Source organism: Bacillus sp. PK5-006 (assembly GCF_054161415.1).
Genome location: NZ_CP096414.1, coordinates 3,622,465 through 3,680,135, shown reverse-complemented (window position 1 = coordinate 3,680,135; position 57,671 = coordinate 3,622,465). Strand labels below are relative to the sequence as shown.

The window sequence follows — 57,671 nt, the reverse complement described above, 5'->3', positions numbered from 1 at the left end:
GGCAGATTGGTGGACTTAACAAATTATTTGTTAGCCCACCCGCACGTACTAGTACCTTTAACTTTTTTTGCAGAACGTTATCAATCTGCAAAGTCCTCCATTAGTGAAGACTTAACGATTATCAAACAGACCTTCGAACAGCAGGGAATAGGCACATTGCTCACTGTACCTGGCGCTGCTGGCGGAGTGAAATATATTCCAAAAATACACCTAAAAGAAGCAGATGACGTAGTAAACGATATCGGAGAGGCATTATCAACTCCTGAACGTGTACTTCCTGGCGGTTATTTATATTTAACCGATGTTTTAGGCAATCCATCGATTCTTGCGAAAATCGGTAAGCTGTTTGCGACCATCTTTGCGGACCGTGCGATTGATGTCGTCATGACCGTTGCGACAAAAGGTATTCCGATTGCCTATTCTGTTGCGGGTTATTTAAATGTGCCTGTTGTGATCGTTAGAAAAGATAATAAGGTAACCGAAGGATCAACTGTCAGTATTAATTATGCGTCAGGTTCTTCTAACCGAATTCAAACCATGTCCCTTGCAAAGCGAAGCTTAGATAAAGGCTCCAATGTGTTGATCATTGATGACTTTATGAAAGCGGGCGGAACCATTAACGGCATGATGAATTTGCTTGAGGAATTTAATGCAAATGTTGCAGGGATCGGTGTTCTTTTAGAAGATGAAGGCGTAGATGAACGTCTTGTCGATGAATATGTCTCGTTGTTAAAGCTTTCTACCATTGATATGAAGCAAAAAATCATTGAGATCAATGAAGGCAATTTCCACGAGTTTTTTCATTCGAAAGCGTAAGCTTTGATTAAACATGTATTTGAATGGGAGAGATTGATATGACAAAAGTTGTTCAAACCAAACATGCACCAGCAGCCATTGGACCTTACTCTCAAGGAATTATTGTCAATAACATGTTTTACAGCTCAGGGCAAATTCCATTAACCCCAGCTGGAGATTTTGTAAATGGAGATATTAAAGAACAAACACATCAAGTATTCCGTAATCTTGAGGCTGTACTTGAAGCAGCAGGTGCTTCCTTTGAAACAGTCGTGAAAGCAACTGTTTTCATTAAAGATATGGAACAATTCGCTGAAGTGAATGAAGTGTACGGTGAGTATTTCCATACACATAAACCAGCTCGTTCATGCGTGGAAGTGGCAAGACTTCCAAAGGATGCGCTTGTAGAAATAGAAGTAGTTGCATTAGTAAAATAAACAGGCACTCTCAATGAAAGCCGTTTGGTTTCATCATATGCAGGGAAAGACATCATCATGATGTCTTTTTTTATGCTGAGAATGTAAGCGCCGTCACGAATATGACAAATAATGTATAAATATCCCGATATTTCAAAAAAAGTTTAAAAAAAGAGCAGGAGAATCACCACGATCGTTGAATACCTAAGTAATGCTTTTATATTGGGAAAAGGTGGTGAACTACTGTGGAAGTTACTGACGTAAGATTACGCCGCGTGAATACCGATGGTCGCATGAGGGCGATTGCATCCATCACGCTGGACCACGAATTTGTTGTTCATGATATTCGTGTGATTGATGGAAACAATGGGTTGTTTGTAGCAATGCCTAGCAAACGCACGCCTGATGGAGAGTTTCGCGATATTGCACATCCAATTAATTCAAGCACTCGGGGTAAAATCCAAGATGCTGTATTAAATGAATATCATCGCTTAGGCGAAGAGGAAGAAACAATTGAATATGAAGAAGCTGGAGCTTCTTAATCATATGTGAACCTAAAAAGGCGGCTTTAAGAGAAAATGAATGTTTTCTTTTAAATGCTGTCTTTTTTGCGTTCTTTCTCTTGTTTCTTAAGTCTTTCATTTGTTAGAAAATTATTGTACTTCCTTATGTATCCTTGAAATCAGTCTTTATTTAGGATATATTTTTCTATGGATAATAGGGATATTGGAGGCCAATCAATGGATAAGCGGTTCGCAGTGATTTTAGCAGCGGGAAAAGGAACGAGAATGAAGTCAAAGCTATATAAAGTACTTCATCCAGTTTGCGGAAAGCCAATGGTCGAGCATGTGGCAGATGAAGCGTTAAAGCTTTCTTTAGCCAAGCTAGTGACGATTGTCGGTCATGGTGCAGAGGACGTGAAAGAGCAGCTTGGAGACAGAAGTGAGTATGCACTTCAAGAAGAACAGCTGGGAACAGCCCATGCCGTCAAACAAGCAAAGTCGTTCCTCGCGCAGGAAAAGGGAACAACCATTGTCATTTGTGGTGATACGCCATTATTGACAGCGGAAACAATGGAAGCCATGTTAAGCGAGCATCAAAAACATCAAGCGAAAGTCACTATTTTAACAGCACATGCGGATGATCCGACAGGCTATGGCCGTATTATTCGTGACGAAACAGGTGCTGTCGTGAAAATTGTGGAGCATAAAGATGCGAACGATGCAGAGCGTCAAGTGAATGAAATTAATACAGGGACTTATTGCTTTTCAAATGAAGATCTCTTCCGTGTGATTGAGCAAGTGTCGAATGAAAATGCACAGGGTGAATACTACTTGCCAGACGTTATTGAAATTCTAAAAAATGAAGGGCAAACAGTTGCAGCTTATCAAACACCGCATTTTGAAGAAACACTTGGAGTTAATGACCGTATCGCTCTATCACAAGCAGAGCAATTCATGAAGCGACGTATTAATCATCAGCATATGAAGAATGGTGTGACCTTGATTGATCCTGAGAACACGTATATTTCGCCAGATGCTGTCATCGGTGAAGATACAGTTATTTATCCTGGGACGGTCATCAAAGGGAATGTAAAAATCGGTGCAGACGCCACTATTGGGCCAAACACTGAAGTTGTTGACAGCATCATCGGAGATCGAACAGTCATTAAGCAATCTGTCGTCTGCGATAGTGAGGTTGGAGTTGATGTGACAATTGGACCGTTTGCTCATATTCGCCCGTTGTCGAAAATTGGCGATGAAGTAAAAATCGGGAATTTTGTCGAAATCAAGAAAACAGTTTTCGGAGACCGCAGCAAAGCATCTCATCTAAGCTACATTGGAGACGCAGAGGTCGGAACTGATGTAAACCTTGGCTGTGGTTCCATTACAGTCAACTATGATGGGAAAAACAAATTCTTAACGAAGATTGAAGACGGCGCATTTATTGGCTGTAATTCAAATCTAGTTGCACCAGTCACTGTCGGAAAAGGGGCATATGTTGCAGCCGGTTCAACGGTTACAGAAGATGTACCGCAGGATGCATTGTCTATTGCTAGAGCAAGACAAGTCAATAAAGAAGATTATGTGAAAAATATTCATAAAAAATAATCCAAATACCCGGAGGTTTACCATACCATGTCTAATCGTTATGCTGATGCGAATTTAAAGATATTCTCTTTGAATTCAAACCCTGAACTTGCCAAAGAAATTGCCGATCGTATCGGAGTTGATGTAGGAAAGAGCTCTGTTAAACGTTTTAGTGACGGTGAAGTCCAAATCAATATTGAAGAAAGTATCCGCGGCTGTGATTGTTATGTCATTCAATCAACAAGTGCGCCAGTCAATGAGCATATTATGGAACTGCTCATTATGGTGGATGCGCTAAAACGCGCTTCAGCGAAAACTGTCAATATTGTGATCCCTTATTACGGATATGCACGTCAAGATCGTAAGGCAAAACCTCGTGAGCCAATCACTGCGAAGCTTTTTGCGAACTTGCTTGAAACAGCAGGTGCTACACGTGTGATTGCGCTTGATCTTCATGCGCCGCAAATCCAAGGTTTCTTCGATATTCCAATCGATAACTTAATGGCTGTGCCAATCTTAACAAACTATTTCGAACAGAAGAACTTGAATGATATCGTTGTTGTGTCTCCTGACCACGGTGGTGTGACACGTGCGCGTAAAATGGCAGACCGCCTGAAAGCGCCAATCGCAATTATCGACAAACGCCGTCCAAAGCCAAACGTTGCTGAAGTCATGAACATTATTGGTAACATTGAAGGCAAAACGGCGATTCTGATCGATGATATCATTGATACAGCTGGTACTATTACACTTGCAGCAAATGCGCTAGTCGAAAATGGAGCAGCTGAAGTATATGCTTGTTGTACGCACCCAGTATTGTCTGGACCAGCAGTAGAACGTATCACAAACTCTAAAATTAAAGAATTGGTTGTGACAAACAGTATTCAATTAACTGATGACAAGAAAGTTGGAAAATTCATTCCGCTTTCGGTTGGGCCTTTGCTTGCAGAAGCCATCATCCGTGTACATGAAGAAGAATCTGTGAGCTACCTTTTCAGCTAATTTTCTGATTAAAAAAGGCCCTAGGCATCAAGCTTGGGGTCTTTTTGCTATCATCATTCACGGCAAATAGGTTTAAAATGATTCGGTTATGGGTAATTATGAGAGTAGTGACAAAAAAGAAATAGGATGGTGCTGAATATGGCAACTTTAAAAGCAAATAAAAGAACTGATTTCAAACGTTCCACACTGCAAAAAATCCGTCATTCAGGACACGTTCCTGGTGTCATATACGGAAAAAATACAGACAGCCTGGCTGTTTCATTAGACAGCATCGATTTATTAAAGACCTTACGTGATGAAGGGAAGAATACAATTATCACCTTAGATGTGGGTGGTGAAACGAAATCTGTGATGGTGACAGAATTACAAACAGATCCGTTGAAAAACGAGCTTGTCCATGCTGATTTCCAAGTCGTTGACTTACAGCGTGAAATTGAGGCAGATGTGCCAATACAGCTGATTGGCGAGTCTAAAGGGGTAAAAGATGGCGGTGTGCTTCAGCAGCCACTATTTGAACTATCTGTTACAGCGAAACCAAAAGATATCCCGCAGAATATTGAAGCTGATATTACAAACTTAGAAGTCAATGATGTCTTAACAGTTGCTGATCTGCCTGTTCAGTCATCTTATCAAATCAATAACGATCCAGAAGAAGTCGTTGCCTCCATTCTGCCGCCTCAGCAATCAGAGGTTCCTGAGCCGGATAGCGAAGAAGAGCCGCAAGAGCCTGAGGCCATTAAAGAAAAGGATGACGATGGAGAATAACTGGTCATTTAAAGACGTAACCCTCCCGCGGTTGCGTCTTTTGTGCTAGAATGAAAAGAATTCATACGTTTTTACATGAGGCAATCTGATTGGCTCATTTTTTAGGCGTGTGCTGTGTGACAAAGGAGGTTATTGGTTTCATGATTGCATTCGTTGGATTAGGCAATCCAGGAAAAGAATATGAAAAAACAAGACATAATGTCGGGTTTATGACAATAGATGAATTATCGAAAAAATGGGACATTCCTTTAAATCAATCAAAATTCCATGGACAATTTGGAACTGGGTTTGTTTCGGGGCAAAAGGTTCTACTTGTAAAGCCGCTTACATATATGAACTTATCAGGAGAATGTGTGCGTCCGCTGATGGACTATTACGATATTCCCCTCGAACATTTGAAAGTGATTTATGATGATCTTGATTTGCCAACTGGCCGGATTCGCTTACGTACAAAAGGAAGTGCAGGCGGGCATAATGGAATCAAATCATTGATTCAGCATTTAGGTTCACCTGAATTTGACCGATTCCGTATCGGCATTGGACGTCCTCAAAACGGCATGAAGGTCGTTGATTACGTACTAGGGCGTTTCTCAGAAGAAGAACAGCCTGACATCGCATCAGCCATTCAATCGTCTGTCGAGGCTTGTGAAGCGGCTTTAAAAAAGCCGTTTTTAGAAGTGATGAATGATTTTAACAAGAAGGTATAAGAATGATAAGCGAAGCACATACTGATCATAAAATCTCAGCATGGGAGGATCACGTATGGCTTTGCATTATTACTGCCGCCACTGTGGTGTAAAGGTTGGCAGTCTAGATGAATCCGCTGTCCAAAGTGAAGCACTTGGATTTCATCACTTAACAAATGAGGAAAGAAACGATATGATTTCTTATAGGGAAAATGGTGATTTACATGTACAAACCATTTGTGAGGATTGCCAAGAGGCGCTCGAAAGAAATCCTGATTACCATCAGTATCATACTTTTATTCAATAAAAAAGCTTTGGTGTAGATATTAGACCAAAGCGTTTTTCTGTTTTAAACAAACAGGGAGGAGGAGCCAAATGAAAAACATACAATCATTTATCAAACAAAGTGATGATTTTCAGTCCATTTTTAATGGGCTAAAGGAAGGGTTAAAAGAACAGCTGCTTGCCGGACTATCAGGCTCCGTCAGATCTTTATTTACAGCCGCGATATCAGACGAACTGAAGCGGCCAATGTTTATTGTGACTCACAATTTATATCAGGCGCAGAAGGTAACAGATGATCTAGCAAGTGTGATGCCGGATCGCTCGGTCCTTCTTTATCCTGTCAATGAACTCATCGCTTCAGAAATTGCAGTGGCCAGTCCTGAACTGAGAGCACAGCGTTTGGATGTCTTGAATCGACTTGCGAATGGAGAAAACCCCATTATCGTCACTCCCGCTGCTGCGGTGCGCAGGATGCTTCCGCCAGTTGAGCTCTGGAAGGAGAGTCAGATCCATTTAAAGATCGGTGAAGAAATTGATTTGGAGGCGTTTTCAAAACAGCTCGTACAAATTGGTTATGACCGGACGTCGATGGTTGCAGCGCCCGGAGATTTTAGTGTGCGCGGAGGAATTATCGACATCTATGCGTTAACGGAAGACCATCCAATCCGTATTGAACTGTTTGATACAGAAGTAGACTCGATTCGAACGTTTCATTCAGATACACAGCGTTCATTAGAAACCCTTCAAGAAATCAAAATAGGTCCTGCAAAAGAGTTAATTGTGAGAGGTCCTGAACGAGTGAGAGCCATTGAACAGCTTGATCAAGGGCTGGCGAAGAGCTTAAAGAAATTCAACTCAGATCAGCAAAAAGAACTGCTTCATCAAAATATATCTGCTGATCGCGAGAAGCTGCTAGAAGGCATCGTGACACAGGAAATGACGAAGTACTTGTCCTATTTCTATGAAAAGCCTGCTAGTTTGCTAGATTACACATCGCAGGATACGATTATTATTTTAGATGAAATCAGCAGAATTCAGGAGATGGAAGAACAGCTTGAACAGGAAGAAGCCGATTGGACAATTAGTCTGCTTGAAGAAGGCAATATTCTTCATGATTTATCTCTATCTTTCCCGTTCCAAGAACTGATCAATCAGCAATCGAGATCCATTCTGTACTACTCTTTGTTCCTGAGACATGTCCAGCAGACAAATCCGCAAAATATCGTCAATGTATCTAGTAAGCAAATGCAGAATTTCCACGGACAGATGAATGTGCTGGCGAGTGAAATTGAACGCTATAAAAAACAGCAATACACGGTTGTCTTCTTAGGTGCGGATGAAGAGCGGACAGAAAAGCTGTCGTCTGTTCTGCATGATTATGACATTGAAGCCGCTCTTGCTAAACCGGACGCTGAGCTTGTGAGCGGACAGGTGTATATTTTGCAAGGTGAGCTGCAAACAGGCTTTGAACTGCCGTTATCAAAAATTGCTGTGATCACAGAAGGTGAACTCTTCAAGAAACGTGTGAAAAAACAGGCGCGTAAGCAAAAGCTGACCAATGCAGAGCGGATCAAGAGCTATTCAGAGCTTCAAGTCGGCGATTATGTGGTGCACATTAACCACGGGATCGGTAAATATTTAGGAATTGAAACGCTTGAAATCGGCGGCATTCATAAAGATTATTTAAATATTCATTATCAAGGAAGCGACAAGCTTTATGTACCGGTTGAACAAATTGATCAGGTGCAGAAATATGTAGGATCAGAAGGTAAAGAACCAAAGCTGTACAAACTAGGCGGCAGCGATTGGAAACGCGTGAAGAAAAAAGTTGAAACATCTGTACAGGACATCGCAGATGATCTGATTAAACTGTACGCAGAACGCGAGGCAAGCAAAGGATATGCTTTCTCGCCTGATCATGAGATGCAGCGCCAGTTTGAATCTGCGTTCCCTTATCAGGAAACAGATGATCAAATCCGTTCGATTCACGAAATTAAACAGGATATGGAGCGGGAACGTCCAATGGACCGTCTGCTTTGTGGAGATGTGGGTTACGGAAAAACGGAGGTGGCTATTCGTGCGGCCTTTAAAGCGATTGCTGACGGGAAGCAGGTAGCCCTGCTTGTTCCGACAACCATCTTAGCACAGCAGCATTTTGACACAATCATGGACCGATTCCAAGACTACCCTGTCAAAATTGCGCAGCTGAGCCGTTTCCGTACAAGAAAAGAAACAACTGAAACGTTAAAAGGGCTGAAAAACGGAACGATTGATATGGTCATCGGCACACACCGTCTTCTTTCAAAAGACATCGTCTACAAGGATTTAGGACTGTTAATCATAGATGAGGAACAGCGTTTTGGTGTGACGCATAAAGAGAAAATTAAACAGATGAAAGCCAATATCGACGTACTGACATTAACGGCTACGCCAATTCCGCGTACGCTTCATATGTCCATGCTTGGCGTGCGGGATTTATCGGTTATTGAAACACCGCCTGAAAACCGATTCCCTGTTCAAACCTATGTGGTCGAGTACAATGGTGCTTTAGTCAGAGAAGCGATTGAGCGAGAATTAGCACGCGGCGGTCAAGTGTACTTCCTTTACAACCGTGTTGAGGATATTGAACGAAAAGCAGATGAAATCTCCATGCTAGTCCCAGACGCAAAAGTCAGTTATGCGCACGGGAAAATGAGTGAGAACGAGCTGGAATCAGTGATGATCAATTTCCTTGAAGGTGAATCAGATGTATTGGTCAGTACCACCATCATTGAAACGGGAGTCGATATTCCAAATGTGAACACACTCATCGTCCACGATGCCGATAAAATGGGGCTTTCTCAGCTGTACCAGCTAAGAGGACGAGTCGGGCGTTCGAACCGTGTTGCTTATGCTTATTTCACGTATCGAAAAGATAAAGTTCTTTCTGAAGTTGCGGAGAAAAGACTTCAAGCTATTAAAGAATTCACAGAGCTCGGATCTGGGTTTAAAATTGCGATGCGTGATTTAACAATTCGAGGAGCAGGAAACTTACTTGGTGCTCAGCAGCATGGCTTCATTGATTCAGTTGGATTCGACCTCTATTCTCAAATGCTGAAAGAAGCCATTGAGGAAAGAAGAGGCGATACAACGGCTCAAGATAAATTCGAGCCAGAAATTGATCTGCAAATTGATGCTTACATCCCAGACACTTATATTTCGGATGGCAAGCAAAAGATTGAAATGTATAAACAGTTCAGAGCAATTGGATCGATTGAAGAGAGAAAAGAGCTTCAGGATGAAATGATCGACCGATTTGGTGAATATCCGCAAGAAGTGGCAGACTTGTTTACGATTGCGACAATGAAGGTGTACGCTGTCCAGGAACGTGTCGAGCTGATCAAGATGGAGAAAGGCATTGTCAGAATGACTCTTGATGAGAAAGCAAGCAGTGAAATCGACGGTCAAAAATTATTTGAGCTCGGCAGTAAATATGGACGTGAAATCGGGTTAGGAATGGAAGGCAGCAAGCTGATTATTTCTGTCCAAACGAAAGGCAAGAAGACCGAGGAATGGCTTGAGGTTGTTCTTAACATGCTTCGAGGCCTTCAAGATGTGAAAAAAGAAACCATTCCATCTTCATAAAATTTTGTTTGTCTCTCGTGTATATTACGTTTGATGTGACGGATACTAAACTCAGGGTCAAGTGGTGAATGTTGCATAAAGTGGACGCTTTTGTTCCATTCACCCAACACATCATCAAACGAAAGAGAGGCAGCAGTGAATGAAAGCAACTGGAATTGTACGCCGCATCGATGATTTAGGTAGAGTGGTTATTCCGAAGGAGATTCGCAGAACATTGCGCATCCGGGAAGGAGATCCGCTTGAGATTTTCGTCGACCGCGATGGAGAAGTGATTTTGAAGAAGTATTCGCCGATTAGTGAGCTAGGAGACTTTGCGAAGGAATATGCTGATGCATTATTCGACAGTTTGGGTCATTCCATCCTGATCTGTGATCGAGATACGTATATTGCTGTATCCGGCAGTTCGAAAAAAGAGTACTTGAACAAATCCATCAGTGATTTACTTGAACGAACAATGGATCAGCGTAATTCTGTGTTAGAAGAAAATAAAAAAGAAATTCAACTTGTCGATGGTATTGATGATGACGTATCTGCTTATACCATTGCACCTATTGTTGCGAACGGAGATCCAATTGGCGCCGTCGTCTTATTTTCTAAAGAGCGTTCAATGGGAGAAGTGGAGCATAAAGCGGCAGAAACGGCAGCTGGCTTCTTAGCCCGTCAAATGGAACATTAGGTCTAATAACTCTATATCATCTTGATAAAATGAAAGAATGCCGATGAAATCATTTGATTTTGTCGGTTTTTTATATGGGATGAAACAAAACGAGACATGTGCCGTCTACTCCTTAGAAAGAAACGTCTTTTCATTCACGTATGTTATAATGAGTGCGTTTAACTGTAGATTTATTTTAAAGGAGTCATCCATGAAAAATGCTGTGAATCAGCCGCATTGGCTTTTCCAGGGTGCGGTGATTTTGACCATCGCAGGCTTGTTATCAAAGATATTAAGTGCCGTTTACCGTGTCCCGTTTCAAAACATCGTAGGGGACACAGGGTTTTATATTTATCAGCAGGTATATCCTTTCCTTGGCATTGCCATCATGCTTGGTACAACAGGTTTTCCTGTCATGGTGTCCAAGCTTTTGAGTGAGCATGGGGAAGAGAATCGACGGATCATTACAAGGGTATCCTTGGTCTATATCACTTTACTGAGCCTAGTCTTATTTCTTTGTCTTTACATAGGAGCAGGCACAATTGCGAGTCTTATGGCAGACAGTCAATTAATTCTGCTCATCCAGATGAGTGCTTTTGTGTTTCTATTTCTGCCGCTCACCGTGATGCTGAGGGGAGTTTTTCAGAGTGACGGTCTGATGCTTCCAACAGCTGTTTCTCAATTGGTTGAGCAGCTCATCAGGGTAGGTGTCCTGCTTGTTTTATCCTTCTATTTCGTGAGGCACGGCTATTCGCTTTATGAAACAGGGGCGGGTGCGGTGTTCTCTTCTATCGCAGGAAGTGCGGCCTCGCTCATTTTGCTTCTTTTCCTTTGGCTGACCTATCGAAAGCAGTCTGCTGCAAGTATGTCAGGCAAACAGGCGACACTTCGAAAAAAAGATGTTATGAAGAGTTTGGTGCTGTATACATTGACGATTTGTGTCAGCGGTTTGCTCATTTTATGGATGCAAATGATTGATGCTTTTCATCTGTATGCGCTGCTGCGCAGCGAGGGTCTCAGTGAAGCGGCAGCAAAGGCGGCGAAAGGTGTATATGACCGAGGCCAGCCTTTCTTACAGCTCGGAACGGTGTTTGCCATCAGCATCGGAACCTCTCTTGTGCCATTTTTATCGGCAGCCATGAGGAATGGAGAGCATGAAACGATACGGCAAAAAGTTCGCTCATCGGTTAAGACCACGTCGGTATTAGGGATAGGGTCAGCAGTTGGACTGATTTGTATTTTAGCACCAGTCAATACAATGCTTTTTCGTAATGATTTAGGCACCGATGCCTTGCAAATATTCTGTATATCGATCGTCTTTACGTCGATTGCCATTACGCAGGCGGCTTTACTGCAAGGGCTCGGGCATACTGTGTATCCTGCTGTTGTGGTGGTTCTCAGCGTGCTGGTGAAATGGATTCTAACGATTGCGCTTGTACCGTTATTTGGCATCCACGGTGCCGCATGGTCAACTGTATGTGGTTTTCTCACAGCAGCCGTGCTCAATGCCGTTTATTTGAAGCATAAAGGATGGATTTCATTGAGAGAGTTGTTCCCGGTGAAAATTCTTTTATCAGCCGCTTTCATGGCTGTGGTCTTAATAGGATATCAGGCTCTGTTTTCATGGGTGATTCCCTTTGAAAAACGTCCGTTTTCCGTTTTAGAGAGCCTGACATCAGTTTTTATTGGTGGTTTCGCCTTTTTATATAGTATTCTTAAGCTAGAAGTATTTACGGACGAGGAATGGAGACTCATTCCATTAGGAGAAAAGATTTTATATTTTAAACAGATGAGAGGGAATCAAAATGGCAGGTAAGATTACCGTCGTCGGTCTCGGGGCAGGCGACATGGATCAGCTGACGCTCGGTGTATATAAGCAGCTGAAGCAGGCGAAAGAAGTATTTATGAGAACGCAGGATCATCCGCTTACCGCAGAGTTAATGCAGGAGGTCCCATCTCTCACCTTTTTTGATGAAATTTATGAAAAGCATGATCAGTTTAATCAGGTGTATCAGGAAATTACCGAAATATTATTTGCAGAGGCAGCGGAAAAAAACATTGTGTACGCTGTACCTGGTCATCCATTTGTGGCAGAAAAGACCGTACAGCTGCTCGTCGCCGGGCAGAAAGAGCGCGGGATTGAGGTGTCTGTCGCTGGTGGACAAAGCTTTCTAGATGCGACATTCAACTCCTTGCAAATTGACCCCATCGAGGGATTACAATTCGTTGATGCAGGGGATATGAGAGCGGATGATCTGAAATTAACCCAGCACGTCCTGATTTGTCAGGTATATGATCAGATGACAGCTTCGAATGTGAAACTCACGCTGATGGAAAAGCTCCCTGACGATTATGAAGTTTATATTGTGACAGCAGCTGGAAGCAGTCAGGAACAGATTACTGCCGTTCCTTTATTTGAACTTGATCGAGATGTGTCGATAAATAACTTAACGAGTGTTTATGTTCCTCCAATTCAAGATGAACAGCTGCTTTATCAACAATTTGACACCATCCGTGACGTCATACGTACATTAAGAGGTCCGGGCGGCTGTCCATGGGATCAAAAACAAACCAATGAATCACTCAAACCATATTTAATTGAAGAATGCTATGAACTGCTTGAAGCGATAGATGAAGATGACCCAGATCATATGGTGGAAGAGCTTGGCGATGTGCTGCTGCAGGTGTTACTTCACGCTCAAATTGGCGAAGATGACGGTTATTTCTCAATTGATGACGTCATTCAGCATGTCACAGAAAAAATGATTCGGCGCCACCCCCATGTGTTTGGTGACACGAATGTTTCTGAAGCAGCAGATGTGGTGGCCAACTGGGAAAAAATCAAACAGCAGGAGAAGCCAGAGCGGACCGGTTCTATTTTGCAATCGATTCCGGCGACACTTCCGGCACTAACAAAGGCATATAAGCTCCAAAAGAAAGCTGCCAAAGTAGGCTTTGATTGGACAGATGTTCAAGATATTTGGAACAAATACGAAGAAGAAAAGCAGGAATTTCTCGTTGAAGTGGCAGAGAAGACGGACGAAGGTGCAACGAAGCAGATGAAAGATGAATTTGGAGATCTTTTGTTTGTTCTCGTCAATATTGGCAGGTTCTATCACCTAGAGCCTGAAACGGCACTCGCTTCTGCCAACACAAAATTCATACGGCGCTTTCAGCATATCGAACAAAAAGCAAAGGACATGGGCCGTTCATTAGATGACTTAACGCTAGAGGAAATGGACGATCTATGGAACGATGCGAAACGCATAGAAAGAGGTGAACACACATGAGACTAGATAAATTTTTAAAAGTGTCCCGTTTAATTAAAAGAAGAACATTGGCAAAAGAAGTAGCTGATCAAGGCAGGATATCTATTAACGGAACACAGGCCAAAGCAAGCTCTGACGTGAAAGAAGGAGATGAGCTGCAAATCCGCTTTGGTCAAAAACTAGTGACTGTTCAAGTCAACGAGTTAAAGGACACGACGAAAAAAGAAGAAGCAGCTGGCATGTATACTGTGCTTAAAGAAGAAAAAACAGCAGAATAGGGCTTGTTCTAAAAGACCCTCTTATCACATACAATGCAGTAACATGCAAGTATGAGATATGGGGGATGTATAGATGAATCAATATTATAATCAACCTCAAGGCACGAAGCTGTCATCAGACGCGGAGCACAATGTCACAATGCGAAACAGAAAGCATTTAGATATTACTGGTGTCAAACAAGTGGAAAGCTTTGATAGTGAGGAATTTCTTCTGGAGACGGTCATGGGGATTCTCGCCATCCGCGGAGAAAATCTGCAAATGAAAAACCTAGACGTCGAAAAGGGCGTTGTGTCGATCAAAGGGCGTGTCTTTGATTTAATCTATGTTGATGAGCAGCACGGGGAGAAAGCTAAAGGATTTTTTAGCAAGCTGTTTAAATGACGCTGACAGTCCAGTTTTATACGATGCTTTCCATGGCGGCGATGGGCATCTGGCTGGGCGCATCGCTTGATACGTACAAGCTGTTTGTGAACCGGGAAAAAACAGCAAAATGGCTTTTGGCTATCCACGATCTCCTTTTTTGGATGGTACAGGGTCTCTTATTCTTTTACGTCCTGCTGCTGACAAATGAGGGAGAATTCAGGCTTTATATTTTTCTAGCCGTTGCTCTAGGTTTCTCGATGTATCAGGCATTGATGAAACATTTGTATCTCAAGATTCTCAAGTTTATCATGATGTGTGTATATCAGACCGTTCTCTTCCTAAAAAGGCTGGTCATGTCGGTTGTCTTCCAGCCGATCCGCTGGATGATCACATTGGTCATAAGTGCTTTTCTGTTCTTGCTCCACTCGCTCTTACGTCTAGTTCGTTTTACGTTTCGGCTCGTGTGGAAGGTGCTGTCGATTGTTTGTTATCCGCTCATCTGGTTACTCAATGTGACCATTATTCATCGGATTCCCGAAAAATGGCGAACATCAATGAGATTGTTTTTCTCAAAAGGAGCAGGAATTTTACAAGGGGCCAAGAAATTATCTGGTACCATCAAAACGAAATGGAAACAATTCTGGACAAAGTAAGAGAGGAGGCCTTCAATCTTGAACAAGAGAAAACGAAATATCGCACAAATTCAAAATGATTATCAAAAACAAATGGAACAGCAAGCGCAGCGCTTAAAACGCAAACGTCGCGGACTCCTTAGAAGGCTTACCGTGTTTGGTGTAATCGTGCTCATGTTTGCTGTCTTGGTGACAAGTGCCCTCTGGTCGCAATCGTCTTCACTAAAGGAAAAAGAAGAGAAGAAGGTTGCGCTCGAAAAAGAGTTGAAGCAATTAAAAACAAAGCAGGAAGATATTTCTGATGAAATTAAGAAGCTGAAAAGCAAGGAATACGTACTCGAACTGGCACGACGGGACTATTATATGTCCAAAAAAGGCGAAAAAATCTTTGATGTGGGCAATAAGAGCGATTAGCCTTGTTGACACTTAAAATTCAGTTTATGTATAATTGAACAAATGAGATTTTTTTATAAGTCTAAGGAGGAGCACTTTTTTTATGTCGATTGAAGTTGGCAGCAAGTTACAAGGGAAAGTTACGGGCATTACAAATTTTGGAGCTTTTGTGGAGTTGCCAGGCGGTTCAACTGGTCTCGTTCATATCAGTGAGGTAGCCGATAACTATGTAAAAGATATTAATGAGCATTTAAAAGTCGGTGAACAAGTTGAAGTGAAAGTGATTAACGTTGAAAAAGACGGTAAAATCGGCTTGTCCATTAAAAAAGCAAAAGATCGTCCTCAACAACAATCAAGACCAAGCAGAAATGATTTCCGTCCGAAGGAATCGTTTGAACAAAAAATGAACAAATTCTTAAAAGATAGCGAAGATCGCTTAACATCTTTAAAACGTAACACGGAATCAAAACGTGGGGGGCGCGGAGCAAGAAGAGGTTAACTTGTTGCTGCTTTCTATATATTTTCACAACAAAGCATCTGCTGTTCAGCAGGTGCTTTTTTTCATGATCCATCCGACATTTTTTGAGATTTCGTCATTTAATTTAAAACTTTCTATTGACGGACAAGCGAATCCTTTGTATTATAGTTCTTGTGCTTCTTAGCGCATTTTCATTATGGCGGTGTAGCTCAGCTGGCTAGAGCGTACGGTTCATACCCGTGAGGTCGGGGGTTCGATCCCCTCCGCCGCTATCCTTTTAACTAGAACATAAAGCAAGGCCCGTTGGTCAAGCGGTTAAGACACCGCCCTTTCACGGCGGTAACACGGGTTCGAATCCCGTACGGGTCATATTTGAAACAGCTTTCTATAGGAAAGCTGTTTTTTTGTGCCTTCGTAAAATTCTGATGAAAGACATCGACTTTCATGAAAGTATGCCTCTTTGACGAATAAAGCGTCGAACGTTTTATGGAAACGACAACTTCTTTTGACAAAATTTCTTTTTCACCTTCGCTATAATGACAAGCAACGAATATCAGGTGGGGGATGAGAAGATGGAAAAACTAGAAAGAAGAACTGATTTAACAGGAGCGGGGTTTGAAAGAATCAGTGCGGGGCTAAAAAAGATGAAAAACCTGTTTCTTCATCACACGCATTCTCTTTTTTTCTATAAAGGGTTTATTTATGTTGTTCTAGGCTTTTTATTAGGACGAGCCTTTATATTATCTGAAATTATGCCGTTTGCTCTGCCTTTCTTTGGCTCCATGCTGCTTATTAAAAGAGATAAGGCGATGCTTGCTTGTCTAGCATTACTCGCTGGGGCGATGACGATATCACCTCAAAATGCATTGTTTGTGTTTGCGTCGCTGCTCATGTTTCTCCTTATGTCAAAGGTGGTTTCTTTCATCATCAAAGACCCAGTGAAAACATTGCCGGTTGTCATTGTTCTCTCAATGCTGATCACCCGGGGAGCGTTTGTTTACCTAGAGCAAGGTGCTGTGCAAAGTTATGATTACGTCATGGCGGGTGTCGAAGCAGGACTTGCCTTCATTTTGACTCTGATTTTTCTTCAAAGCCTGCCGATTTTTACAGTCAGGAAAATTAAACACTCTTTAAAGGTCGAAGAAATTATTTGTTTTATGATTTTAATTGCCTCAGTTTTAACTGGTCTTGCTGGGATCACATTTCAAGGAATGCAGGCAGAGCATATTTTGTCACGTTATGTAGTGCTGACATTTGCCTTTATTGGCGGAGCCAGTATTGGTTGTACGGTCGGTGTTGTGACAGGATTAATTCTCGGTCTCGCTAACATCGGAAACCTTTATCAGATGAGTCTTCTTGCCTTTTCAGGCTTATTAGGCGGATTGCTGAAAGAAGGGAAGAAAGCAGGGGCAGCCATCGGCTTAATTGTGGGTTCCTTACTCATTTCACTGTACGGGGAAGGGTCAGCAGGTCTCATGACCACACTGTATGAATCACTTATAGCGGTTGCGCTCTTTTTACTCACGCCGCAATCAGTTACTTCCAAGGTAGCGAAATACATTCCTGGTACGGTAGAGCATGTACAAGAGCAGCAGCAATATGCTCGGAAGGTAAGAGACGTGACAGCAAAAAAGGTAGATCAATTCTCTCATGTATTTCATGCGCTGTCTGAGAGTTTTGCGACATTTTACGAATCCATTCCTGAAGAGAAGAAGCAGGAAGAGGATGTAGATCTTTTTTTAAGTACGATCACAGAACGATCCTGTCAAACGTGCTATAAGAAAAATAAATGCTGGGTGCAGAACTTTGATACAACCTATGAACTAATGAAACAAGTTATGCATGAATCTGATGAAAAAACGTATGAGCATAACCGAAAATTGAAAAAGAAATTTAGTCAGCACTGCTCAAAATCAAAACATGTTGAGGAATTGATCGAAGAGGAGATTGCTTACTATAAAGCCAACCAGACACTGAAGAAAAAAGTCCAAGACAGCAGGCGTCTTGTGGCTGAACAGCTGATGGGGGTCTCACAAGTGATGGAGGATTTTTCCCGGGAAATAAAACGAGAAAGAGAGCAGCATTTTATTCAGGAAGAGCAGATGATAGAAGCACTTCAGCACTTTGGCATTGAAATTCAGCAAGTTGAAATCTATAGCTTGGAGCAGGGAAATGTCGATATTGAAATGAGAATCCCATATTGCCAAGGGCATGGGGAATGTGAAAAAATCATTGCGCCAATGCTTTCAGATATATTAGAAGAACAGATTTTAGTCAAAGCAGAACAGTGTGCAGAGCATCCAACAGGCTATTGCCACGTTGTATTTGGCTCTGCTAAATCATACCGAGTGGCTACAGGCGTGGCACATGCAGCAAAAGGCGGAGGACTGGTATCTGGAGACAGTTACAGCATGATGGAGCTTGGAGCAGGCAAGTATGCCGCAGCTATTAGTGATGGAATGGGCAACGGAGCACGTGCTCATTTTGAAAGCAATGAAACGATTAAGCTGTTAGAAAAAATATTGGCGTCAGGTATCAATGAAAAAGTGGCGATTAAAACCATTAATAGTATTTTATCTTTACGAACGACGGACGAGATCTATTCAACATTGGATTTATCGATCATTGATTTACAGGATGCAAGCTGTAAGTTCCTCAAGATTGGTTCAACACCCAGCTTTATTAAACGGGGTGATCAGGTGATGAAGGTACAAGCAAGCAACTTGCCAATCGGTATTATTGATGAATTCGAGGTCGAGGTTGTGAGCGAACAGATGAAGGCAGGAGACCTATTGATTATGATGAGTGACGGTATTTTTGAGGGGCCAAAGCATATTGAAAATCATGATCTGTGGGTGAAACGGAAAATGAAAAGCTTTAAAACAGAAGATCCCCAAGAAATTGCTGATTTATTAATGGAAGAGGTTATTCGAACAAGAGCAGGCCAAATTGACGACGATATGACAGTTGTTGTCATCAGGCTCGACCACAACACACCAAAATGGGCTTCCATTCCGACCGGTACATTCTATCTTGAGAAACAAGAGATTTCTTAAAATATCGTATAATATGAATTTCTTCTGGCGATGATGGGGATATAAGCATTCAGTTACAATCCCAGGAGGAATGAAGATGCGAAAAGGTCACGTCAACCAAATCTTATTGATTACAGATGGCTGCTCAAATCACGGGGAGGATCCGCTTGCGATTGCCTCATTGGCAAAGGAACAAGGGATTACAGTCAATGTCATTGGCATTATGGAAGAAAACAGACACGATCATGAAGCAATGAAGGAAGTAGAGGGGATTGCTCTCGCAGGCGGGGGCATCCATCAAGTTGTCTACGTCCAGCAGTTATCTCAAACAGTACAAATGGTCACGAAAAAAGCAATGACACAAACCCTGCAAGGTGTTGTGAATAAAGAATTGCAGCAAATACTCGGCAAAGACACTGAAATTGAAGAGCTTCCACCTGATAAGCGCGGGGAAGTAATGGAGGTTGTCGATGAGTTAGGAGAAACGGTTCACCTTCAAGTACTCGTGCTTGTTGATACAAGTGCAAGTATGAAACCGAAGCTGCCAACCGTCAAAGAGGCACTTATCGACCTTTCCATCAGTTTAAATTCAAGAATTGGAGAAAATCAGTTTGGGATGTGTGTATTTCCCGGGAAAAACTCAGATGCTGAAATTGTGTTGAATTGGACGCCTCGATTCGATTCATTATCATCTATTTTCCCAAAACTGACCACTGGAGGCATCACCCCAACGGGACCAGCGCTTCGGGAAGCACTTCAGCATTTCAAATCAGTTCGTTCACGCAAAGGGCTGCTTGAAGCAAAGGAAGAGCATAATGATGAATTCGGCTTCTAACATCCCGTTAGGCACGGTGATTCAAGGGAAATGGCACCACCATCATTACCGTATTGTAAAAGAGCTTGGAAAAGGGGCGAACGGTGTTGTCTATCTGGCCGAATCGCCACATGGGCAAGCGGCCCTTAAAGTGAGTGATGACAGTATGCTCATTGCATCTGAAGTCAATGTATTAAAATCCTTTTCAAAGGCTCCTGTGAAAACCATGGGGCCTTCTTTTTATGATATGGATGATGCAATTTATCCCGGTATGCCTCAAAAACGCTCCTTTTATGTGATGGAATATGTCAGAGGTCCATTATTGCTTGAATTTGTGAAACAAAAGGGTGATGAGTGGATCGTTGTTTTGATGATTCAGCTTTTATCTAGCCTGGCTCATTTACATCAGGAAGGATGGATTTTTGGTGACTTGAAGCCGGATAATCTCATTGTTTCTGGTCCCCCTGCCACAATCCGGTGCATTGATGTGGGAGGAACGACGAAAGCGGGCAGGGCAATTAAAGAGTATACCGAGTTTTTTGATCGAGGCTATTGGGGATTCGGTACACGAAAAGCTGAACCAACCTATGATTTATTTGCCCTGACCATGGTGATGGTCAACTGTGCGTATAAGAAAGAATTCAAAAAAGGAGCAGAACCAGATAAACAGCTTTATCGAGCCATTGAAGGACATCCTTTATTAAAGCGATATGAAAGGGTGTTAAAGGCTGCTCTACAAGGTAAATATCAATCAGCAGCAGACATGAAAAGTGCGATGCTGAAAGAAGGACAGCTGATTGCATCAAGAAAAACGCGTCAAAAGAAGCAGCAACCAAAACCCGCGCCAAAACCCGCTGTTAATCAAAATCAACAAGTGACTACACGATCGCGTGCTGCAGCAGCAAAAAGAACGTCAGCACGTAAAAAATCAGGCGGGCTTTTTGAAACCATTCTTATCGTATGCAGTGTACTCGCCCTTTACTGTGCATATGTGGTTTTGTTCCTGTTGTAGAGCTGTAAAAAAGCAGGCTTCTTCTTTGCTTGGAGCTACTGAAAGTGATAGGATATGTATATCTTTAAATTACCTGCTCTTTGTGAGGAGGAAGTTGTGAATAGAATTGAATCTTTTTTGAAAAAACATGATGTTTACCTTGAAAATACGACAGTCATTGTCGGGGTTTCCGGCGGACCGGATTCTATGCTCTTACTGCATGAACTTAACAAGCGCCGCAAAGGTTCCTATCAGCTGATTGCAGCCCATGTAGATCACATGTTCAGAGGAGAAGAGTCCTTTGCTGATTTGGCATTTGTTGAGGCTTACTGTAAGGAGCACGAGATCCCTTTTGAATCGTCCCGCATACAGGTCACCCAATATGCAAAAGAAAACCGCTTAAACAAACAGGCAGCTGCAAGGGAGTGCAGATATGCTTTCTTTCGTCAATTGATGGCGCAATACAACGCTCAATTTATAGCGCTTGCACATCATGGAGACGACCAAGTAGAAACAATGTTGATGAGACTTGCGAGAGGGACTGTTGGTAAAGGACTCGCAGGTATCCAAGCAAAACGCCCTTTTCAAAATGGGTGGCTGATTCGTCCGCTCATTGGATACTCTAAGGACGACATACTAAAAGCTTGTGAAAAAGAACATGTCCCCTATGTCATTGATCAAAGCAATCATACAGATGACTACTTGAGAAACCGGGTAAGAAGACACATTCTTCCCGTGTTAAAAGAAGAGGCACCTCATGTACATGAAAGCTTTCAGTTTGTAAGTGACATGCTGACTGAGGATGAGCAATACTTGCAGGCTTTAACAAAGGAACAAATGAACCAAGTGATAACGAGTCAATCGCCTAAGCAAATTGAGATTAAAACGAAGCCTTTGCTTGACCTGCCTTTGCCTTTACAAAGAAGAGGCATTCAACTAATATTAAACTATCTTTATGAAAACACTCAATCAGCGTTTTCAAACCAGCATATTCTAGGGACTTTAGACTGGTTATCTCATACCGATCAACCGTCTGGATCATTAGATTTGCCAAAAGGTTTACAAGCTGTCAAGTCTTATGATCACTGTATGTTTACCTTTGAGCGATCGCATGTATTAGACCAGTCTTATGCTCTTCACTTAAAGGTTGAGCTCGGAGAAGAGCTTTTTCTCCCAAATGGACAGTCTATCGCTGTATCAAATCATGTTCCGAAGGATGCACGGAACGGAAACCATTTTTTCTTGCTTCAAAAAGATCATGTTCGTCTCCCTTTGATCATTCGCTCACGAAAAAATGGTGATCGAATCAAACTTAAAGGGATGAATGGATCAAAAAAGGTGAAGGATATATTTATTGATAAAAAAGTGCCTCTTGCAGAAAGAGACAGCTGGCCGATCGTCACTGACTCGGATCATCAAATCATCTGGATCCCAGGTCTGAAAAAATCCGTTTTTGAAGAAATTGATATGACAAACAGCGATCTCATTGTATTACAATATAGACAGCACGAAAATTTGTAGGGGGCAAGCAAAAGCATGAAACAAGATATTGAAAAGATTTTGATCTCAGAAGAAGAGATCCAGCAAAAAGTGAAGGAACTGGGTGCAACATTAACCAGTGATTATGATGGTAAATTTCCCCTGGCTATTGGTGTTTTGAAAGGGGCTCTTCCATTCATGGCAGACCTGATCAAACACATTGATACATATTTAGAACTTGATTTTATGGATGTATCTAGCTACGGAAAGTCTACCGTATCTTCTGGAGAAGTAAAGATCATTAAGGATCTAGATACTTCTGTTGAAGGAAGAGATATTTTGATTATGGAAGATATCATCGACAGTGGGTTAACTTTGAGCTATCTGGTAGAGCTTTTCCGATACCGTAAAGCAAATTCCATTAAAATTGTGACATTGCTTGATAAACCAAGCGGCCGCAAAGCAGACATCAAAGCAGATTATGTTGGATTTGAAGTACCAGATGCATTTGTTGTCGGCTATGGATTGGATTTCGCTGAACGTTACCGAAACCTCCCGTATATTGGAGTGTTAAAACCATCTGTTTACGAAGGCTGATCAGCATACGTATACATGAGGTTATTGGTTGTGTTGGAATGATTTTCTATGATACTATTGAACATAGTTGTGCTTACTGTGGGAGGAGGTAAGGAATGAATCGGGTTTTTCGTAATACGATTTTTTATATACTTATTTTATTACTTGTGATAGGGGTCGTCAGTTGGTTAGGATCCCCAAATCAAAAGCCTGAGAACATGTCTTACAGCAAATTTTCGCAAAATCTAAGTGCGGGAAAAGTGGAGAGTATCTCCATTCAGCCTGTAAGAGGGGTTTATGAAATTCGTGGTCAATTAGATGGCGCGAAGAAAGATCAATACTTCATTACCCATGTTCCAGATGGTCAAGGTGTTGACCAAATTTACAGTGCACTGAAGAATACAGATGTAAAAGTAGAACCAGCACCTGAAACAAATGGATGGCTGCAAGTTCTGACAACCATCATTCCGTTTATCATCATCTTTATCCTGTTCTTCTTCTTATTGAACCAAGCTCAGGGCGGCGGAAGCCGAGTCATGAACTTCGGTAAGAGTAAGGCGAAGCTTTACACAGAAGAGAAGAAACGTGTGAAATTTAAAGATGTTGCCGGTGCAGATGAAGAAAAGCAAGAGCTTGTAGAAGTGGTTGAATTCCTGAAGGACCCACGTAAATTTGCGGAGCTTGGCGCAAGAATCCCTAAAGGGGTTTTACTAGTAGGACCTCCAGGTACAGGTAAAACATTGCTTGCGAGAGCATCTGCAGGAGAAGCAGGCGTTCCTTTCTTCAGTATCAGTGGTTCTGACTTCGTCGAGATGTTCGTCGGTGTCGGTGCATCACGTGTACGTGATTTATTCGAAAATGCGAAAAAGAATGCACCTTGCTTAATCTTTATTGATGAGATTGATGCAGTGGGTCGTCAGCGTGGAGCCGGTCTTGGCGGTGGTCATGACGAGCGTGAACAAACGCTTAACCAGCTTCTTGTTGAAATGGATGGTTTTAGTGCCAACGAAGGTATTATTATCATTGCTGCGACAAACCGTGCAGATATTCTAGACCCTGCATTGCTGCGTCCGGGACGTTTTGACCGTCAAATTACGGTTGACCGCCCAGATGTTATTGGCCGTGAAGAAGTACTGAAAGTTCATGCGAAAAACAAACCACTTGACGAGTCAGTTAACTTAAAAGCCATTGCAAGCAGAACACCAGGGTTCTCTGGAGCAGATCTTGAGAATTTACTAAACGAAGCAGCACTTGTTGCTGCCCGTCATAACAAAAAGAAAATCGATATGCGTGATATTGACGAAGCGACTGACCGTGTCATCGCTGGGCCGGCGAAGAAAAGCCGTGTCATTTCGAAGAAAGAACGTAATATCGTGGCTTACCATGAAGCAGGTCATACCGTCATTGGTCTTATCCTAGACGAAGCGGACATGGTGCATAAAGTAACGATCGTTCCTCGTGGTCAGGCAGGCGGATATGCGGTCATGCTTCCAAGAGAAGACCGTTATTTCCAAACGAAGCCAGAGCTTCTTGATAAGATTGTCGGCTTGCTCGGCGGTCGTGTTGCAGAGGAAATTACGTTTGGTGAAGTAAGTACAGGCGCTCACAACGACTTCCAGCGTGCAACAGGCATTGCAAGAAGAATGGTCACAGAGTTTGGTATGTCTGATAAACTTGGTCCGCTTCAATTCGGTCAATCACAAGGAGGTCAAGTCTTCCTTGGACGTGATTTCAATAATGAACCGAATTATAGTGAAGCGATCGCTTACGAAATTGACCAAGAAGTTCAGCGTTTCATTAAGGAGAGCTACGAACGTGCGAAACAAATTCTCACTGAGAATAAAGATAAGCTAGAAATCATCGCACAAGCCCTTCTAGAAGTTGAAACATTAGATGCTGAACAAATTAAATCTCTTTACGAAACTGGAAAGCTTCCAGAGCGTGTATACGCAGATGACGAAGAGAAAAACGATGATGTGAAAGTAAACATCAAGAAAAAAGAAGATGAGGAGATCTAATCTCCTTCTGTGAAAGCTGTCGGGATCACCGGCAGCTTTTTTTATTTCGATTCATGAATGGATCGGTTTCGAATTGTTTACAAATGGAACTCAATTCGTGTATGGTATGATAGAAAGTCGAAAAATGCTCTTTTTGAGAAACTATTCAAAGTGGTGATGAAGTTGTTACTCGTGATAGATGTAGGAAACACAAATACCGTTTTAGGTGTTTATCATAATGGCGATCTAAACTACCATTGGCGAATTGAAACAAGCCGTCATAAAACAGAAGATGAATTTGGTATGTCCATCAGGGCTTTATTCGATTATGTGGGGCTGATGTTTGATCAAATAGAAGGGATTATCATCTCGTCTGTGGTCCCGCCAATGATGTTCGCCCTTGAAAGAATGTGCGAAAAGTATTTTCACATAACACCCCAAATTGTAGGGCCTGGAATGAAGACTGGATTAAACATTATGTGTGACAATCCAAAGGAAGTCGGGGCCGATCGAATTGTCAATGCAGTAGCAGCCATTCACCTATATGGGGCACCTCTTATTGTGGTAGACTTTGGAACAGCAACAACCTACTGTTATATCAATGAACAAAAACAATACATGGGTGGAGCGATTGCGCCGGGTATTACCATCTCAACTGAGGCTTTATATACAAGAGCGGCGAAGCTGCCGAGAATTGAGATTGTCCGTCCAGATCACATTGTTGGAAAAAACACCATCAGTGCGATGCAATCCGGCATCCTTTATGGATATGTTGGCCAAGTCGAGGGAATAGTGAAACGGATGAAGCAGCAAGCCAAACAAACACCGAAAGTCATTGCAACAGGCGGTTTGTCTACATTGATTGGAAATGAATCAGACTGTATTGATATTGTCGATCCGTTCCTTACATTAAAAGGACTGCAGCTCATTTATGAACGTAATCGTGTCGGTGTAATATAGGAGGTTTAAATCAAATGGATTACTTAGTTAAAGCGTTAGCATATGACGGAAAAGTCCGCGCATATGCTGCAAACACAACAGATACAATCAACGAAGCACAAAGAAGACATCATACGTGGCCGACTGCATCAGCAGCCATCGGCAGAACGATGACAGCAACAGTCATGATGGGTGCTATGCTGAAAGGTGAGAATAAGCTAACTGTCAAAATAGAAGGCGGTGGACCAATCGGCGCCATTATTGCTGATGGAAATGCAAAAGGCCAGGTACGAGGATATGTCTCAAACCCACAAGTTCACTTTGACTTAAATGAACATGGCAAGCTGGATGTTAGACGTGCAGTCGGAACATCTGGAACGTTAAGTGTTGTCAAAGATATCGGGCTGAAGGATCACTTTACAGGACAAACAGAAATTGTCTCAGGTGAAATTGGAGATGACTTTACTTACTATCTTGTTTCTTCTGAGCAAGTGCCTTCTTCTGTAGGCGTAGGCGTCCTTGTCAATCCAGATAATTCGATTCTCGCAGCAGGCGGTTTCATCATTCAATTGCTGCCTGGTACAGAAGATGCTGTCATTGAAAGACTAGAAAAGCGCCTGTCAACCATTGAACCAATCTCTAAACTCATTGAAAAAGGGATGACACCAGAACAAATATTAGAAGAAGTACTTGGTGAAAAGCCTCAAATTTTAGAAACTGTACCTGTCGAATTTGCTTGTAACTGCTCAAAAGAACGGTTTGCAAATGGCATTATCAGCCTAGGAAAAACCGAAATTGACGATATGATTGAACAAGACGGACAAGCAGAAGCTCAATGCCATTTTTGTAACGAAACGTATGTATTTACAAAAGAAGAGCTAGAGGAGCTGCGTGAAGAATTAACCCGCTAAGCTCTAAGCAGCGGGTTTTCTTTTTAGAATGGAAAGGAGACGAAAGATGAGATTAAAAGCAAGAGTGGTATGGACATTTATTCTCGTGTTGCTCATGATTAATGCCGTTGTCATTGCATATGTATTAACAAAGTCACAAATGTCACAGGCTTCTTCTAACGGGAAGAGTGGTGAAGAAATTGCGTCGATTGGAAAAGAGAAGGTGACGCGTCAAGAATGGCTAAAGAAAATGGAAGACCGCTACGGAAAGGCGACTCTTGAGCAAATGATCAATCAGAAGGTGGTCAATCAGCTTGCCAAGCAAAACAAGCTGGAAGTGTCTTCAAAAGAGATCAATCGTGAATTGCTCATGCTCAAAGCGGTGTCTAATAATTTCTATGAAGATGGACATACAAGTGAGAAGGAATGGAAAGAACAGATTCGTTATCAAATTTTATTAGAGCAGCTTTTAACAAGAGATGCCGTCGTTTCTGAAAAAGAAGCGAAATCGTTTTATGAAAAAAACAAGGACTTATATCAATATGATGATTCATACCGCATTCGCCATATCGTCGTGAAGACAAAGAGCGAGGCTGAAAATGTATTAAAAGATTTAAAAGGTGGATCTAGCTTCGAAGCTGTGGCAGCTGAACGTTCAATCGACCGTTACACCTCACCATACGGCGGAGATCTTGGATTTGTGACAGAAGAGCAGGAAAGTATCCCAGCCCTATACATACAAGAAGCTCAAAAGCTTCAGCCAGATGAATGGACGAAAGAGCCGATTCAGACCAAAAACGGGTATGCCATTATTCAGTTAAAAGAAAAATTAAATGGCCGCTCTTTCTCCTATGACGAAGTCAAAGACCAGATTAAAAGGCAGATCGCCATGGAAGATCTAGGTGAAAAGGCGAATGTTAAAACCCTGTGGAAAGAAGCAAAAGTCACATGGTTTTACGATGGAGAGCAGGACTAAAAGCATTGACAAAATTTTTTGAAATTGATAATTTAATATTAATACAATAAAATTACTCGGAGATAGAGGTGTTAGTGATGGCTCGTATTGCAAATTCAGTTTTTGAACTAATAGGAAATACACCAGTCGTTAAATTAAACCGTTTAGTAGATGAAGACAGTGCGGATGTCTACTTGAAACTTGAATATATGAACCCGGGCAGCAGTGTCAAAGATCGTATTGCTTTAGCGATGATCGAAGATGCTGAAGCAAAAGGTACATTAAAAGCCGGCGATACGCTTATTGAACCAACAAGCGGAAATACAGGAATCGGCCTTGCAATGGTAGCGGCTGCTAAAGGAATCAATGCGATTTTGGTTATGCCGGACACAATGAGTCAGGAGCGCCGCAACCTTTTACGCGCTTATGGTGCGGAACTTGTCTTAACACCAGGTGCAGAAGGAATGAAAGGTGCCATCAAAAAAGCGGAAGAATTAGCAGAAGAGCATGGTTACTTCATGCCTCAGCAATTTAGCAACGAAGCCAATGCAGAGATTCACCGTCGTACAACTGGGAAAGAAATCCTTGAACAGTTTGACGGCGAGCTTGATGCATTTATTGCAGGTGTTGGTACGGGCGGTACGATTACAGGTGCTGGTGAAGTCCTAAAAGAAGCCATCCCATCCATTCAGCTTTATGCAGTAGAGCCGACAGATTCCCCTGTATTGTCAGGCGGGAAGCCGGGTCCGCATAAAATTCAAGGGATTGGAGCGGGTTTTGTTCCTTCAATCTTGAATACAGAAATATATGACGGCATCATCCAAGTGAAAAACGAAGATGCATTTGAGCTTGCAAGAAAAGCAGCGAAAGAAGAAGGAATCCTTGGTGGTATTTCTTCTGGAGCAGCTATTTACGCAGCGCTTCAAACAGCGAAGAAGCTTGGTAAAGGGAAAAAGGTTCTGGCCATCATCCCAAGTAATGGTGAGCGTTACCTCAGTACACCTCTTTATCAATTCGATTAAACCAATCACCCCAGCATTTGCTGGGGTTTTTTTATGAATTCTGAAGATGGAAAGCAAATACTATTTTCTAAATAAAATGGATTGCATTACAATAAGGTTAATGAAAATGAAAAAGGATGATAACATGACACAACGCAGGCCGATGGGCATCAAAATTCCTTTTACGAAAGATGCATTTTTGAAAAGATACGAACAATTAACTGCTCGTGAAACACATCATGTGCTTCTTGAAAGTGCGCGCGGCGGTTCTTATAGCATCGCTGGTATTCACCCGATCGCAAAAGCGAAGGGGAAAGATGGAATGACGACTATCCATTATCAAGATCAGGTGCTGTTCAAAGAAGGTGATCCATTCAGAGCCTTTACGGATTGGTTTCAAACCCTTCGAACTGAAACGAACGACGAATATCCCGACTTTCAAGGCGGAGCCATTGGGTTTTTAAGCTACGATTATGCTAGATACATCGAACATTTTAAGATGCTGTCAATTGATGATCTTCAAATACCAGACCTTTATTTCCTCGTATTTAACGATGTTGCAGTTTTTGATCATAAAGAGCACGCGCTGTGGCTGATTACGCACATAGAGGAAGCGGAATCAGGGAGTGAAGCGAACCAAAGGCTTGAAGAATGGAAGCAAAAATGGACAAGCTCTTCAGAAGAATCAGCACAATCACCTGTCAGTGAACCTTCCACAGAATTTGTACCAGCAGCACCATTCACTGAAGAAACCTTTGGGGAAGCAGTAGAGAAAATTAAGCAGTATATCGCAAACGGTGATGTGTTCCAAGTGAACTTATCCATCAGACAAGATGAACAGCTTCACACTCATCCGTATGATTTATACAAAACGTTACGTCAGGTAAATCCATCTCCTTACATGTCTTACTTGCATACGCCTGACTTCCAGATTGTTTGTGGATCTCCAGAGTTGCTTATTAAGAAAAAAGGAACTCAGCTAGAAACAAGACCAATTGCCGGAACAAGATCACGAGGCAAAGACGACGCTGAGGATCAAGCTCTGGCAAAAGAGCTCATTGAAAATGAAAAAGAACGCGCAGAGCATGTGATGCTTGTTGACCTTGAGCGGAATGACCTTGGACGCGTATCCACTTATGGATCCGTAAAAGTGAACGAATTTATGGCGATTGAGAAATATTCACACGTGATGCATATTGTATCCAATGTACAAGGGGAGCTGCGTGATGAATGTGATGCGGTAGATGTCATGAGAGCTGTATTCCCAGGTGGAACGATTACAGGTGCTCCAAAAGTGAGGACGATGGAAATCATAGAAGAACTTGAGCCAACAAGACGTGGGCTTTATACTGGATCTATAGGCTGGTTTGGATTCAATCACGATATGCACTTTAATATCGTCATTCGTACTGCGTATTGTACAGAAGGAAAGGCCTTTATGCAGTCAGGGGCGGGGATCGTCATAGATTCTGTCCCAAAACACGAATACAAAGAATCAATTAAAAAAGCCTATGCAGTGAAAAGAGCATTACAGCTGAGCAAAGAAGAGACTATTTTGAGTTAGAGGTGAGCAGAGTATGATTTTAATGATTGATAATTATGATTCATTTACGTACAACCTGGTCCAGTATTTAGGTGAGCTTGGAGAAGAATTGATCGTAAAACGGAATGATCAAGTAACCATTCAAGAAATTGAAGAGCTCAAGCCGGATTTCCTCATGATTTCTCCAGGGCCATGCAGTCCTGATGAAGCGGGGATTAGTATGGAAGCCATCAAGCACTTTGCAGGAAGTATTCCGATCTTCGGTGTGTGTCTAGGTCACCAATCCATCGCACAAGTCTTTGGCGGGGATGTCGTTCGAGCAGAGCGCTTAATGCACGGTAAAACGTCAGAGATTAAACATGACGGAAAAGGTGTCTTCACAGGACTTCAAAATCCGCTCGTTGCAACGAGATATCATTCGTTAATTGTCAAAAACGAGACATTGCCAGAGTGCTTTGACGCAACAGCCAGCACAAAAGAAGGCGAGCTCATGGCGATTCGCCATAAAGAACTGCCGATTGAAAGTGTGCAATTCCATCCTGAATCGATTATGACATCCTTCGGAAAAGAAATGCTGAAAAATTTCATTGAAACCTATCGAAAAAAGGGGCATGAAGTAAACGCATGATCATTTATCTGAACGGTCAGTATATAGAGGAGAAAGACGCGACTCTTTCTCCTTTTGATCATGGTTTTCTATATGGCATCGGTGTATTCGAAACATTTACCAGCCTGGCAGGACAAGTCTTCCTGTTAGATTGGCATCTTGAAAGGCTCAATCAATCATTACGTGACCTTTGCATCGAATCCACAATAGAGAAACCATTTGTACTCGACATCATTCATACTTTACTGAATAAAAACCAAATAGCCGGCGGCCATGCGAGAATTCGCTTGAATGTTTCTGCGGGCAGAGGCAATGGGTTTTCTGCAGATCCTTATGAAGAGCCTGTCGTTTTTGTCATGATCTCTCCATTCCGTCCAGAATCTATTTTGGATGAGAAAAAGGGAGTCATTCTTCAAACAAGAAGAAATACACCAGAAGGGCCAAGGCGCCTCAAGTCTCATCACTATATGAACAACCTGCTCGCGAAAAGAGAAGTGGGGAACGACCCGGCGTTAGAAGGCATCTTTTTAACGAAAGAAGATGATGTGGCAGAAGGTATTACCTCGAATGTTTTTTGGCGGAAAGATGATGTGGTCTATACACCGTCACTTGATACAGGCATTTTAAATGGGGTCACTCGTCGATACTGTATGGAAACGCTCCACGCGATGGGGGTCTCGCTAAAGGAAGGACGATACCCAGTCTCACATTTGCTCTCAGCTGATGAGGTATGGATGACTAATTCTGTTCAGGGAGTTGTACCTTTCGGGAGTATAGGAGACATCCACTTGCCCAAAAACAGCCGGACCATCTCAACAAAGTTAAGAATGCAATACACAAAAGAACGTCAAGACCATAAAGAGTAGGTGGACACAATGACACAACAATTGATAAAACAGCCTAAAATCATACAGGCCAAGCATCACACCCTTAGTTATGAAGAAAAGACATTGGTCATGGGCATTTTAAATGTCACTCCTGACTCTTTTTCAGATGGAGGAAAGTTTAATCAAGTAGATAAAGCGCTGGCTCATGCAGCGCAGCTGATAGAAGACGGGGCGCATATTATTGATATTGGCGGAGAATCGACTCGCCCGGGAGCGGCACTTGTCTCGGAAGAAGAGGAGCTTTCGAGGGTCATTCCTGTCATTGAGAAGATCACAAAAGAATTAGATGTACCTATCTCTATTGATACGTATAAAGCCCGTGTCGCAGATGAAGCGGTGAAAGCTGGAGCCTCCATCATTAATGATGTATGGGGAGCGAAGGCAGATCCCCAAATGGCACATGTGGCAGCGAAGCACGATGTCCCAATCATTTTAATGCACAATCGGCCAGAACGAAACTACACACATCTGATTTCAGATATGATCGCCGATTTGAAAGAAAGTGTCCAAATTGCCCAGCAAGCGGGTGTCCGTGATGACATGATCATATTAGACCCAGGGGTAGGATTTGCGAAAAATAAAGAGGACAACCTGAAGGTCATGAATGAACTTGAACATTTTTGTCACCTTGGGTATCCACTGCTGCTAGCTACATCACGAAAACGATTCATTGGTGCTGTCTTAGACCTGCCCCCTGAAGAACGTACTGAAGGAACAGGTGCGACAGTTTGCCTTGGGATTCAAAAGGGCAGTGCGATGGTCCGTGTACATGATGTAAAAGAAATAACAAGAATGGCAAAAATGATGGATGCCATGCTGAATAAGGGAGGCGCTTATCATCGATAAAGTATATGTAAATGGAATGGAATTTTACGGGTACCATGGTGTATTTGCAGAAGAAAATAAATTAGGACAGCGATTCCGCGTGGACTTAACAGCTTCACTTGATTTAAGTAAAGCCGGACAAACTGATGACCTCAATGAGACCATTAACTATGCAGAGCTTTACCAAATCTGCAAAAGCATTGTAGAAGGTAAGCCGGTCAATCTCGTTGAAACACTGACAGAAAGAATTGCAAACCAAGTGTTAAAGGACTTTCCGACAGTTCAGGAATGTACAGTGAAGGTGATCAAACCAGATCCGCCAATTCCAGGACACTATCAGTCCGTTGCAATTGAAATGACGAGATCGCGCACATGAACAATACAGCATACATCGCATTAGGCTCAAACATAGGTAAAAAAGAAACCTATTTAAAAGAAGCCGTCAAAAAACTGCATGAACATCCAGAGGTTCAAGTGGAATTAATCTCATCGATATATGAAACAGCACCTGTAGGATATGAAAACCAAGATGACTTTTTAAACATGGCCGTGAAAATTACCACTTCACTTCGTCCGGAGGAACTACTATCTCTTACTCAGAAAATCGAGCAGGAGTTAGGCAGAACAAGAGAAGTGAGATGGGGACCACGAACGGCTGACCTTGACATTTTACTTTATAATCGTGAAAATATTGAAACAGAACAACTTGTAGTACCGCATCCTAGAATGTACGAACGTTTATTCGTTCTTGTCCCGATGAGTGAGATTTGCCCAGAAATCGGCGAAGTACAAATAAATGCCGTAACAGACCAAGAAGGTGTAAGCATATGGAAAAAGACATGTGGGGTAGAAGAATTCGTGCATACCGAAAGCTAAAAGGGTATACTCAGGAAGGGTTCGCGAAAAGACTGGGCATCTCTGTCTCTGTCTTAGGAGAAATTGAGCGAGGCAATCGATTACCAAAAAACCAATTGGTTGGTCAAATAGCAGATGCTTTAAATATAACGGTGGAAGAACTTTCGCCAATTCTTGAGGAAGAAAGGAGGGGGAAAAATGTTTAAAATCGGAGATATCGAGATTAAAAACAAAGTAGTGCTCGCACCAATGGCGGGTGTGTGCAACTCTGCCTTCAGACTGACGGTGAAAGAGTTTGGAGCGGGCTTAGTCTGCGCTGAAATGGTCAGTGACAAAGCGATCCTGATCAACAACGCGAGAACAATGGGTATGCTATACATTGATGAACGGGAAAAGCCTTTGAGCCTTCAGATATTTGGAGGGGAAAAAGACACACTCGTCGAAGCGGCAAAGTTCGTAGACCAGAATACCACAGCTGATATTATTGATATTAACATGGGCTGTCCTGTACCAAAGATTACGAAATGTGATGCAGGAGCGAAATGGCTCCTTGATCCAAACAAGATTTATGAAATGGTCTCTGCTGTCGTAGAAGCTGTAGACAAACCAGTTACTGTGAAAATGAGAATGGGCTGGGACGAAGACCATATATTTGCTATCGACAATGCCCGTGCTGTTGAACGAGCAGGTGGACAAGCGGTTGCGCTTCACGGACGGACACGCGTGCAAATGTACGAAGGAACAGCGAATTGGGATATTATTAAAGAGGTGAAACAATCTGTTTCAATTCCTGTCATCGGCAATGGCGATGTCAAAACCCCTCAAGATGCAAAACGTATGCTTGATGAAACAGGCGTGGACGCTGTCATGATCGGAAGAGCTGCACTAGGAAACCCGTGGATGATTTATCGAACGGTTCATTATTTAGAAACGGGTGAACTGAAAGAAGAGCCAAACGTGCGTGAGAAAATGTCAGTGTGCAAGCTTCACTTAGACAGACTCATCGATCTAAAAGGCGAGCATGTGGCTGTTAGAGAAATGAGAAAGCACGCAGCATGGTACTTAAAAGGTGTCCGAGGCAATGCGGACGTAAGAAATCAAATCAATCAAAGTGAAACGAGAGCGGAGCTTGTACAAGTTCTTGATGACTTTACGATCGAAGCCGAGGCAAAAGAGCTTCAAAGTATAAAAGTAGGATAAGATTATCTTTCTTTTTGTAGCTCACTGCTAGTGCATGTACTGGCAGTTTTTCTGCTTTTCTCTGCAAAATACATTATTGGAGTGATATAAATGAGTAATGAAGGGCTTAATAACGAAGAATTAAATGACCAATTCCAGGTCAGACGTGACAAAATGAATAAAATGAGAGAAGAGGGTATCGATCCATTCGGTGAACGATATGACCGTTCTCATCAATCTGCGCAAATTATCGCTGAATATGACGAGTTTTCTAAAGAAGACTTAGAAGGAAAAGCGGCTCAAGTAACAATCGCTGGACGTATGATGACAAAGCGCGGAAAAGGTAAAGCTGGCTTTGCGCATATTCAAGACTTAGAAGGACAAATTCAAATCTATGTTCGTAAAGATAGTGTAGGGGAAGAAGCCTACGAATTATTTAAAAGCTCAGACCTAGGCGATATCATCGGTGTAACAGGAACTGTTTTTAAAACAAATGTAGGAGAACTTTCTATTAAAGCGACTAGCTTTGAGGTTCTGACAAAAGCACTTCGCCCGCTTCCTGATAAATATCATGGATTAAAAGATGTTGAACAACGCTATCGTCAGCGCTACCTTGACCTCATTGTAAATCCAGAAAGTAAGCAGACATTCATTATGCGAAGCAAAATCATTCAATCCATGAGAAGATACTTGGATTCTAAAGGATACTTAGAAGTTGAAACACCAACAATGCACAGCATTCCTGGTGGTGCATCAGCGCGTCCTTTCATTACTCATCACAATGCACTTGATATGCCGCTTTATATGCGTATTGCGATCGAGCTGCACTTAAAACGCCTAATTGTCGGTGGTCTAGAGAAAGTATACGAGATTGGCCGCGTATTCCGTAATGAAGGTGTATCGACTCGTCATAACCCAGAATTCACTATGATCGAGCTGTATGAAGCATACGCAGACTACAAAGACATCATGAATCTGACTGAAAACTTGATTGCCCATATTGCCCAAGAGGTGCTGGGAACAACAATCATTCAATATGGAGAAGATGAAATTGATCTCAAACCTGAATGGAAGAGACTGCATATGGTTGAAGCGGTCAAAGAAGCAACAGGTGTAGACTTCTGGCAGGAGATGTCTATAGAAGAAGCAAAACAACATGCTGCTGATCATGGTGTTGAATTCACGAAAAATATGACAGTAGGTCATATTATCAATGAGTTCTTCGAGCAAAAAGTAGAAGAAACATTGGTTCAGCCTACATTCATTTACGGACATCCAGTGGAGATTTCTCCATTAGCTAAGAAAAATCCTGAAGATCCTCGCTTCACAGATCGCTTTGAGTTGTTTATCGTGCGCCGTGAGCATGCAAATGCATTCACAGAGCTAAACGATCCAATTGATCAAAGAGAACGCTTTGAAGCTCAATTAAAAGAACGTGAAGAAGGAAATGACGAAGCACATCTAATGGATGACGATTTTGTTGAAGCATTAGAATACGGCATGCCTCCAACAGGTGGTTTAGGAATCGGGATCGACCGATTAATCATGCTTTTAACAAATTCTCCATCAATCAGAGATGTACTGCTTTTCCCGCAAATGAGAAACCGCTAATACATCAATCAAAGCGCCATTTTATCTATGGCGCTTTTTATTTTTCATAAAATGAAACTTTTTTTAAAAAAACTATTGCAAGGAAAGATTCCAGATGGTATATTATTATTCGTTGCCGCAAAACAGCAACGAGGTTAAAAAAAGAAATTGAAAAAAGTTCTTGACTTTAACCGATGCAAAATGGTAAGATATTAAAGTCGCTTACGAGCGATAACGAACATGATCTTTGAAAACTAAACAAGACAAAACGTACCTGTTAATTCGAGTTTTTATAAAAAAATCCTATGATACTTCATAGGTAGTCAGTCAAACTGGCGAAAAGCAAAACTTCGGTTTTGTACTTTTTCGGAGAGTTTGATCCTGGCTCAGGACGAACGCTGGCGGCGTGCCTAATACATGCAAGTCGAGCGGACAGAAGGGAGCTTGCTCCCGGATGTTAGCGGCGGACGGGTGAGTAACACGTGGGTAACCTGCCTGTAAGACTGGGATAACTCCGGGAAACCGGAGCTAATACCGGATAGTTCCTTGAACCGCATGGTTCAAGGATGAAAGACGGTTTCGGCTGTCACTTACAGATGGACCCGCGGCGCATTAGCTAGTTGGTGGGGTAATGGCTCACCAAGGCGACGATGCGTAGCCGACCTGAGAGGGTGATCGGCCACACTGGGACTGAGACACGGCCCAGACTCCTACGGGAGGCAGCAGTAGGGAATCTTCCGCAATGGACGAAAGTCTGACGGAGCAACGCCGCGTGAGTGATGAAGGTTTTCGGATCGTAAAGCTCTGTTGTTAGGGAAGAACAAGTGCGAGAGTAACTGCTCGCACCTTGACGGTACCTAACCAGAAAGCCACGGCTAACTACGTGCCAGCAGCCGCGGTAATACGTAGGTGGCAAGCGTTGTCCGGAATTATTGGGCGTAAAGGGCTCGCAGGCGGTTTCTTAAGTCTGATGTGAAAGCCCCCGGCTCAACCGGGGAGGGTCATTGGAAACTGGGAAACTTGAGTGCAGAAGAGGAGAGTGGAATTCCACGTGTAGCGGTGAAATGCGTAGAGATGTGGAGGAACACCAGTGGCGAAGGCGACTCTCTGGTCTGTAACTGACGCTGAGGAGCGAAAGCGTGGGGAGCGAACAGGATTAGATACCCTGGTAGTCCACGCCGTAAACGATGAGTGCTAAGTGTTAGGGGGTTTCCGCCCCTTAGTGCTGCAGCTAACGCATTAAGCACTCCGCCTGGGGAGTACGGTCGCAAGACTGAAACTCAAAGGAATTGACGGGGGCCCGCACAAGCGGTGGAGCATGTGGTTTAATTCGAAGCAACGCGAAGAACCTTACCAGGTCTTGACATCCTCTGACAACCCTAGAGATAGGGCTTTCCCTTCGGGGACAGAGTGACAGGTGGTGCATGGTTGTCGTCAGCTCGTGTCGTGAGATGTTGGGTTAAGTCCCGCAACGAGCGCAACCCTTGATCTTAGTTGCCAGCATTCAGTTGGGCACTCTAAGGTGACTGCCGGTGACAAACCGGAGGAAGGTGGGGATGACGTCAAATCATCATGCCCCTTATGACCTGGGCTACACACGTGCTACAATGGACAGAACAAAGGGCTGCAAGACCGCAAGGTTTAGCCAATCCCATAAATCTGTTCTCAGTTCGGATCGCAGTCTGCAACTCGACTGCGTGAAGCTGGAATCGCTAGTAATCGCGGATCAGCATGCCGCGGTGAATACGTTCCCGGGCCTTGTACACACCGCCCGTCACACCACGAGAGTTTGCAACACCCGAAGTCGGTGAGGTAACCTTTATGGAGCCAGCCGCCGAAGGTGGGGCAGATGATTGGGGTGAAGTCGTAACAAGGTAGCCGTATCGGAAGGTGCGGCTGGATCACCTCCTTTCTAAGGATATATGGAGCAGCGTATGTTTTCGTCTTGTTTAGTTTTGAAGGATCATTCCTTCAAAACATGTCTCTAGCGAGACAGGATTGTTCTTTGAAAACTAGATAACAATAAGTAATACATTCACATTGAATGCAATGCAAAGTTCATCACACATAGTGATTCTTTCTAAAGTAAGAAATGGTTAAGTTAGAAAGGGCGCACGGTGGATGCCTTGGCACTAGGAGCCGATGAAGGACGGGACGAACACCGATATGCTTCGGGGAGCTGTAAGCAAGCTTTGATCCGGAGATTTCCGAATGGGGAAACCCACTGCTCGTAATGGAGTAGTATCCATACTTGAATACATAGAGTATGAGAAGGCATACCCGGGGAACTGAAACATCTAAGTACCCGGAGGAAGAGAAAGCAAATGCGATTCCCTGAGTAGCGGCGAGCGAAACGGGAACAGCCCAAACCAAGAGGCTTGCCTCTTGGGGTTGTAGGACACTCTATACGGAGTTACAAAGGAACGATATAAGCGAAGAGGTCTGGAAAGGCCCGCCAAAGAAGGTAACAGCCCTGTAACTGAAATGTTGTTCTCTCCAGAGTGGATCCTGAGTACGGCGGAACACGTGAAATTCCGTCGGAATCCGGGAGGACCATCTCCCAAGGCTAAATACTCCCTAGTGACCGATAGTGAACCAGTACCGTGAGGGAAAGGTGAAAAGCACCCCGGAAGGGGAGTGAAATAGATCCTGAAACCGTGTGCCTACAAGTAGTCAGAGCCCGTTAACGGGTGATGGCGTGCCTTTTGTAGAATGAACCGGCGAGTTACGATCCCGTGCAAGGTTAAGCAGAAGATGCGGAGCCGCAGCGAAAGCGAGTCTGAATAGGGCGCATGAGTACGTGGTCGTAGACCCGAAACCAGGTGATCTACCCATGTCCAGGGTGAAGTTCAGGTAACACTGAATGGAGGCCCGAACCCACGCACGTTGAAAAGTGCGGGGATGAGGTGTGGGTAGGGGTGAAATGCCAATCGAACCTGGAGATAGCTGGTTCTCTCCGAAATAGCTTTAGGGCTAGCCTCAAGGTAAGAGTCTCGGAGGTAGAGCACTGATTGGACTAGGGGCCCCTACCGGGTTACCGAATTCAGTCAAACTCCGAATGCCGATGACTTATCCTTGGGAGTCAGACTGCGAGTGATAAGATCCGTAGTCGAAAGGGAAACAGCCCAGACCGCCAGCTAAGGTCCCAAAGTATACGTTAAGTGGAAAAGGATGTGGAGTTGCTTAGACAACCAGGATGTTGGCTTAGAAGCAGCCACCATTTAAAGAGTGCGTAATAGCTCACTGGTCGAGTGACTCTGCGCCGAAAATGTACCGGGGCTAAACGTATCACCGAAGCTGCGGACTGTTCTTACGAACAGTGGTAGGAGAGCGTTCTAAGGGCTGTGAAGCCAGACCGGAAGGACTGGTGGAGCGCTTAGAAGTGAGAATGCCGGTATGAGTAGCGAAAGACGGGTGAGAATCCCGTCCACCGAATGCCTAAGGTTTCCTGAGGAAGGCTCGTCCGCTCAGGGTTAGTCGGGACCTAAGCCGAGGCCGAAAGGCGTAGGCGATGGACAACAGGTTGATATTCCTGTACCACCTCCTCACCATTTGAGCAATGGGGGGACGCAGGAGGATAGGGTAAGCGCGGTATTGGATATCCGCGTCCAAGCAGTTAGGCTGGGAAATAGGCAAATCCGTTTCCCGTAAAGGCTGAGCTGTGATGGCGAGCGAAATTTAGTAGCGAAGTTCCTGATTCCACACTGCCAAGAAAAGCCTCTAGCGAGGTGAGAGGTGCCCGTACCGCAAACCGACACAGGTAGGCGAGGAGAGAATCCTAAGGTGATCGAGAGAACTCTCGTTAAGGAACTCGGCAAAATGACCCCGTAACTTCGGGAGAAGGGGTGCTTCTTAGGGTGTTAAAGCCCCGAGAAGCCGCAGTGAATAGGCCCAGGCGACTGTTTAGCAAAAACACAGGTCTCTGCGAAGCCGTAAGGCGAAGTATAGGGGCTGACGCCTGCCCGGTGCTGGAAGGTTAAGAGGAGCGCTTAGCGTAAGCGAAGGTGCGAATTGAAGCCCCAGTAAACGGCGGCCGTAACTATAACGGTCCTAAGGTAGCGAAATTCCTTGTCGGGTAAGTTCCGACCCGCACGAAAGGCGCAACGATCTGGGCACTGTCTCAACGAGAGACTCGGTGAAATTATAGTACCTGTGAAGATGCAGGTTACCCGCGACAGGACGGAAAGACCCCGTGGAGCTTTACTGCAGCCTGATATTGAATGTTGGTACAGCTTGTACAGGATAGGTAGGAGCCTTGGAAACCGGAGCGCTAGCTTCGGTGGAGGCATCGGTGGGATACTACCCTGGCTGTATTGACCTTCTAACCCGCTGCCCTTATCGGGCAGGGAGACAGTGTCAGGTGGGCAGTTTGACTGGGGCGGTCGCCTCCTAAAATGTAACGGAGGCGCCCAAAGGTTCCCTCAGAATGGTTGGAAATCATTCGCAGAGTGTAAAGGCACAAGGGAGCTTGACTGCGAGACCTACAAGTCGAGCAGGGACGAAAGTCGGGCTTAGTGATCCGGTGGTTCCGCATGGAAGGGCCATCGCTCAACGGATAAAAGCTACCCCGGGGATAACAGGCTTATCTCCCCCAAGAGTCCACATCGACGGGGAGGTTTGGCACCTCGATGTCGGCTCATCGCATCCTGGGGCTGTAGTCGGTCCCAAGGGTTGGGCTGTTCGCCCATTAAAGCGGTACGCGAGCTGGGTTCAGAACGTCGTGAGACAGTTCGGTCCCTATCCGTCGCGGGCGCAGGAAATTTGAGAGGAGCTGTCCTTAGTACGAGAGGACCGGGATGGACGCACCGCTGGTGTACCAGTTGTTCTGCCAAGGGCATCGCTGGGTAGCTATGTGCGGACGGGATAAGTGCTGAAAGCATCTAAGCATGAAGCCCCCCTCAAGATGAGATTTCCCATTCCGCAAGGAAGTAAGATCCCTGAAAGATGATCAGGTTGATAGGTCTGAGGTGGAAGCGTGGTGACACGTGGAGCTGACAGATACTAATAGATCGAGGACTTAACCTATATTCTAATGTGAAGCATGAACATTGTTATCTAGTTTTGAGAGAACATTCTCTCCATCAGGTTTGGTGGCGATAGCGAAGAGGTCACACCCGTTCCCATACCGAACACGGAAGTTAAGCTCTTCAGCGCCGATGGTAGTTGGGGGTTTCCCCCTGTGAGAGTAGGACGCCGCCAAGCTTCTATAAAGATCAGTTCCAGTCGGAACTGGTCTTTTTTGTGTTTTGCATGACTTGCTTCTATATAATAGGTTCTTAAAGTGAAAATACGTTGTTCCCTCGTTGATTGCTAAATGAATCAAAATTTACGCTCTTTCAATTTAACATGTCGGTCATCATATGAACCAGCAGCTCAAATTATCAAGGGTCTACACTAAAAGCATAGAAAACCTCACCTTCGGCTAAATAGATACAGAAAGGCGATGTATAGGGCCACTAAATAGAAAGACCTCATCCCGAAGGGGATGGTCAGTCATTGTGGCATGTCCAATTTAAAAAGATAGAAGAAATGAAAGCAACAATACTCATTTTATTTCTCCTGTTAAAATTTTATATCGATGATAAAGCAGTTGAATATTTGAAGCAGTAGAAAAATAATGTGAAACAATTTTGTTGAAAAATAGTAAAGACCAGCAGTATTTTCACACTTTTTTATGCAAAAAAGATTTCTCAGAAAAATAAAATAATAACAGAATTTCTTTTTTGAATGTTTTTATCCAGAGATATATGAAATAAAATCAAGGGTATGAAAGCTTCGAAATAGCTGTTTTCAAAGGAATAAAGCCTTATTAGTACTCTTTTTAACAAAAAAACATAAAAAAATGAAAAAAAGGCTTTTAAAATGATGAGACAAGTGGTAAACTTCTTTAGGTGCCTTAACGAAAAGATGAAAAAACAGCTTTAAAATAAATTCAAAAATTATTTTAAAAAAGTCTTTACAAACAATATCTTATCGTTATATAATACTATTTGTCAGATCGAGAGACACTTCGAAACGACACAATATGGAGGATTAGCTCAGCTGGGAGAGCATCTGCCTTACAAGCAGAGGGTCGGCGGTTCGAGCCCGTCATCCTCCACCATATTTATTCTTACATAATGTTAGGATAGATAAAGCCGGTGTAGCTCAACTGGTAGAGCAACTGACTTGTAATCAGTAGGTTGGGGGTTCAAGTCCTCTTGCCGGCACCACTTTCATATGGTAAGATAGACAAGTCGCTTTTAAAGCGAGCCATTAGCTCAGTTGGTAGAGCATCTGACTTTTAATCAGAGGGTCGAAGGTTCGAGTCCTTCATGGCTCACCATGTTTCATGCGGGTGTGGCGGAATTGGCAGACGCGCTAGACTTAGGATCTAGTGTCTTTATGACGTGGGGGTTCAAGTCCCTTCACCCGCATTGCCAAATAAAATAAAGAAATCCTGTAATGCGGAAGTAGTTCAGTGGTAGAACACCACCTTGCCAAGGTGGGGGTCGCGGGTTCGAATCCCGTCTTCCGCTTATACCATCCACGCCGGGGTGGTGGAATTGGCAGACACACAGGACTTAAAATCCTGCGGTAGGTGACTACCGTGCCGGTTCAAGTCCGGCCCTCGGCATTATAAATAAGCGCCCGTAGCTCAATTGGATAGAGCGTTTGACTACGGATCAAAAGGTTAGGGGTTCGACTCCTCTCGGGCGCGCCATTAAGATCGGGAAGTAGCTCAGCTTGGTAGAGCACTTGGTTTGGGACCAAGGGGTCGCAGGTTCGAATCCTGTCTTCCCGACCATCTTTTATGGGGCCTTAGCTCAGCTGGGAGAGCGCCTGCCTTGCACGCAGGAGGTCAGCGGTTCGATCCCGCTAGGCTCCACCAATATGATCTTTGAAAACTAAACAAGACAAAACGTACCTGTTAATTCGAGTTTTTATAAAAAAATCCTATGAAACTTCATAGGTAGTCAGTCAAACTGGCGAAAAGCAAAACTTCGGTTTTGTACTTTTTCGGAGAGTTTGATCCTGGCTCAGGACGAACGCTGGCGGCGTGCCTAATACATGCAAGTCGAGCGGACAGAAGGGAGCTTGCTCCCGGATGTTAGCGGCGGACGGGTGAGTAACACGTGGGTAACCTGCCTGTAAGACTGGGATAACTCCGGGAAACCGGAGCTAATACCGGATAGTTCCTTGAACCGCATGGTTCAAGGATGAAAGACGGTTTCGGCTGTCACTTACAGATGGACCCGCGGCGCATTAGCTAGTTGGTGGGGTAATGGCTCACCAAGGCGACGATGCGTAGCCGACCTGAGAGGGTGATCGGCCACACTGGGACTGAGACACGGCCCAGACTCCTACGGGAGGCAGCAGTAGGGAATCTTCCGCAATGGACGAAAGTCTGACGGAGCAACGCCGCGTGAGTGATGAAGGTTTTCGGATCGTAAAGCTCTGTTGTTAGGGAAGAACAAGTGCGAGAGTAACTGCTCGCACCTTGACGGTACCTAACCAGAAAGCCACGGCTAACTACGTGCCAGCAGCCGCGGTAATACGTAGGTGGCAAGCGTTGTCCGGAATTATTGGGCGTAAAGGGCTCGCAGGCGGTTTCTTAAGTCTGATGTGAAAGCCCCCGGCTCAACCGGGGAGGGTCATTGGAAACTGGGAAACTTGAGTGCAGAAGAGGAGAGTGGAATTCCACGTGTAGCGGTGAAATGCGTAGAGATGTGGAGGAACACCAGTGGCGAAGGCGACTCTCTGGTCTGTAACTGACGCTGAGGAGCGAAAGCGTGGGGAGCGAACAGGATTAGATACCCTGGTAGTCCACGCCGTAAACGATGAGTGCTAAGTGTTAGGGGGTTTCCGCCCCTTAGTGCTGCAGCTAACGCATTAAGCACTCCGCCTGGGGAGTACGGTCGCAAGACTGAAACTCAAAGGAATTGACGGGGGCCCGCACAAGCGGTGGAGCATGTGGTTTAATTCGAAGCAACGCGAAGAACCTTACCAGGTCTTGACATCCTCTGACAACCCTAGAGATAGGGCTTTCCCTTCGGGGACAGAGTGACAGGTGGTGCATGGTTGTCGTCAGCTCGTGTCGTGAGATGTTGGGTTAAGTCCCGCAACGAGCGCAACCCTTGATCTTAGTTGCCAGCATTCAGTTGGGCACTCTAAGGTGACTGCCGGTGACAAACCGGAGGAAGGTGGGGATGACGTCAAATCATCATGCCCCTTATGACCTGGGCTACACACGTGCTACAATGGACAGAACAAAGGGCTGCAAGACCGCAAGGTTTAGCCAATCCCATAAATCTGTTCTCAGTTCGGATCGCAGTCTGCAACTCGACTGCGTGAAGCTGGAATCGCTAGTAATCGCGGATCAGCATGCCGCGGTGAATACGTTCCCGGGCCTTGTACACACCGCCCGTCACACCACGAGAGTTTGCAACACCCGAAGTCGGTGAGGTAACCTTTATGGAGCCAGCCGCCGAAGGTGGGGCAGATGATTGGGGTGAAGTCGTAACAAGGTAGCCGTATCGGAAGGTGCGGCTGGATCACCTCCTTTCTAAGGATATATGGAGCAGCGTACGTTTTCGTCTTGTTTAGTTTTGAAGGATCATTCCTTCAAAACATGTCTCTAGCGAGACAGGATTGTTCTTTGAAAACTAGATAACAATAAGTAATACATTCACATTGAATGCAATGCAAAGTTCATCACACATAGTGATTCTTTCTAAAGTAAGAAATGGTTAAGTTAGAAAGGGCGCACGGTGGATGCCTTGGCACTAGGAGCCGATGAAGGACGGGACGAACACCGATATGCTTCGGGGAGCTGTAAGCAAGCTTTGATCCGGAGATTTCCGAATGGGGAAACCCACTGCTCGTAATGGAGTAGTATCCATACTTGAATACATAGAGTATGAGAAGGCATACCCGGGGAACTGAAACATCTAAGTACCCGGAGGAAGAGAAAGCAAATGCGATTCCCTGAGTAGCGGCGAGCGAAACGGGAACAGCCCAAACCAAGAGGCTTGCCTCTTGGGGTTGTAGGACACTCTATACGGAGTTACAAAGGAATGATATAAGCGAAGAGGTCTGGAAAGGCCCGCCAAAGAAGGTAACAGCCCTGTAACTGAAATGTCGTTCTCTCCAGAGTGGATCCTGAGTACGGCGGAACACGTGAAATTCCGTCGGAATCCGGGAGGACCATCTCCCAAGGCTAAATACTCCCTAGTGACCGATAGTGAACCAGTACCGTGAGGGAAAGGTGAAAAGCACCCCGGAAGGGGAGTGAAATAGATCCTGAAACCGTGTGCCTACAAGTAGTCAGAGCCCGTTAACGGGTGATGGCGTGCCTTTTGTAGAATGAACCGGCGAGTTACGATCCCGTGCAAGGTTAAGCAGAAGATGCGGAGCCGCAGCGAAAGCGAGTCTGAATAGGGCGCATGAGTACGTGGTCGTAGACCCGAAACCAGGTGATCTACCCATGTCCAGGGTGAAGTTCAGGTAACACTGAATGGAGGCCCGAACCCACGCACGTTGAAAAGTGCGGGGATGAGGTGTGGGTAGGGGTGAAATGCCAATCGAACCTGGAGATAGCTGGTTCTCTCCGAAATAGCTTTAGGGCTAGCCTCAAGGTAAGAGTCTCGGAGGTAGAGCACTGATTGGACTAGGGGCCCCTACCGGGTTACCGAATTCAGTCAAACTCCGAATGCCGATGACTTATCCTTGGGAGTCAGACTGCGAGTGATAAGATCCGTAGTCGAAAGGGAAACAGCCCAGACCGCCAGCTAAGGTCCCAAAGTATACGTTAAGTGGAAAAGGATGTGGAGTTGCTTAGACAACCAGGATGTTGGCTTAGAAGCAGCCACCATTTAAAGAGTGCGTAATAGCTCACTGGTCGAGTGACTCTGCGCCGAAAATGTACCGGGGCTAAACGTATCACCGAAGCTGCGGACTGTTCTTACGAACAGTGGTAGGAGAGCGTTCTAAGGGCTGTGAAGCCAGACCGGAAGGACTGGTGGAGCGCTTAGAAGTGAGAATGCCGGTATGAGTAGCGAAAGACGGGTGAGAATCCCGTCCACCGAATGCCTAAGGTTTCCTGAGGAAGGCTCGTCCGCTCAGGGTTAGTCGGGACCTAAGCCGAGGCCGAAAGGCGTAGGCGATGGACAACAGGTTGATATTCCTGTACCACCTCCTCACCATTTGAGCAATGGGGGGACGCAGGAGGATAGGGTAAGCGCGGTATTGGATATCCGCGTCCAAGCAGTTAGGCTGGGAAATAGGCAAATCCGTTTCCCGTAAAGGCTGAGCTGTGATGGCGAGCGAAATTTAGTAGCGAAGTTCCTGATTCCACACTGCCAAGAAAAGCCTCTAGCGAGGTGAGAGGTGCCCGTACCGCAAACCGACACAGGTAGGCGAGGAGAGAATCCTAAGGTGATCGAGAGAACTCTCGTTAAGGAACTCGGCAAAATGACCCCGTAACTTCGGGAGAAGGGGTGCTTCTTAGGGTGTTAAAGCCCCGAGAAGCCGCAGTGAATAGGCCCAGGCGACTGTTTAGCAAAAACACAGGTCTCTGCGAAGCCGTAAGGCGAAGTATAGGGGCTGACGCCTGCCCGGTGCTGGAAGGTTAAGAGGAGCGCTTAGCGTAAGCGAAGGTGCGAATTGAAGCCCCAGTAAACGGCGGCCGTAACTATAACGGTCCTAAGGTAGCGAAATTCCTTGTCGGGTAAGTTCCGACCCGCACGAAAGGCGCAACGATCTGGGCACTGTCTCAACGAGAGACTCGGTGAAATTATAGTACCTGTGAAGATGCAGGTTACCCGCGACAGGACGGAAAGACCCCGTGGAGCTTTACTGCAGCCTGATATTGAATGTTGGTACAGCTTGTACAGGATAGGTAGGAGCCTTGGAAACCGGAGCGCTAGCTTCGGTGGAGGCATCGGTGGGATACTACCCTGGCTGTATTGACCTTCTAACCCGCTGCCCTTATCGGGCAGGGAGACAGTGTCAGGTGGGCAGTTTGACTGGGGCGGTCGCCTCCTAAAATGTAACGGAGGCGCCCAAAGGTTCCCTCAGAATGGTTGGAAATCATTCGCAGAGTGTAAAGGCACAAGGGAGCTTGACTGCGAGACCTACAAGTCGAGCAGGGACGAAAGTCGGGCTTAGTGATCCGGTGGTTCCGCATGGAAGGGCCATCGCTCAACGGATAAAAGCTACCCCGGGGATAACAGGCTTATCTCCCCCAAGAGTCCACATCGACGGGGAGGTTTGGCACCTCGATGTCGGCTCATCGCATCCTGGGGCTGTAGTCGGTCCCAAGGGTTGGGCTGTTCGCCCATTAAAGCGGTACGCGAGCTGGGTTCAGAACGTCGTGAGACAGTTCGGTCCCTATCCGTCGCGGGCGCAGGAAATTTGAGAGGAGCTGTCCTTAGTACGAGAGGACCGGGATGGACGCACCGCTGGTGTACCAGTTGTTCTGCCAAGGGCATCGCTGGGTAGCTATGTGCGGACGGGATAAGTGCTGAAAGCATCTAAGCATGAAGCCCCCCTCAAGATGAGATTTCCCATTCCGCAAGGAAGTAAGATCCCTGAAAGATGATCAGGTTGATAGGTCTGAGGTGGAAGCGTGGTGACACGTGGAGCTGACAGATACTAATAGATCGAGGACTTAACCTATATTCTAATGTGAAGCATGAACATTGTTATCTAGTTTTGAGAGAACATTCTCTCCATCAGGTTTGGTGGCGATAGCGAAGAGGTCACACCCGTTCCCATACCGAACACGGAAGTTAAGCTCTTCAGCGCCGATGGTAGTTGGGGGTTTCCCCCTGTGAGAGTAGGACGCCGCCAAGCTTCTATAAGGATCAGTTCCAGTCGGAACTGGTCTTTTTTGTGTTTTTGAGAGGTTTGATACCATATAAATGTGGAAATAATATTGTTAGTTGAGCGATTATCTTGAAAAATCGATCGAAAAAATTTATAGTAAGATTAAAGTCAAATATAGTCAAAGTCAATGGAGGAGGAGGCGGAGTGGCACAAAATATTTCTGATATCATCGAGCAGTATTTGAAGGAAGTCTTGGATCAGAACGGTCGAGAAATATTAGAAATTAAGCGCAATGAAATTGCAGATAAATTTCAATGCGTACCTTCACAAATTAACTATGTTATCAATACACGCTTTACGAGCGAGAGAGGCTATATCGTTGAAAGTAAGCGTGGCGGCGGTGGCTATATCCGCATCATTAAAGTCAAAATGAATGATGAAGTCGACTTATTGAACAACATTATTTCCCAAATATATCATCGTTTATCACAGGCTGCATCTGATCATATCATCATGCGTCTTGTTGAAAATAACATTTTATCTGAAAGAGAAGCTAAGATGATGATTAGTGTCATGGACCGTTCTGTATTGCATATTGATTTACCTGAACGTGATGAACTGCGTGCTCGGATGATGAAAGCGATGTTAAATGCTCTGAAATTAAAGTAAAGCGGGTGAAAAGATTGATTTGTCAAGAATGTAATGAGAGACCAGCCACTTTTCACTTTACGAAAGTTATAAATGGAGAAAAACAAGAAATGCACATATGTGAACAATGTGCAAAAGAAAACAGTGATTCATATGCTATGAGTGGAAACCAAGGTTTCTCGATTCACAACTTATTATCAGGCTTATTGAATATTGATCCTAGCTTCACCACAAGTGCTAACAAGGGCTCGTCTATTTTTCAAGAAGCGAAAGAAGTGGATCAATGTCCTAAGTGTGGCTTAACCTTTCAGCAGTTCAGAAAAACAGGCCGATTTGGCTGTGCAGAATGCTATCGTACATTTGATCAGTATCTGAACCCTGTTTTAAGGAAAGTCCATAGTGGAAATACAGTCCATAATGGAAAAGTCCCAAAACGAATTGCCGGCAGCCTGCATGTTCGCCGGAAACTTGAGTTAATGCAGCAAGAGCTGAAGCAGCTGATTGAACAAGAAGAGTTCGAAAAGGCAGCGGAAGTTCGAGATCAAATTCGTGCATTAGAGCATGAGCAATCTCAGCAGAGGGAGGGAGATTAACGACATGTCGCTCCAGCATTTTATTCAAGACGCTCTAAGTCAGTGGATGAAACAAAAAGGACCAGAAAGTGACATTGTTTTAAGCAGTCGTATCCGGCTAGCTCGCAATCTAGAGCATGTTCGTTTCCCAACTCAGTTTTCTCAAGCTGAAGCTGAAGCTGTTCTCCAGCAATTCGAACAAAAGTTTGCTAGCCAGGAAGTGAAGGACATTGGAAACTTTGTTCTGATTCGAATGAATGAAACGCAGCCTTTAGCAAAGAGGGTACTTGTTGAAAAGCATTTGATTAGCCCCAATTTAGCTGAATCAAGATTTGGCGGCTGTTTGCTTTCTGAAAATGAAGAAATCAGTGTGATGCTGAATGAAGAAGACCATATTCGAATCCAATGCTTATTCCCAGGTTTTCAGCTAGCCAATGCACTAAAAGCGGCTAATCAGGTAGATGACTGGATTGAAGAGCAAGTGGATTATGCGTTTTCTGAAAAGCGAGGATACTTAACAAGCTGTCCGACCAATGTAGGTACAGGTATTAGGGCTTCGGTCATGATGCATTTACCAGCATTAGCGCTCACAAGACAAATGAATCGGATTATTCCGGCCATTAATCAATTAGGTCTTGTGGTCAGAGGAATTTATGGTGAGGGCAGCGAAGCAATAGGAAACATCTTTCAAATATCAAATCAAATGACACTTGGTCAATCAGAAGAAGACATTGTAGATGACTTGAATAGTGTGACCGCTCAGCTCATTGAACAAGAGCGATCTGCACGAAAAGCTTTATATCAAACATCTAAAATTGAACTTGAGGACAGAGTGTACCGTTCCTTAGGGATTTTGGCCAATTGTCGTATGATTGAATCAAAGGAAACAGCAAAGTGTTTGTCAGATGTGCGGCTTGGAATTGATTTAGGTATCATTAAGGGGCTTTCAAGTAATATACTGAATGAACTCATGATTTTGACTCAGCCCGGCTTCCTTCAACAATATTCAGGAGGAGCCTTAGAGCCAAATGAACGAGATATAAAACGAGCAGCGATTATTAGAGAAAGGCTGCGCTTAGAAATGCATAGGAATGGACAGGAGGATGAAACGATATGATGTTTGGAAGATTCACTGAAAGAGCTCAAAAGGTATTAGCACTTGCACAAGAAGAAGCCATTCGCCTAGGCCATAAGAACATAGGTACTGAGCACATTTTACTTGGCCTTGTACGTGAAGGTGAGGGCATCGCTGCTAAAGCGTTAGAAGCACTGGGCCTTGTTTCAGATAAAATCCAAAAAGAAGTCGAAAGCTTGATTGGAAGAGGGCAAGAGGTGTCTCAAGCTATTCCTCATTATACGCCTAGAGCGAAGAAGGTCACTGAGCTTTCAATGGATGAAGCAAGAAAGCTAGGTCATTCCTATGTAGGGACAGAACATATTCTATTAGGTCTTATTCGTGAGGGAGAGGGAGTCGCTGCCCGTGTATTAAATAACCTCGGAGTGAGCTTAAATAAAGCACGTCAGCAAGTCCTGCAGCTGCTTGGAAGCAATGAAACCGGTGCATCTGCGGCAGGCTCTAATAGCAATGCAAATACACCAACACTAGATAGCTTGGCAAGAGATTTGACAGCTATTGCAAAAGAGGACAGCTTGGACCCTGTCATTGGCCGAAGCAAAGAAATTCAACGTGTCATTGAGGTCCTAAGTAGAAGAACAAAAAATAACCCTGTGCTGATTGGTGAGCCTGGTGTTGGTAAAACAGCCATCGCAGAAGGTCTTGCACAGCAAATTATTCATAACGAAGTGCCTGAAATCCTGCGCGATAAACGAGTGATGACACTGGATATGGGAACTGTTGTAGCTGGGACGAAATATCGTGGTGAATTCGAGGATCGTTTGAAAAAAGTGATGGACGAAATTCGCCAGGCAGGAAATATCATTCTCTTTATCGACGAGCTTCATACACTCATTGGTGCTGGTGGAGCAGAGGGCGCGATTGATGCGTCTAATATCTTGAAGCCATCCTTAGCACGTGGTGAGCTTCAATGTATTGGAGCGACAACGTTAGATGAGTACCGTAAATACATTGAAAAGGACGCTGCGCTTGAACGACGTTTCCAGCCAATTCAAGTAGATCAGCCGTCTGTTGATGAAAGTATTCAAATCTTAAGAGGACTTAGAGACCGGTATGAAGCACATCACCGTGTGTCTATTACAGATGAAGCGATTGAGGCGGCGGTGAAGCTGTCTGACCGTTATATTTCTGACCGATTCCTTCCAGATAAGGCGATTGATTTAATTGATGAGGCAGGTTCGAAAGTCCGTTTACGTTCGTTCACGACACCGCCTAACCTAAAAGAGTTAGAGCAAAAGTTGGATGAAGTACGCAAGGAAAAGGATGCGGCAGTTCAAAGTCAAGAATTTGAAAAAGCAGCTTCTCTTCGCGATACAGAACAGCGTTTGCGTGAAAAAGTAGAAGTGACAAAGAAATCATGGAAAGAAAAGCAGGGACAAGAGAATTCAGAGGTATCTGTAGATGATATCGCAATGGTTGTTTCCAGCTGGACGGGAGTACCTGTTTCGAAAATTGCTCAAACGGAGACAGATAAGCTTCTGAACATGGAACAATTGCTCCACTCTCGTGTGATCGGGCAGGATGAAGCCGTTGTCGCTGTAGCGAAAGCGGTGAGACGTGCACGTGCTGGCCTGAAAGATCCAAAACGTCCAATCGGCTCCTTTATCTTCTTAGGACCAACAGGGGTTGGTAAAACGGAGCTTGCAAGAGCACTCGCTGAGTCTATTTTCGGTGATGAAGAAGCAATGATCCGTATTGATATGTCTGAATACATGGAGAAACACTCTACATCCAGACTTGTTGGGTCACCTCCAGGCTATGTGGGTTATGATGAAGGTGGACAGCTGACTGAAAAAGTGAGAAGAAAACCTTATTCTGTCGTTCTTTTAGACGAGATTGAAAAGGCTCATCCAGATGTATTTAATATCTTACTGCAAGTGTTAGAAGATGGTCGTCTGACTGATTCTAAAGGGCGTACCGTTGACTTTAGAAATACGATTTTGATCATGACTTCAAACGTTGGAGCTAGTGAGCTGAAGCGCAATAAATATGTTGGCTTTAACGTGCAGGATGAAGGTCAAAATTACAAGGATATGAAAGGCAAAGTGATGGGCGAGTTGAAACGTGCGTTTAGACCTGAGTTTATCAACCGTATTGATGAAATCATTGTCTTCCACTCGCTTGAGAAGAAACATCTCAAAGAGATCGTGTCTCTCATGTCTGATCAATTGACAAAACGATTAAAAGAACAAGACCTATCAATTGAATTGACGGAAGCAGCAAAAGCGAAGATTGCCGACGAAGGTGTTGATCTTGAGTACGGTGCGCGTCCGTTAAGACGAGCGATTCAAAAGCATGTAGAAGATCGACTTTCTGAGGAGCTTCTGAAGGGGAATATTGAAAAAGGTCAACATATCGTATTAGATGTGGAAGATGGAGAAATTGTCGTAAAAGCGACGGCTGCTACGAACTAATATAGTAAGAAAAAAGTGTGAGGCATACCAGCAAGGTGTATGCCTCCCTTTACTTATTTTCTGACCAGTATAAGGAGTTGTATTCTTCAATCTATGGCTAAGACAAAATCAAAATTTATATGCCAATCGTGCGGTTATGAGTCAGCCAAATGGATGGGGAAATGTCCAGGCTGCGGCACGTGGAACAGTATGACAGAAGAGGTCGTTCGCAAAGAGCCGGCAAACCGTCGAAGTGCTTTTAATCATTCTGTTCAAACCATTCAAAAACCTTCACCTATATCTGCAATTGAAACATCCGAAGAACCCCGAATTAAAACAAATTTAGAAGAATTTAACCGAGTATTAGGAAGTGGAATTGTCAAAGGTTCTCTTGTTCTCATCGGCGGAGATCCCGGGATTGGGAAGTCCACATTGTTATTACAAGTATCAGCGCAGCTCTCAGACAAAAATCAGAATGTGTTATACATATCTGGTGAGGAGTCCATTAAACAAACGAAGCTAAGGGCGGACCGCCTTGGCATTGAAAGCGCCTCTTTACATGTTTTGGCTGAAACCGATATGGAGTATATAACGTCTGCTATACAGGAGATGAAACCTGCTTTTGTTGTGGTGGATTCGATTCAAACCGTTTATCAAAGCGATATTACGTCAGCTCCCGGCTCTGTATCTCAAGTTAGGGAATGTACAGCACAGCTGATGAAGATTGCCAAAACAAATGGCATTCCTATTTTTATCGTTGGTCACGTGACCAAAGAAGGCTCGATCGCAGGTCCACGCCTTTTAGAGCATATGGTGGACACCGTTCTTTATTTTGAAGGCGAGCGTCATCATACGTTTCGTATTTTACGGGCGGTCAAAAACCGATTTGGTTCAACGAATGAATTGGGAATTTTTGAAATGAGAGAGGAAGGACTCACGGAAGTATTAAACCCATCAGAAATCTTTTTAGAAGAGCGGTCGGCAGGTGTATCTGGTTCGTGTGTTGTTGCCTCAATGGAAGGAACAAGACCCGTACTTGTCGAGATACAGGCATTAATTTCCCCGACAAGCTTTGGGAATCCGCGAAGAATGGCCACTGGCCTTGATCATAATCGAGTATCGCTGCTCATGGCAGTTTTAGAAAAACGCGTGGGGCTGCTGCTGCAAAACCAAGATGCCTATTTAAAGGTCGCAGGCGGTGTGAAGCTTGACGAACCGGCGATTGACTTAGCTATTGCCGTCAGTATTGCATCAAGCTTTAAAGATGCAGCGCCGCATCAAGCGGATTGCTTTATAGGAGAGGTCGGTCTGACGGGAGAAGTCAGAAGAGTATCAAGAATTGAACAGCGAGTGCAGGAAGCTGCAAAACTAGGATTTAAGCGAATGTTTATTCCTCAGGCGAATATAGACGGATGGAAAAAGCCGAGAGGGATTGAGTTAGTTGGTGTAGAAAATGTAGCGGAGGCACTTCGAATTTCACTAGGGGGATCATAGAAATGGAAAAAGAGAAAAAAGGAGCGAGAGAACTCGATCTCTTAGATATTGTACAGTTTGTGGCACCAGGAACACCTCTGCGGGCAGGGATTGAAAACGTCCTGAGAGCCAATACTGGCGGTCTCATTGTTGTTGGTTATAATGACAAAGTAAAGAGTGTAGTAGATGGAGGATTTCACATTAATTCAGCCTTCTCCCCAGCACATTTATATGAATTGGCGAAGATGGATGGGGCCATTATTCTTAGCGATTCTGGTCAAAAAATCTTGTATGCGAATACACAACTGATGCCAGATGCAACCATTCATTCATCGGAAACAGGCATGAGGCACCGGACGGCTGAACGTGTAGCAAAGCAGACAGGCTGCTTAATTATTGCTATTTCTGAACGGAGGAACGTCATTACCTTATACCAAGGGAATCGTCGTTATACGCTGAAAGATATTGGCTTTATTTTAACAAAGGCTAATCAAGCCATTCAAACACTTGAGAAATATAAAACGATTTTAGATCATGCCATTTCTGCGTTAAGCGCCCTAGAATTCGAAGAGCTTGTGACCTTTGGGGATGTATTATCCGTGCTGCACCGCTACGAAATGGTACTCAGAATCAAAAATGAAATCAATATGTATATCAAAGAGCTTGGAACAGAGGGACACTTGATCCGTCTGCAGGTCAATGAATTGATTACAGATATGGAGCAGGAAGCGGCTTTATTTATTAAAGATTACGTGAAAGAAAAGATTAAAGATCCGTATGTGCTGCTTAAACAACTTCAAGATATGTCGAGCTTTGAGCTTTTAGATGATTCCATTTTGTACAAGTTACTTGGATATCCAGCTTCTACAAATATTGACGAATATGTGTACACAAGAGGATACAGATTGCTCCATAAAATCCCTAGACTGCCAATGCCAATCGTCGAAAATGTGGTTGAAGCATTCGGTGTGCTAGATCGAATTATGGAAGCAGATGTACAAGAATTGGATGAAGTAGAAGGAATTGGAGAAGTAAGAGCGAAAAAGATAAAAAAAGGATTAAAAAGGTTACAAGAAAAACATTATATCGATCGTCAGCTTTAAGAAGAGAAATTTTCTTCTACTACGGTTAAAAATGGATGAATATGGGTATATTAATGATGGTTTTGTTTTCTGTTGCTCATGATAGGAAACTTAAACATATATCAATGTCAGATGAAGGTGGATTGACAGATGAAAAATAAAGGAGGTGAAGGTATGTTAAAAAGAATCGTTCAGGCGTTTTTTATCATTTTGGGTGCAGTTGTGGGGATTTTTATCATTCCAGAGTTATTTCTGCTTTTAAATGTAAAGGACATACCTTTCATAACAAATGCTTACTCTTCAGCACTAATAGGAGCCGTTGTGTTCTTCATCATTGGTAAATGGTGCACAGGTTATGTGGTAAATTGGGTGAAATGGATCGAGGATTCTCTATTGAAGGCGCCTCTTCCTGATCTTATATCTGGAAGTTTCGGATTAGTATTTGGACTTATTCTAGCATATCTTATTGTAAACGTGATCCCGCTAAACAATATCCCATATCATATTTTTGGTACCATTATTCCGATTTTCCTGGCTTTCTTTTTAGGATACCTTGGGTTTCAGGTAGGCTTTAAGAAGAAGGATGAAATGATAGGGCTGTTCTCCCGATCTGCAAAGGTCACAAAGAAAAAAGGATCAGCTGATGATGAACCTGAAATAGAAGATAAAAAGCTGAAAATTTTAGACACAAGTGTTATCATTGATGGAAGAATCGCAGATATTTGCCAAACTGGATTCTTAGAAGGTGTCATGGTCATTCCTCAATTTGTACTCGAGGAATTACAGCATATTGCAGACTCTTCAGATGTATTAAAGAGAAATAGAGGCCGAAGAGGGCTTGATATTTTAAATCGTATTCAAAAAGAATTGGATATCAAAGTTGAAATTTACGAAGGTGACTTCGAAGACATTCAAGAGGTTGATAGCAAGCTTGTGAAGCTGGCGAAATTAACTTCAGGTGTTGTTGTGACCAATGATTTTAATTTAAATAAAGTATGCGAACTTCAAAAAGTAGCAGTGTTAAACATCAATGATCTAGCCAATGCCGTTAAGCCGGTTGTACTGCCTGGGGAAGAAATGAAGGTACAGGTCATCAAAGATGGGAAAGAGCATAACCAAGGTGTTGCTTACTTAGATGACGGGACGATGATTGTGGTCGAGGAAGGACGCAATTACATTGGAAAAGACATTGACGTGCTCGTCACAAGTGTGTTGCAGACTGCTGCTGGAAGAATGATTTTTGCGAAGCCAAAACTTCTGGAGAAGGCGCTCTAAAGGGAGAACGAACATGTATTATGAAGTAGTTATTCCGGCTGCGGGGCAGGGGAAACGAATGAAGGCCGGCCGCAATAAGCTTTTTATTGAGCTGAAAAGAATGCCGGTCATCATTCATACACTAAAGGTGTTTGACGCTCATGCACAATGCAAACGAATGATCCTAGCGATCAATGAAGAGGAGCGTCAAGACTTTGAAAGGCTACTCAAGGTACACGCTTTTCAAACGCCTGTTTCACTTGTCACTGGCGGTGAAGAACGTCAGCAAAGTGTATACGAAGGATTAAAGGCTGTGAAAGATGCGGACATCGTGCTTGTTCATGATGGGGCAAGGCCTTTTATTAAGCATACACAGATTGACTTGCTCGTTAAAGCGGCGATTGAAAAAGGCTCCGCAGTTGTAGCGGTACCAGTGAAAGACACAATCAAACGCGTTCAAGAAGGCAAAGTGGAACAAACCATTGAACGTCAGAGCTTGTGGGCAGTCCAGACCCCACAAGCTTTTCGTCATTCTATTTTAAAAGAGGCGCATGAATATGCGGAGCGGACAGGCTTCCTTGGAACAGACGACGCCAGTCTTGTTGAACAATTACAAGGTGAGAATGTGTATATTGTCCAAGGAGACTATACCAATATTAAGCTGACAACACCGGATGATTTATTGGTTGCCAAGGCAATTATGGATGCGGAAAGAGGGTACTAGATCATGTTGAGAATAGGACAAGGTTTTGATGTACATCAATTAACAGAGGGAAGACCTCTAATTATCGGCGGGGTCGCCATCCCTTATGAAAAGGGACTGCTAGGGCATTCAGATGCTGACGTACTGCTTCACACAGTGGCAGATGCATGCCTGGGTGCGATTGCTGAAGGAGATATCGGCAGACATTTCCCAGACACAGATCCTGAGTTTAAGGATGCAGATTCTTTTAAATTATTGCAGCATGTGTGGGCACTTGTGAAAGAAAAGGGCTACACTCTTGTGAATATTGACTGCACCATCATGGCGCAAAAGCCAAAAATGGCACCTTACATACAACCAATGTGTGAGAAAATTGCAGAAGCGCTTGAGGCAGATGTCACACAGGTGAATGTCAAAGCAACAACGACAGAGAAACTCGGATTTACAGGAAGAGGAGAAGGAATTGCCTCTCAGGCAACAGTGCTTCTTCAGAAAAAGTAAAATCCATTTTGATGAGAATAGGTTTTGATGATAAAATACGTTTATAAAAAATTGGTGTCAGACAACATGATGCAGATGAAAGGAAGTTAAACTCATGGGAAATGAAGTGCGTGTTCGTTATGCACCGAGTCCAACTGGTCATTTACATATTGGGAATGCTAGAACGGCTCTTTTCAACTATTTGTTCGCACGCAGCCAAGGCGGCAA

The 57,671-nt window shown here is 43.9% G+C and carries 45 protein-coding genes, 11 tRNA genes, 6 rRNA genes and 1 pseudogene (2 of these 63 only partly in view); all 63 read left to right on the top strand.

Annotation, left to right across the window (positions count from 1 at the left end; genetic code table 11):
* On the top strand, nucleotides 1–816 hold the 3' portion of the coding sequence (gene purR / locus M1D84_RS18775; RefSeq protein WP_024425638.1) for a pur operon repressor. Its footprint begins 18 nt before the window's first position; 816 of the gene's 834 nt are visible here — the last part of the coding sequence; the start codon falls outside the window, past its left edge; the stop codon is at nucleotides 814–816.
* 38 nt (nucleotides 817–854) lie between these two features.
* Nucleotides 855–1,232, top strand: a complete 378-nt coding sequence (ridA, locus tag M1D84_RS18770; RefSeq protein WP_024425639.1) for a 2-iminobutanoate/2-iminopropanoate deaminase — start codon at nucleotides 855–857, stop codon at nucleotides 1,230–1,232.
* Nucleotides 1,233–1,456: 224 nt separating this feature from the next.
* Entirely contained in the window at nucleotides 1,457–1,753 is a 297-nt protein-coding gene (gene spoVG / locus M1D84_RS18765) for a septation regulator SpoVG (protein ID WP_008357439.1), read from the top strand.
* A gap of 198 nt (nucleotides 1,754–1,951) precedes the next feature.
* Nucleotides 1,952–3,322 (top strand): bifunctional UDP-N-acetylglucosamine diphosphorylase/glucosamine-1-phosphate N-acetyltransferase GlmU, encoded by a 1,371-nt coding sequence (gene glmU, locus M1D84_RS18760; protein ID WP_044334294.1) that lies wholly within the window; start codon nucleotides 1,952–1,954, stop codon nucleotides 3,320–3,322.
* A gap of 27 nt (nucleotides 3,323–3,349) precedes the next feature.
* The gene (locus tag M1D84_RS18755) at nucleotides 3,350–4,303 is read left to right on the top strand and encodes a ribose-phosphate diphosphokinase (RefSeq protein WP_024425641.1); all 954 of its coding nucleotides are present in this window, start codon (nucleotides 3,350–3,352) and stop codon (nucleotides 4,301–4,303) included.
* Between the two features lie 138 nt (nucleotides 4,304–4,441).
* A complete protein-coding gene (locus M1D84_RS18750) occupies nucleotides 4,442–5,068 on the top strand; it encodes a 50S ribosomal protein L25/general stress protein Ctc (RefSeq protein ID WP_024425642.1) in 627 nt (208 codons plus the stop codon).
* A 140-nt stretch (nucleotides 5,069–5,208) separates the two neighbouring features.
* Nucleotides 5,209–5,775, top strand: a complete 567-nt coding sequence (gene pth, locus M1D84_RS18745; protein ID WP_024425643.1) for an aminoacyl-tRNA hydrolase — start codon at nucleotides 5,209–5,211, stop codon at nucleotides 5,773–5,775.
* 55 nt (nucleotides 5,776–5,830) lie between these two features.
* On the top strand, nucleotides 5,831–6,061 hold the full coding sequence (locus tag M1D84_RS18740) for an anti-sigma-F factor Fin family protein (protein WP_003217967.1): 231 nt from the start codon (nucleotides 5,831–5,833) through the stop codon (nucleotides 6,059–6,061).
* 68 nt (nucleotides 6,062–6,129) lie between these two features.
* Nucleotides 6,130–9,663: a transcription-repair coupling factor gene (gene mfd, locus M1D84_RS18735; RefSeq protein WP_041105720.1), complete on the top strand. Its 3,534-nt coding sequence runs from the start codon at nucleotides 6,130–6,132 to the stop codon at nucleotides 9,661–9,663.
* A gap of 139 nt (nucleotides 9,664–9,802) precedes the next feature.
* On the top strand, nucleotides 9,803–10,339 hold the full coding sequence (spoVT, locus tag M1D84_RS18730; RefSeq protein WP_024427194.1) for a stage V sporulation protein T: 537 nt from the start codon (nucleotides 9,803–9,805) through the stop codon (nucleotides 10,337–10,339).
* A gap of 190 nt (nucleotides 10,340–10,529) precedes the next feature.
* Nucleotides 10,530–12,134: a putative polysaccharide biosynthesis protein gene (locus tag M1D84_RS18725; RefSeq protein ID WP_103132753.1), complete on the top strand. Its 1,605-nt coding sequence runs from the start codon at nucleotides 10,530–10,532 to the stop codon at nucleotides 12,132–12,134.
* The gene (gene yabN / locus M1D84_RS18720) at nucleotides 12,124–13,608 is read left to right on the top strand and encodes a bifunctional methyltransferase/pyrophosphohydrolase YabN (RefSeq protein ID WP_257803052.1); all 1,485 of its coding nucleotides are present in this window, start codon (nucleotides 12,124–12,126) and stop codon (nucleotides 13,606–13,608) included. The genes M1D84_RS18725 and yabN overlap by 11 nt, the downstream gene beginning before the upstream one ends.
* The gene (locus M1D84_RS18715) at nucleotides 13,605–13,865 is read left to right on the top strand and encodes an RNA-binding S4 domain-containing protein (RefSeq protein WP_008341839.1); all 261 of its coding nucleotides are present in this window, start codon (nucleotides 13,605–13,607) and stop codon (nucleotides 13,863–13,865) included. The genes yabN and M1D84_RS18715 overlap by 4 nt, the downstream gene beginning before the upstream one ends.
* A 73-nt stretch (nucleotides 13,866–13,938) precedes the next feature.
* Complete coding sequence (yabP, locus tag M1D84_RS18710; RefSeq protein WP_024425646.1) at nucleotides 13,939–14,247, top strand: sporulation protein YabP; 309 nt, start codon at nucleotides 13,939–13,941, stop codon at nucleotides 14,245–14,247.
* Nucleotides 14,244–14,882, top strand: a complete 639-nt coding sequence (gene yabQ, locus M1D84_RS18705; RefSeq protein WP_024427191.1) for a spore cortex biosynthesis protein YabQ — start codon at nucleotides 14,244–14,246, stop codon at nucleotides 14,880–14,882. The genes yabP and yabQ overlap by 4 nt, the downstream gene beginning before the upstream one ends.
* An 18-nt stretch (nucleotides 14,883–14,900) precedes the next feature.
* Nucleotides 14,901–15,275 carry an FtsB family cell division protein gene (locus M1D84_RS18700; RefSeq protein WP_024427190.1) on the top strand — a complete coding sequence of 125 codons (375 nt, stop codon included), beginning with the start codon at nucleotides 14,901–14,903 and terminating at the stop codon, nucleotides 15,273–15,275.
* Nucleotides 15,276–15,357: 82 nt separating this feature from the next.
* Entirely contained in the window at nucleotides 15,358–15,753 is a 396-nt protein-coding gene (locus tag M1D84_RS18695; protein ID WP_008357409.1) for a S1 domain-containing RNA-binding protein, read from the top strand.
* Nucleotides 15,754–15,930: 177 nt separating this feature from the next.
* A tRNA-Met gene (locus M1D84_RS18690) sits at nucleotides 15,931–16,004 on the top strand.
* A gap of 25 nt (nucleotides 16,005–16,029) precedes the next feature.
* Nucleotides 16,030–16,101: transfer RNA gene (locus M1D84_RS18685), tRNA-Glu, on the top strand.
* 203 nt (nucleotides 16,102–16,304) lie between these two features.
* Entirely contained in the window at nucleotides 16,305–18,788 is a 2,484-nt protein-coding gene (gene spoIIE, locus M1D84_RS18680; RefSeq protein WP_024425648.1) for a stage II sporulation protein E, read from the top strand.
* Nucleotides 18,789–18,864: 76 nt separating this feature from the next.
* A complete protein-coding gene (locus M1D84_RS18675; protein ID WP_024425649.1) occupies nucleotides 18,865–19,602 on the top strand; it encodes a vWA domain-containing protein in 738 nt (245 codons plus the stop codon).
* A complete protein-coding gene (locus M1D84_RS18670; RefSeq protein WP_081372118.1) occupies nucleotides 19,586–20,593 on the top strand; it encodes a protein kinase domain-containing protein in 1,008 nt (335 codons plus the stop codon). Before M1D84_RS18675 ends, M1D84_RS18670 begins: the two co-directional genes overlap by 17 nt.
* Nucleotides 20,594–20,689: 96 nt before the next feature.
* Nucleotides 20,690–22,112 (top strand): annotated as a pseudogene (tilS, locus tag M1D84_RS18665) (tRNA lysidine(34) synthetase TilS).
* On the top strand, nucleotides 22,109–22,648 hold the full coding sequence (gene hpt, locus M1D84_RS18660) for a hypoxanthine phosphoribosyltransferase (protein ID WP_008357399.1): 540 nt from the start codon (nucleotides 22,109–22,111) through the stop codon (nucleotides 22,646–22,648). The pseudogene tilS and the gene hpt overlap by 4 nt, the downstream one beginning before the upstream one ends.
* A gap of 95 nt (nucleotides 22,649–22,743) precedes the next feature.
* Nucleotides 22,744–24,645 (top strand): ATP-dependent zinc metalloprotease FtsH, encoded by a 1,902-nt coding sequence (gene ftsH / locus M1D84_RS18655; RefSeq protein ID WP_024427186.1) that lies wholly within the window; start codon nucleotides 22,744–22,746, stop codon nucleotides 24,643–24,645.
* Between the two features lie 162 nt (nucleotides 24,646–24,807).
* Nucleotides 24,808–25,584 carry a type III pantothenate kinase gene (locus M1D84_RS18650; protein ID WP_197172555.1) on the top strand — a complete coding sequence of 259 codons (777 nt, stop codon included), beginning with the start codon at nucleotides 24,808–24,810 and terminating at the stop codon, nucleotides 25,582–25,584.
* Nucleotides 25,585–25,598: 14 nt separating this feature from the next.
* Nucleotides 25,599–26,474: an Hsp33 family molecular chaperone HslO gene (hslO, locus tag M1D84_RS18645; protein WP_044334307.1), complete on the top strand. Its 876-nt coding sequence runs from the start codon at nucleotides 25,599–25,601 to the stop codon at nucleotides 26,472–26,474.
* Nucleotides 26,475–26,520: 46 nt separating this feature from the next.
* The gene (locus M1D84_RS18640) at nucleotides 26,521–27,429 is read left to right on the top strand and encodes a peptidyl-prolyl cis-trans isomerase (RefSeq protein WP_024425654.1); all 909 of its coding nucleotides are present in this window, start codon (nucleotides 26,521–26,523) and stop codon (nucleotides 27,427–27,429) included.
* A gap of 77 nt (nucleotides 27,430–27,506) precedes the next feature.
* On the top strand, nucleotides 27,507–28,430 hold the full coding sequence (gene cysK, locus M1D84_RS18635) for a cysteine synthase A (protein ID WP_024425655.1): 924 nt from the start codon (nucleotides 27,507–27,509) through the stop codon (nucleotides 28,428–28,430).
* Nucleotides 28,431–28,554: 124 nt separating this feature from the next.
* Nucleotides 28,555–29,973, top strand: a complete 1,419-nt coding sequence (locus tag M1D84_RS18630; RefSeq protein WP_332285658.1) for an anthranilate synthase component I family protein — start codon at nucleotides 28,555–28,557, stop codon at nucleotides 29,971–29,973.
* Between the two features lie 13 nt (nucleotides 29,974–29,986).
* Nucleotides 29,987–30,580 carry an aminodeoxychorismate/anthranilate synthase component II gene (pabA, locus tag M1D84_RS18625; RefSeq protein WP_024425656.1) on the top strand — a complete coding sequence of 198 codons (594 nt, stop codon included), beginning with the start codon at nucleotides 29,987–29,989 and terminating at the stop codon, nucleotides 30,578–30,580.
* Complete coding sequence (pabC, locus tag M1D84_RS18620) at nucleotides 30,577–31,425, top strand: aminodeoxychorismate lyase (RefSeq protein WP_073203477.1); 849 nt, start codon at nucleotides 30,577–30,579, stop codon at nucleotides 31,423–31,425. Before pabA ends, pabC begins: the two co-directional genes overlap by 4 nt.
* A gap of 9 nt (nucleotides 31,426–31,434) precedes the next feature.
* The gene (gene folP / locus M1D84_RS18615; RefSeq protein ID WP_206534149.1) at nucleotides 31,435–32,292 is read left to right on the top strand and encodes a dihydropteroate synthase; all 858 of its coding nucleotides are present in this window, start codon (nucleotides 31,435–31,437) and stop codon (nucleotides 32,290–32,292) included.
* Entirely contained in the window at nucleotides 32,285–32,647 is a 363-nt protein-coding gene (folB, locus tag M1D84_RS18610) for a dihydroneopterin aldolase (RefSeq protein ID WP_080780838.1), read from the top strand. The genes folP and folB overlap by 8 nt, the downstream gene beginning before the upstream one ends.
* Nucleotides 32,644–33,147 carry a 2-amino-4-hydroxy-6-hydroxymethyldihydropteridine diphosphokinase gene (gene folK / locus M1D84_RS18605; RefSeq protein WP_024425660.1) on the top strand — a complete coding sequence of 168 codons (504 nt, stop codon included), beginning with the start codon at nucleotides 32,644–32,646 and terminating at the stop codon, nucleotides 33,145–33,147. The genes folB and folK overlap by 4 nt, the downstream gene beginning before the upstream one ends.
* Nucleotides 33,099–33,332, top strand: a complete 234-nt coding sequence (locus M1D84_RS18600; RefSeq protein ID WP_133744982.1) for a helix-turn-helix domain-containing protein — start codon at nucleotides 33,099–33,101, stop codon at nucleotides 33,330–33,332. The genes folK and M1D84_RS18600 overlap by 49 nt, the downstream gene beginning before the upstream one ends.
* Entirely contained in the window at nucleotides 33,325–34,326 is a 1,002-nt protein-coding gene (gene dusB, locus M1D84_RS18595) for a tRNA dihydrouridine synthase DusB (protein WP_024425662.1), read from the top strand. The genes M1D84_RS18600 and dusB overlap by 8 nt, the downstream gene beginning before the upstream one ends.
* 90 nt (nucleotides 34,327–34,416) lie before the next feature.
* Nucleotides 34,417–35,916 (top strand): lysine--tRNA ligase, encoded by a 1,500-nt coding sequence (lysS, locus tag M1D84_RS18590; RefSeq protein WP_213405167.1) that lies wholly within the window; start codon nucleotides 34,417–34,419, stop codon nucleotides 35,914–35,916.
* Between the two features lie 342 nt (nucleotides 35,917–36,258).
* A 16S ribosomal RNA gene (locus M1D84_RS18585) occupies nucleotides 36,259–37,807 on the top strand.
* A 182-nt stretch (nucleotides 37,808–37,989) separates the two neighbouring features.
* Nucleotides 37,990–40,920, top strand: a 23S ribosomal RNA gene (locus tag M1D84_RS18580).
* 61 nt (nucleotides 40,921–40,981) lie between these two features.
* A 5S ribosomal RNA gene (gene rrf / locus M1D84_RS18575) occupies nucleotides 40,982–41,097 on the top strand.
* Between the two features lie 825 nt (nucleotides 41,098–41,922).
* A tRNA-Val gene (locus tag M1D84_RS18570) sits at nucleotides 41,923–41,998 on the top strand.
* Between the two features lie 33 nt (nucleotides 41,999–42,031).
* Nucleotides 42,032–42,107: transfer RNA gene (locus tag M1D84_RS18565), tRNA-Thr, on the top strand.
* Nucleotides 42,108–42,144: 37 nt separating this feature from the next.
* Nucleotides 42,145–42,220, top strand: a tRNA-Lys gene (locus tag M1D84_RS18560).
* Between the two features lie 8 nt (nucleotides 42,221–42,228).
* Nucleotides 42,229–42,311, top strand: a tRNA-Leu gene (locus tag M1D84_RS18555).
* Nucleotides 42,312–42,341: 30 nt separating this feature from the next.
* Nucleotides 42,342–42,413, top strand: a tRNA-Gly gene (locus M1D84_RS18550).
* Nucleotides 42,414–42,425: 12 nt separating this feature from the next.
* A tRNA-Leu gene (locus M1D84_RS18545) sits at nucleotides 42,426–42,511 on the top strand.
* A 10-nt stretch (nucleotides 42,512–42,521) separates the two neighbouring features.
* A tRNA-Arg gene (locus tag M1D84_RS18540) sits at nucleotides 42,522–42,598 on the top strand.
* Nucleotides 42,599–42,605: 7 nt separating this feature from the next.
* Nucleotides 42,606–42,682 (top strand) — tRNA-Pro (locus M1D84_RS18535).
* Nucleotides 42,683–42,690: 8 nt separating this feature from the next.
* A tRNA-Ala gene (locus tag M1D84_RS18530) sits at nucleotides 42,691–42,766 on the top strand.
* A 125-nt stretch (nucleotides 42,767–42,891) separates the two neighbouring features.
* A 16S ribosomal RNA gene (locus M1D84_RS18525) occupies nucleotides 42,892–44,440 on the top strand.
* A 182-nt stretch (nucleotides 44,441–44,622) separates the two neighbouring features.
* Nucleotides 44,623–47,553 (top strand): 23S ribosomal RNA (locus tag M1D84_RS18520).
* Between the two features lie 61 nt (nucleotides 47,554–47,614).
* A 5S ribosomal RNA gene (gene rrf, locus M1D84_RS18515) occupies nucleotides 47,615–47,730 on the top strand.
* The 16S, 23S and 5S rRNA genes sit together here with 9 tRNA genes alongside, the layout of an rRNA operon.
* Nucleotides 47,731–47,907: 177 nt before the next feature.
* Entirely contained in the window at nucleotides 47,908–48,372 is a 465-nt protein-coding gene (locus M1D84_RS18510) for a CtsR family transcriptional regulator (RefSeq protein WP_003217184.1), read from the top strand.
* Nucleotides 48,373–48,386: 14 nt separating this feature from the next.
* Nucleotides 48,387–48,944, top strand: a complete 558-nt coding sequence (locus M1D84_RS18505) for a UvrB/UvrC motif-containing protein (protein WP_024425862.1) — start codon at nucleotides 48,387–48,389, stop codon at nucleotides 48,942–48,944.
* A 4-nt stretch (nucleotides 48,945–48,948) separates the two neighbouring features.
* Nucleotides 48,949–50,040, top strand: coding sequence for a protein arginine kinase (locus M1D84_RS18500; protein WP_024425579.1), 1,092 nt, complete (start codon nucleotides 48,949–48,951; stop codon nucleotides 50,038–50,040).
* Entirely contained in the window at nucleotides 50,037–52,472 is a 2,436-nt protein-coding gene (clpC, locus tag M1D84_RS18495) for an ATP-dependent protease ATP-binding subunit ClpC (RefSeq protein WP_048240170.1), read from the top strand. Before M1D84_RS18500 ends, clpC begins: the two co-directional genes overlap by 4 nt.
* Before the next feature lie 93 nt (nucleotides 52,473–52,565).
* Entirely contained in the window at nucleotides 52,566–53,945 is a 1,380-nt protein-coding gene (radA, locus tag M1D84_RS18490) for a DNA repair protein RadA (RefSeq protein WP_025092231.1), read from the top strand.
* Nucleotides 53,946–53,947: 2 nt separating this feature from the next.
* Nucleotides 53,948–55,027 carry a DNA integrity scanning diadenylate cyclase DisA gene (gene disA / locus M1D84_RS18485; RefSeq protein WP_024425581.1) on the top strand — a complete coding sequence of 360 codons (1,080 nt, stop codon included), beginning with the start codon at nucleotides 53,948–53,950 and terminating at the stop codon, nucleotides 55,025–55,027.
* A gap of 153 nt (nucleotides 55,028–55,180) precedes the next feature.
* On the top strand, nucleotides 55,181–56,281 hold the full coding sequence (locus tag M1D84_RS18480; protein WP_103132748.1) for a PIN/TRAM domain-containing protein: 1,101 nt from the start codon (nucleotides 55,181–55,183) through the stop codon (nucleotides 56,279–56,281).
* A 13-nt stretch (nucleotides 56,282–56,294) separates the two neighbouring features.
* Nucleotides 56,295–56,984 (top strand): 2-C-methyl-D-erythritol 4-phosphate cytidylyltransferase, encoded by a 690-nt coding sequence (ispD, locus tag M1D84_RS18475; protein ID WP_024425583.1) that lies wholly within the window; start codon nucleotides 56,295–56,297, stop codon nucleotides 56,982–56,984.
* Nucleotides 56,985–56,987: 3 nt separating this feature from the next.
* Nucleotides 56,988–57,464, top strand: coding sequence for a 2-C-methyl-D-erythritol 2,4-cyclodiphosphate synthase (ispF, locus tag M1D84_RS18470; protein WP_103132747.1), 477 nt, complete (start codon nucleotides 56,988–56,990; stop codon nucleotides 57,462–57,464).
* A gap of 94 nt (nucleotides 57,465–57,558) precedes the next feature.
* A protein-coding gene (gene gltX / locus M1D84_RS18465; RefSeq protein ID WP_133744999.1) for a glutamate--tRNA ligase crosses the window boundary here: on the top strand, nucleotides 57,559–57,671 show its 5' end (the start). It continues 1,339 nt past the right edge of the window; the window shows 113 of its 1,452 coding nt (coding positions 1–113); it begins with the start codon at nucleotides 57,559–57,561; its stop codon lies off the right edge, out of view.

Bases quoted from the DNA above. Each gene is read 5' to 3' on its own strand.
- ridA (WP_024425639.1), top strand. From the start codon at position 855: ATGACAAAAGTTGTTCAAACCAAACATGCACCAGCAGCCATTGGACCT.
- glmU (WP_044334294.1), top strand. From the start codon at position 1,952: ATGGATAAGCGGTTCGCAGTGATTTTAGCAGCGGGAAAAGGAACGAGA.
- M1D84_RS18755 (WP_024425641.1), top strand. From the start codon at position 3,350: ATGTCTAATCGTTATGCTGATGCGAATTTAAAGATATTCTCTTTGAAT.
- M1D84_RS18750 (WP_024425642.1), top strand. From the start codon at position 4,442: ATGGCAACTTTAAAAGCAAATAAAAGAACTGATTTCAAACGTTCCACA.
- pth (WP_024425643.1), top strand. From the start codon at position 5,209: ATGATTGCATTCGTTGGATTAGGCAATCCAGGAAAAGAATATGAAAAA.
- M1D84_RS18740 (WP_003217967.1), top strand. From the start codon at position 5,831: ATGGCTTTGCATTATTACTGCCGCCACTGTGGTGTAAAGGTTGGCAGT.
- mfd (WP_041105720.1), top strand. From the start codon at position 6,130: ATGAAAAACATACAATCATTTATCAAACAAAGTGATGATTTTCAGTCC.
- spoVT (WP_024427194.1), top strand. From the start codon at position 9,803: ATGAAAGCAACTGGAATTGTACGCCGCATCGATGATTTAGGTAGAGTG.
- M1D84_RS18725 (WP_103132753.1), top strand. From the start codon at position 10,530: ATGAAAAATGCTGTGAATCAGCCGCATTGGCTTTTCCAGGGTGCGGTG.
- yabN (WP_257803052.1), top strand. From the start codon at position 12,124: ATGGCAGGTAAGATTACCGTCGTCGGTCTCGGGGCAGGCGACATGGAT.
- M1D84_RS18715 (WP_008341839.1), top strand. From the start codon at position 13,605: ATGAGACTAGATAAATTTTTAAAAGTGTCCCGTTTAATTAAAAGAAGA.
- yabP (WP_024425646.1), top strand. From the start codon at position 13,939: ATGAATCAATATTATAATCAACCTCAAGGCACGAAGCTGTCATCAGAC.
- yabQ (WP_024427191.1), top strand. From the start codon at position 14,244: ATGACGCTGACAGTCCAGTTTTATACGATGCTTTCCATGGCGGCGATG.
- M1D84_RS18695 (WP_008357409.1), top strand. From the start codon at position 15,358: ATGTCGATTGAAGTTGGCAGCAAGTTACAAGGGAAAGTTACGGGCATT.
- spoIIE (WP_024425648.1), top strand. From the start codon at position 16,305: ATGGAAAAACTAGAAAGAAGAACTGATTTAACAGGAGCGGGGTTTGAA.
- M1D84_RS18675 (WP_024425649.1), top strand. From the start codon at position 18,865: ATGCGAAAAGGTCACGTCAACCAAATCTTATTGATTACAGATGGCTGC.
- M1D84_RS18670 (WP_081372118.1), top strand. From the start codon at position 19,586: ATGAATTCGGCTTCTAACATCCCGTTAGGCACGGTGATTCAAGGGAAA.
- hpt (WP_008357399.1), top strand. From the start codon at position 22,109: ATGAAACAAGATATTGAAAAGATTTTGATCTCAGAAGAAGAGATCCAG.
- ftsH (WP_024427186.1), top strand. From the start codon at position 22,744: ATGAATCGGGTTTTTCGTAATACGATTTTTTATATACTTATTTTATTA.
- hslO (WP_044334307.1), top strand. From the start codon at position 25,599: ATGGATTACTTAGTTAAAGCGTTAGCATATGACGGAAAAGTCCGCGCA.
- M1D84_RS18640 (WP_024425654.1), top strand. From the start codon at position 26,521: ATGAGATTAAAAGCAAGAGTGGTATGGACATTTATTCTCGTGTTGCTC.
- cysK (WP_024425655.1), top strand. From the start codon at position 27,507: ATGGCTCGTATTGCAAATTCAGTTTTTGAACTAATAGGAAATACACCA.
- M1D84_RS18630 (WP_332285658.1), top strand. From the start codon at position 28,555: ATGACACAACGCAGGCCGATGGGCATCAAAATTCCTTTTACGAAAGAT.
- pabA (WP_024425656.1), top strand. From the start codon at position 29,987: ATGATTTTAATGATTGATAATTATGATTCATTTACGTACAACCTGGTC.
- pabC (WP_073203477.1), top strand. From the start codon at position 30,577: ATGATCATTTATCTGAACGGTCAGTATATAGAGGAGAAAGACGCGACT.
- folP (WP_206534149.1), top strand. From the start codon at position 31,435: ATGACACAACAATTGATAAAACAGCCTAAAATCATACAGGCCAAGCAT.
- folK (WP_024425660.1), top strand. From the start codon at position 32,644: ATGAACAATACAGCATACATCGCATTAGGCTCAAACATAGGTAAAAAA.
- M1D84_RS18600 (WP_133744982.1), top strand. From the start codon at position 33,099: ATGGAAAAAGACATGTGGGGTAGAAGAATTCGTGCATACCGAAAGCTA.
- dusB (WP_024425662.1), top strand. From the start codon at position 33,325: ATGTTTAAAATCGGAGATATCGAGATTAAAAACAAAGTAGTGCTCGCA.
- lysS (WP_213405167.1), top strand. From the start codon at position 34,417: ATGAGTAATGAAGGGCTTAATAACGAAGAATTAAATGACCAATTCCAG.
- M1D84_RS18500 (WP_024425579.1), top strand. From the start codon at position 48,949: ATGTCGCTCCAGCATTTTATTCAAGACGCTCTAAGTCAGTGGATGAAA.
- clpC (WP_048240170.1), top strand. From the start codon at position 50,037: ATGATGTTTGGAAGATTCACTGAAAGAGCTCAAAAGGTATTAGCACTT.
- radA (WP_025092231.1), top strand. From the start codon at position 52,566: ATGGCTAAGACAAAATCAAAATTTATATGCCAATCGTGCGGTTATGAG.
- disA (WP_024425581.1), top strand. From the start codon at position 53,948: ATGGAAAAAGAGAAAAAAGGAGCGAGAGAACTCGATCTCTTAGATATT.
- M1D84_RS18480 (WP_103132748.1), top strand. From the start codon at position 55,181: ATGTTAAAAAGAATCGTTCAGGCGTTTTTTATCATTTTGGGTGCAGTT.
- ispD (WP_024425583.1), top strand. From the start codon at position 56,295: ATGTATTATGAAGTAGTTATTCCGGCTGCGGGGCAGGGGAAACGAATG.
- ispF (WP_103132747.1), top strand. From the start codon at position 56,988: ATGTTGAGAATAGGACAAGGTTTTGATGTACATCAATTAACAGAGGGA.